This is a genomic window from Candidatus Krumholzibacteriia bacterium (assembly GCA_029865265.1).
In the GTDB taxonomy this organism is placed as follows: Bacteria; Krumholzibacteriota; Krumholzibacteriia; order WVZY01; family JAKEHA01; genus JAKEHA01.
On the sequence record JAOUHG010000013.1, the window covers coordinates 1 to 57671 of the forward strand.

Consider the following 57671-nt stretch of genomic DNA (forward strand, 5'->3'; position numbering starts at 1 on the left):
CCCGAAGCGCGGCCAGGAGTTCCGGATTCCGGATCTCCGCGGCCATCGCCAGCGAATCCACACCCGCCGGCCCGAACGCCCGGGCGATCTGCCAGCGGTTGAACCCCTCGGGAACCGTGACCCGCATGGAAAGCACGTCGCCGCGCACCAGCGCGCGCAGGACATCCACCGGCGGGGTCCCGGGAATGAATTCATAGGTACCGCGCCGGATGTCGCGATCGTGGCCCAGCACGCGCGCGAAGAACGTGAACGTCCAACCGCGCCGCACCAGGCCGTTCGCCTGCAGTTCGGCCAGCACCGTGCCGAAGCCGTCGCCCTCGGCCACGATGATGCGCACGGGATCTCCGCCGCGGGCGGTACGCCGGGTCACGTCCGACACCACGAAGACGATGAACACCGCCCCGGCGATCGCCAGTGCGATGAGTACCTTGAACACGGTCTGCATATGTTTCATCGTTTCCTCATGGTCGCACGTCCCGGTGACGGTGCGCATCCAGGTATCCCTGCAGGATCAGCACCGCCGCCACCCGGTCCACCGCCCCCTTCTCAGCGCGCTCCCCGCGCAGGGTGCGTTCCGCCTCCACGCTCGACAGGCGCTCGTCCCACAGGTCGACGGGAACGTCAAAGGTCTTGCGCAGCGCGCCGGCCAGTTCGGTGGCGAGCCGCGAAGAATCCGTTTCCCGCCCGCTGAGCGCCAACGGGTAGCCCACCACGATGCGCTCGACGTCGTACTCGACCAGCAGCGCGCGCACGCGGTCCAGCAGGTCGCCGTCCCGGCGACGGTCGAACGTCTCCAGGCCCTGCGCGGTAATGCCAAGCGGATCGCTCACCGCCAGCCCGACACGCCGCTCGCCCGGGTCCAGGCCCAGGATGCGCCGTTCTCCGGCGGCCCGCGTCACGGGTTCCTCTTCAGGACCACGACGGTGAGGTCGTCCTGGTTCTCGCCGTCGCCGAAGGCACGCACGTCCTCGATCACGCGCCGGCACACGTCGCGCGCACTCATGTCACCGTTGCGTTCCAGCACCGAGCGCAACCGGGGCGCGCCGTAGTAATCGCCGTTACGCGCCTCGGAATCCGTGACGCCATCCGTGTACACCACCAGTGAACCACCCGCGGGCACGTGACAGTCGCATTCGAGATAGTCGAACTCCTCCAGACACCCCAGCACCATGCCGCTCTCCTCGATCATGCGGGCGCCGGCGCCGGTGACGAGGAAGGGAAACTCGTGCCCCGCGTTGCTGAAGCGCACCGCACCGCTCTCCATGTCCAGAACCGCGTAGAACACGGTGGCGAACTCCGCGGCACTGGTGTTGCGGTACAGCAGCCGGTTCAGACGCGCCATCATGTCGCGCGGTTGCGTCTGCGCATCGGTGTTGGTTCTCACCGTGGCCTGCAGCGTGGCGGTCAGGATCGACGCCGGGATACCCTTGCCGGAAACGTCGGCCACCACTACCACGAGCCAGCGCCCGTCGACGAGCACAAAGTCGTAATAATCACCGCCCACCTGCCGGCTGGGAACGGTGACACCGAACAGGTCGAACCCCGGCAGCGATGGCGGCGCGCTGGGCAGCATCTGCATCTGGATCTTGCGCGCGATCTTCAACTCCTCTTCGAACACCTTGCGTTCCACGCTCTCGGCCAGCAGCCGGATGTTCTGGAAGGCGGCGCCGATCTGTGTGGACAGCAGCGCCAGGTGGCCGAGTTCCTCGGCGCCGTAGGTCAGGCCGTAGACCTTCTCCGCCAGGGTCACGTAGGCCACGCAGGTGCGGCCCTGGATGATGGGTACGAACACGTCGATACCGGCCGGCAGCAGATCGGGCCTGAGCGTGGGCGGCGCGTCGCCATCCTCGCGCCGCTTGCGCGGGCGGCGACGCCACGGCCGGCGGCGTGGCTCCGCGGGTGCGAGAAGGTCGCGGCGCCGCACCGGCTCTCCGATCTTGAGCAGCGCCGCCGCCACCGGGTCGCTGCCGTTGGAAACCAGCACCAGCCGCGCGTCGGACGCGTCGAGCACCTCGCGCAGCCCCCGGGTGACGGTAAGATCGAGGTCTTCGCGTGTCGTGGCCGCGGCCACCCCGTCGCCCACGCGCTTGAAACGCTGCGCCAATCCACCGCGCCCACGCGCCAGTGCGTGCTCGAGAACCGATTCCGCGCGTTCGATGGCGGGTTGAAACGCAATAACCACCAGCATCACGAAGCCGGCTTCGAAAGCTTCACGGCCACCCGCGCTGTACTGGCCGAAGAATATGGCGATAGGGCGCACCAGCAGCAGGTAGATGCCCGCGAAGAGCGCGGCCACCACGCCGTACAGCAGCGAGCGCTCCAGCACGTTGCGTACGCCGAGAAACTGGTGACGAATGACCGCGTAGGCGATCGCCCCGCCGCTGGCCACCAGGGACAGGTTTAGCAGCGCGAGACCGGTGTTGTCCGGGATCGCGGGGATGCGGGCCAGCAGCGCCACCTTGGCGAAGGTATAGAAGATAACGCTGGCCAGCACACCCAGCGCCACCACGCGCAACTGGCGCGACAGGCGCGCGTTCACCGGCCCGTTCTGGCTGCGGTTGAGAATCTCGAGCGCGACCAGCGAGTAGACGATGTTGACGACGGCAAACAGGTTGCGGTGCACGCGCTCCAGCATGCGCACCAGCGCGCCCAGCACGGCGTCGAATCCCGTCAGCGTGAGTTCGCGCGGCCCCACGCCGAACTCGCCCTCGGTGGCGATGCTGTCGGGCATGCGGGAGAGTTGATCGAGCATGCGGTCGCCGAACATCATGGCGGCGAGGTGGAAGATGTAGGGCAGAAAAATGACCAGTCCCAGGGCCGGGTAGCGGTTCAGAACGCGGTTCTCGGTGGGAAAACTGAGCGCGAAGAGCAGCAGGGACGGAAAGTAGAACTCCCACAGGTACTCGAAGTTGACCACCATGCTGGTATAGAGCACAGCCCCGTCGCGCAACGAACGCTCCAGGATGATGCCGGACGCGGAGAGCAGCGGTCCCACGCTGGCGAAGAACAGCATCAACGCGGCGGCGCGGGTGGGGGCGCTGTTGCGGCCCACGCGCAGCAGGGTGAGGGCGAGCAGGAAGCCGGATACCCCGACGACGAGGTAGACCAGCGATATGACGACGGTAAAGGGACCGGTCATTGGAAGCCGCTCCGGGGACGGCCGCTACGCACGGCTGCGGTTTCCCCTTCTACGTATGTCCGCCGCGCACGGTTCCGGTGGGTATCGCGGCTTGAGGCGGGATCATTCCTCCGGCCCGTCGTCTCCGCGATTCTTGGCGAGTTCGACGTACAGACCGCCGTCGGCGTAACGGAACGAAAGCCTGTCGGTGAAGGCCTTCATGATCATCAGACCCCGGCCGCGCTCGCTCATCGGGTCCGGCGGCGAGTCTTCGTCAAGGGCCTTCTGGAAATTGAAGCCGCTGCCCTCATCCTTGACGCTGGCAGCAAAAGACTGCCCGTTGAAGCACAACGTCACGACCACCCGCTTGTTCGGATCGAACCGGTTCCCGTGCTCAATGGCATTGCTGCACGCCTCGATCAACGCGGTACTGACGTCATTGATCGCATCCAGGGAGAACGAGAACTCCCGTGCCAGGTCCTGGATGGCAGCATCCACCGCGCCGAGGTACTTGAGGTCGCTCGGGATGTTCAGGATCATTTGCTCGACGTTGCCGCCCATACGCCGCTTCCGCTGTCGCCGTTGATCGAGACGCTAGCTGGCGGGCGTGAAAGCTTTCAACGCATCCTCTTCCGCCTCGAAGGACTTGAAGAGGAGATTGAGCTTGGTGACGTAGAGGATACTCTCGATGCGATCCGACGCGTGCATGACGACCAGGTCGCCGCCCGCGCGCCGAACCGACGTGTAGCCGCTGATGAGGATGCCGAGACCGGTGGAGTTGATCCACGAGACCTTCTCCAGGTTCACGACCACGTTCTTCTTGCCCTGGTCGATGAGGGACTTGAACACGTCGCGGAAAACTTCCGCATCCGGGCCGCCGGTCAGCTTCCCGTTCAGGTCAAGAATAACCGCGTTCCCAACTTCTCTCTGCGTGATCTTCAAGCTAGACCTCCTTCGCCCGGTCTTCCCGGTACAGGGTTTCCAGGGCGAGTCGCATGTCGGCGGGCAGCGCCGTCGTGAATGTCATCCGCCGCGCGGTTTCCGGGTGCGTGAACGACAACACCGACGCGTGCAGCGCGTGTCGTCGCATGATCTTGAGCAGGCGTTCGATCGTCTCCCGCGAGCGCGCACGTCCCGTTCTGATCCTCTGCCTCCGGCCACCGTAAACGGAGTCCCCCAGGAGCGGGTTGTCGATATGAGCAAGGTGGACGCGAATCTGATGCGTCCGTCCCGTCCGGGTGGTCGCGCGAATATAGTCGAAATGGTAGTAGGTGTCCACCACGATCACCTCGGTGGCCGCGGGGCGTCCCCCCGGCACGACCGCCATGCGCTGGCGGTGCACCCGGTGGCGCGCAACCGGCTCGTCGACGGTCACGCGCGGCGCGCGCAGGTTGCCGAAGACGATCGCGTGGTAGGTCTTGTCGAAGCGCCTCTCCTTGATCTCGGCGGTTAGCGCCCGGTAACTCGCGTCGGTCTTGGCCAGCACCATCACGCCGGAGGTATCCTTGTCCAGCCGGTGCACCACGCCCGGGCGGTCGCCACCCCCCAGTCCAGCCAGCGTGGTGCCGCGCCCCAGCAGCGCGTTCACCAGCGTCCCGTCCCAGTTGCCGTGCGCGGGGTGAACCACGAGTCCGGCGGGCTTGTTCACCACCACCAGCGACTCGTCCTCATACACCACCGCAATATCGATTGATTGCGGCGCGGGGACGGCGCGGGTCGCAGCGGGCTGCGCCACGGCGCCGGCTTCTATCTCGATGGTGTCACCCGCCGCCAGCAAATGGCTGTCCGGCCGCGCGCGTCCGTTGACACGCACGGCGCCCGCCGCATTGAGGGATTGGATCCGGGTCCGCGAGTAAGCGGGAAGCGTGGCGGCGCAGTAGCGGTCGAGGCGCTGCCCGGCGCCGCTTTCGGCGACGACAACTGTCAGACGTGCGTCGCCCATGGCCGTGCCCTGCTAACGCTCCGGCGCGCGCTGGTCGCGCGGGGCAACCAGGGCGCCGTCGGTGGCGGGCGCGTCGACATGCGTTTCCTTCGTGCGCAGCGCAACCAGCACCAGCAGCGCCGCGCCGATCGTCACCGCCATGTCCGCAACGTTGAACACGGGCCAGTAGTGACCGGTGAAACCGATCTGGATGAAGTCGATGACCTCTCCGTGCAGGACGCGATCGACGAGGTTGCCGATGGCCCCGCCGAGGACAAGGCCCAGGCACAGGCGGCGGAACTTCTCTGCGCGCGGCAGACGAAACGCCACCAGCGAGATCAACACCAGCGCCACCACGCTGGCGACGATGAAGAACAGGCGGCCACCCTGGAAGATACCGAACGCCGCGCCCGCGTTCTTGACGAGCGTGATGTTCAGAAAGCCGGCAACGATCTCGTAGTTCTGTCCGTTTCGCCAGATGAGCTGTTTGGTGAGCTGGTCGATGACGACGACAAGTGCGGCGGGAACAAGAAACCGCACGCTAGCTCCTCTGCATCTTTTCAGCGCGGGACTGGCACTTGATGCACAGCCGCGCGGCGAGAAACGCCTCGAGACGCCGCGGCGGAATCTTCTCGCTGCACTCCTCGCACACACCGTAGGTGCCCTTGTCGATGCGGCGCAGGGCAGCCTCGAGTGCGATCACGTAGTCGGTGCCCTGGCTGGCGTGCAGGAACGCCTGCTCCTGTTCGATCACGTCGGAGCCTATGTCGGCCATGTGGTTGGAGTAGCTCTGGTTCCCGGACTGGCTCGCCGCCATACCCTGGATCTCCTCCTCGATCATGCCCAGCCGCTGGAGGACGCGCTGCCGTTCCGCTTCGACGAGTGTCCTGAAACGCTGCAGTTCTCTCTTGTTCATCCTGCACAACCTCTTGTATTAGAACACTTTACAGCAACAGCCACGCCACTGGAGCGACCGAAAGATAGTACCGCTCCCGGGGAGTGTCAACGACATTTCTGCACCCACAACGTGACGCGCTCGCCATCCAGATCCAGTTCCGTGCGGTGCTCCCAGTCCACCTCGCCGCGCGCGATGTCGTCGGCCAGCGTCTCGGCGGCGATCAGTTTGCCGGCGGCATCGAAGACGCGCGCGGTGGCCTCGCCGCCCTGGTAGCGCAGGCGGATGCGATCGGTCACCTCGAATCCCGAGTTCTTACGGAGATTCTGCAGGCGATTGACAACCTCGCGCGCCGCGCCCTCCAGGCGCAGCTCGTCGTCGAGGGTGAGATTCACGATCACGGTGATACCGCGTTCCTCGGCGGCGCCATACCCCTCGGCCGCGGCCACCTGCACGCCGGCGTCTTCGCGGGTGATGGCAACCGCCTCACCGTCTACTTCGAGCGTGAGCGCGCCGGTCTTCATGAAGGCGGCCAGTTTCTCCTGGGGCGCGGACTTGATGGCCGCGGCGATGCGCGGCACGCGCTTGCCGTACTTCCTGCCCAGCACCGGGAACGCGGGCGTGGCGGAGAGACGGACCAGGTCGCCCAGTTTGTCCACCCTTCGCACCGCGCGCACGTTCAACTCGTCGAGCACCAGGCCGGAGATCTCGCTGTCATCGATGAAACGATCCAGCGACGCGCCGTCATTGGAATGAACCAGTATCTCGGAGAGCGGCTGGCGCACGCGGACACCCGCGTCGTTGCGCACCGTGCGCCCCAGCGACACCACCGCGAGCGCAACGGCCATCTTTGCCTCCAGCGCCTCGTCGATGGCGCCGGCGTCCGACACCGGGAACGACTCCAGGTGCACGCTGCTGCCGTCGCCGTCGGTCGCGGTGCGGCCGCGCAGCGCCAGGTGGATCTCGTCAGAGAGATAGGGGACGAAAGGTGCGAGCAGGCGCGCCATGCCATCCAGCACCGTGTACAGCGTGTTGTAGGCCGCCAGCTTGTCCGGGCCCATCTCGCCCTTCCAGAAGCGGCGGCGCGACCGGCGCACGTACCAGTTGGAGAGTTCGTCGAGGACGAAGCGCTCGATGGTACGCGCGGCGCGTGTGAGGTCATACTCGTCCAGCCCGCCGGCCACGCGCGACACGGTGGTGTTGTAGCGCGACAGGATCCAGCGGTCGAGCAGCGAAGGCTCCCCTGCTTCCTTGCCGTGGCGGTAACCGTCGATGGACGCGTACATGGCGAAGAAGGCGTATACGTTGCGCAGGTTCTCCAGCAGCTTGCGCGCGGTGTCCTTCACACCGTCGCGGTCGAAGCGGGTGGGCGTCCATGGCGGGCTGGTGGTGCAAAGGTACCAGCGCAGCGCATCGGCACCGTCGTCGTCGAGCACGTCCCCGGGGTCCACGGTGTTGCGCTTGCTCTTGGACATCTTCTGCCCGTGCTTGTCCAGGATGTGCCCGGTGGTCAGGCAGTTGCGGAACGGACTCTCGCCCCGAAGGAACACCGAGATCGCCAGCAGCGAGTAGAACCAGCCGCGCGACTGGTCGATGCCCTCGGAGATGTAGTCGGCGGGAAACTGCCGCGCGAACATGCCGCTTTCGTCCCACGGGTAGTGGTACTGCGCAAAGGGCATGGCCCCGGAGTCGAACCACACGTCGATGACGTCCTTCACGCGCCGCATCACGCCACCGCACGCGCACGCGAGTTCCACGTCGTCCACGAACGGCCGGTGCAGGTCCAGCGACGCCTCGTCGGCGGCCAGGTTGGTAGCGCGCTCGCGCAGTTCCTCGATGCTCCCCACCGCGTCGCGCTCGCCGCACGCGTCGCAGGTCCAGATGTTGAGCGGCGTCCCCCAGTAGCGTTCGCGCGACAGCGACCAGTCCACGTTGTTCTCGAGCCAGTTGCCGAAGCGGGACTCCCCCACGTCTTTCGGGATCCAGTTCACGCGGGCGTTGGCCTCGATCATCTTGTCCTTGTACGATGTGGTGCGGATGTACCACGACTGCCGCGCGTAGTACATCAGCGGGGTCGAGCAGCGCCAGCAGAACGGGTACGAGTGGGTGACGCGGGCGCTCTTGTACAGCTTGCCGTGTTGCTTGAGCCACTTGATGATGAGGGGATCGGCGTCCTTGATGAACTGGCCCGCCCAGTCGGTGACCGCGTCCTCGAAGGTGCCGTCGGTCCGCACACCCTGGATGAGAGGGATCCCGAACTCCTGGTGCATGCGGAAGTCGTCCGCGCCGAAGGCGGGTGCGATGTGCACGATGCCGGTGCCGTCCTCCAGGCTCACGAAGTCGCCCGCGATCACGCGGAAGGCACCCTCGGTGTCCTTGTAGTAGTCGAACAGCGGCTGGTAGGAGGCACCCACCAGGTCCGCACCCTTCACGCGATCGAGCACCTCGACCTCCCCGTCCAGCACACCGAGCAGCGCCTCGGCCAGCACCAGCACCTCACCGTTGTGCGACACGCGCGCGTAGGTCTCCTTCGCCGCCACCGCCAGCGCGGCGTTGCAGGTGAGCGTCCACGGGGTGGTGGTCCACGCCAGGAAGAACTCGTCGGCGCCGCTGCGCTTGAATTTGATGTACACGCTGGGGTCGGTGACGTCCTTGTAGCCCTGGCTGACCTCGTGGCTGGAGAGCGAGGTCTGGCAGCGCGGGCAGAACGGGACGCTCTTGTACCCCTGGTAGATCAGCCCCTGCTTCCAGAACTCCTTGAGAATCCACCACACCGTCTCGATGTAGCGGTTGTCGTAGGTGACGTAGGGGTGGTCCATGTCCACCCAGAACGCGATGCGGCGCGTGAACGTCACCCAGTCCTTCTCGTACTTGAACACGCTCTCCCGGCACTTGCGGTTGAACTCGGCGATGCCGTACGCCTCGATCTGCTCCTTGCGGTCGAAGCCGAGTGAGCGCTCCACCTCGATCTCAACCGGCAGTCCGTGCGTGTCCCAGCCCGCCTTGCGCACCACCCGGTGCCCGCGCATGGTCTTGTAGCGGCACACGAGATCCTTGCACAGGCGTGCGATCACGTGGTGCACGCCGGGCCGGCCGTTGGCGGTGGGCGGGCCCTCGTAGAACACGTAGGGGTTGTCCGCGGGGCGCTCGTCGACGCTGCGCTGGAAGATGCCCTCGCGCTCCCAGTACGCGGACATCGCCTCTTCGGCGGCGGGCACGGCTTGCGACGAGGCCAGCCTAGGGAAACGGGTATCGCTCATGCGTTCCTGACCGGGTGCGACGCGCGTCACGCCCGCTTGAGGTATTCGACGACCAGGCGCCGCAACTTCGGTTCGGCGGCGTTGGCGGTGGCGATGATGCGCTTTAAATCCGCCGGTTCGAGCGCGTCCGGTTTGCACAGGTCGGTGACCACGCAGATGCCCAGCACCTTCATGCCCGCGTGCACGGCCACCAGGTTCTCCGGCACCAGCGACATTCCCACCACATCCGCGCCCATGCGACGCAGGAAGCGGTACTCGGCCGCCGTCTCCAGGTTGGGCCCGGCCACGGCCACCAGCACGCCACGGCGCAACGGGGTGCCGGTTTCCAGTGCGACGGCTTCCATGCGGGCGCGCAGCTCGCGCGAGTACGGCTGCGACATGTCGGGGAAACGTTCCCCCAGCCGGTCGTCGTTCCAGCCGATCAACGGGTTGTCGCCCATCAGATTGATGTGGTCGGTCACGGCCACGAGGTCGCCGAGATCGAGGTGCGGGTTCATGCCGCCCACCGCGTTGAACACCAGCAGGTCCTCCACCCCGAGCGCGCGCATCACCCGTATCGGGAACGTGATCTCCTGCATGGAATAGCCCTCATAATAATGAAGACGTCCCTGCATGGTGATGACCGGCTGGCCGCTCAGCGTGCCCATCACGAAGTTGCCCTTGTGGCCGATGGTGGTGGACTTGACGAAGTGGGGAATCTCTTCGTACGGAACCACGGTGTCGACCAGCATGGCGTCGGCGAGGTCACCGAGACCCGTGCCCAGCACGATGCCGGTGCGTGGCTTCAACCTGCTGCGTTTGGCAACCGCCGCGGCGGCGTCCTGGATTCGATCGTAGAGTCCGTGCATGCGTTGCTCCCCGGCCGCGCGCACCCGCGCCTGGCCGCGCCCTGGTTCCGGTCCGTTCTGTGAACGGCGCATTTTATCAGATGCCCATGACGGGGAAAACGCCGAAAACGGGCGCGGCCCGCGGGATTCCCCGCGGGCCGCACCTGCGTCAACGAGATGGAGGTTGCTACGACGCGTTGGGACCGTCGGGGGGACGCGGCGCGGACGCCAGCCGCTGCAGGTCGCGCCGGATCTGCTCGATATTCAATTCCGATTCGGACGGCTCCGCATGGACAATGGGCTCGGGAGAGCGCGGCGGAATGGATGCGGCCCGGTGCTCCGGCGTGAAACCGGACTCGGTCTCCAGTGGTTCCGGCGCGATGGTATCGCGCTGGCTCTGCGAGAGGCGCTCGAGGATGTCCCCGATGCCGGCAATCTGCTCGTCGTCCGAAGCCTCCGGCTGCGGCCGTGTCTCTGCTCTGGGCCGCGGGGCCGGTGCGGGCCGCTCGGCCGGTGCCGGACGGGGCGCGGGCGCCGCCTGCGCCGCGCGCGGTTTCTCAAAGAGCGTCTTGGGCCGCGGCGCGGGCGCCGCGGGGCGTGCCGACGAACGCTGCGGCTCTTCCGGCAGGGCCTCGTCCTCGGCCCGGAAATCGTTCTCCGCCGACTCGATGAACTTGACGTGCGACTCGGCCACCACCTTCATCTTGGCCAGGTAGCCGTCGCGCTGCGAGCGCAGACGCTGCACTTCCTGGCGCAGCCGCGCGGCTTCGCCGGTGATGTTGCGCAGGGCGCGCTCCGCCTCGAGCTGCGCCTCCTTGACGATCAGACTCGCCTCGCGGCGCGCGTTGTCCTTGGACTCCACCGTGACGCGTTCGGCGGTGAGCAGCGTGTCCCGCAGCGTGCGCTCGATGGACTTGTACTCCTGCACCTTGTCGTCGAGCTCGAGCAGCCGCTCGCGCAGCGCCTTGTTGTCGTTGAGCACGGCCTCGTACTCGTCGGCGACGGTGGCGAGAAACGCATAGACCTCGTCCGAGTCGAGGCCACGCATGATCCTGCGGAATTCCTGTTTGCGAACATCCAGCGGCGTAATACGCATCGTCAATCCTCCTGCGAGGCCGGGTCCATTGGCGCTCGCGGGCTTCTGTGGCCCGGATTCCCCTGTGCAAGCCACGCGCCGGGAAGCACATCCGCCCGGCAATCCTGTCCGGGTCGGCAACCCGTTGTGCTACAACAAAGTACCCGTCGATCCGGCGCGGCGCAAGGCCGGTTTGAGCGGGCAGCATACAATGAGGGTCCGCCAGGTGGTAAGAAATTTCTCAGCCGACTGGTTCCGGCCGGTCCCCCGTGATCACCCGGCCCACCCGGATGATGGTGGCCCCCTCCTCGATGGCGGCCTCGAAATCGCCGCTCATCCCCATGCTCAGCTCGGGCAGCGCGAGACCCGTGGCGCGGCGGGTCTCCTCCGCCAGGGCGTGGAGTTGCCGAAAACAGCGCCGTGTGTCGTCGGGGCCGCCCGTCAGCGGACCGATGGTCATCAGCCCGCGGAAGTCGAGATGCGCGAGACCGGCGAGCGCTTCGCCGGCGGCCACCGTCTCACCAGGAGCGACCCCGTGCTTGCTCGCCTCGCCGGAGGTGTTCACCTCCAGCAGCACCGCCGCGCGCACCCCGCGCTCACCCGCGATGCGGTCCACGGTTTCAGCGATGCGCACACCGTCGATGGCCTGCAGCAGATGCACGCGCCCCACCACCTTTCCCGCCTTGTTGCGCTGCAGCGGTCCCACCAGGTGCCAGCGGCACGGCTCCCGGACCGCGTCCAGCTTCGTCAGCAGCTCCTGCACCCGGTTCTCACCGATGTCACCGATTCCCGCACGCGCGATCGCCTCCACCATGTCGGGTCCAAAGGTCTTGGTGACGGCGACGATGGTCACCGCCTCCGCGGGCCGTCCGGCCCGGCTTGCGGCGGCGGCGACGCGCTCGCGGACGCGCGCCACGTTGGCCGCAATGTGGGTGTGTGCGCTGTTCATTGGACTGTCAATCTAGACCCGTCCGGCGGCGATTGACCACCGCAATCCCGCGCCGCGCGGTGTTGAAAACCATCCACCGTCTATCCACCGCCAATCCACATTGCAGGCCCGCGGCCATTTGCTTATCTTATATATTAATAAGGAGATACAGCATTACTTGATAATGATTTCACAACACGGAGAAAGGCTTGACGGCCCTGTGGCCGGTCCGTACTATGGCCGAACCTCAATCGGTAGGGGTGGTGGGATCGACGCCCCCAACATGTTGGGTCAATGACCACAACAGGTTACGTCGGTCGGCCGCCGGGCCTCCCAGGCCGCCGCTCCTCGGTTGACCCTTAAATAACTACTGGTAAACGAGTTACGGCAAAGCACCGGCAGGAGAGCCATGGAGATCACGAAGGTCAAGAAGCGCAACGGTTCCGTCGTCGACTTCGATCGAATCCGCATCGAGCGCGCGATCGAGAAGGCGTGCACCGCCACCGACGTCGCGGTCTCGTCGGAGTTCTACTCGCTGGTGACGGACGATGTCACCGCGGTCATCGAAGAGAAGTTCGAAGAGCGCATCCCGGGCGTGGAGGACATCCAGGACGTCGTCGAGATGATGCTCGCCGAGCGCGGTCTGTTCGAGGTCGCCAAGGCGTACATCCTCTACCGCAAGGAGCGCGAGGACTTCCGCCGCCACAAGCAGGACGAGCTGCTGGAGAAGATCGACCGCCGTGAGATCAAGGTGGTCAAGCGCAGCGGCGACGTGGTGGAGTTCAACATCGGCGAGATCGAGCGCGCCATCACCAACTGCTGCGAAGGTCTCGACGGAACCATCGACATCATCGGCATCCTGCGCGACACCAAGCTGGGCCTCTACGACGGCATCCAGACGTCGCAGATCAACCAGGCCGTCATCATGGCCATCCGCGCGCGCATCGAGCGCGATCCGGTGTACTCGACGCTGGCCGCGCGCTTCCTGTTCAACGACCTGTACAAGGCCGTGCTAGCTGTCGACGAGTTCTCGGACACCTTCGCCGACGCGCACCGCAGCGGCTTCATGCAGCGCATCAAGCAGGGCGTGGATGCGGGCCGGCTGGATCCGCGCCTGCTGGAGTTCGACCTGGCCCGCCTGGGCGGCGAGCTGCGCCCGGAGCGCGACCGCCTGTTCACCTACCTGGGCGCGCAGGTGCTGTACGACCGCTACTTCCTGAAGAACCTGCAACAGGAGATCATGGAAACGCCGCAGTACTTCTGGATGCGCATCGCGATGGGCCTCGCGCTCAACGAGGCCGCCGATCGCGAGGCGCATGCGCTGCGTTTCTATGACGTGATCTCGTCGCTGCACTACGTGCCGTCAACGCCAACGCTCTTCCACTCGGGCACCAATCACCCGCAGATGAGTTCGTGCTACCTAACCACGGTGAAGGACGACCTGTCGCACATCCTCAAGAGCATCGGCGACAACGCGCAGCTCTCCAAGTGGTCGGGCGGCCTGGGCAACGACTGGACCAGCATCCGCGGCACCGGCGCCATGATCAAGAGCACCAACGTGGGCAGCCAGGGCGTGGTACCGTTTCTCAAGATCGTCGACGCCACCACCGCGGCCATCAACCGCAGCGGCAAGCGCCGGGGTGCGACCTGCGTGTACCTGGAGACGTGGCACTACGACATCGAGGACTTCCTCGAGCTGCGCAAGAACACGGGCGACGAGCGCCGCCGCACGCACGACACCAACACCGCAAACTGGATCCCGGATCTGTTCATGAAGCGCGTGCTGGCCGATGGCCCGTGGACGCTGTTCTCGCCGGACGAGACCCCGGACCTGCACGACCTGTTCGGTCGCGCGTTCGAGGAGCGCTACGAAGAGTACGAGCGCATGGCCGACCGCGGTGAGATCCGTCTGTTCCGCCGCACGCGGGCCGTGGACCTGTGGCGCAAGATGATCACCATGCTCTACGAAACCGGGCACCCGTGGATCACCTTCAAGGATCCGTGCAACGTCCGCTCCCCCCAGGATCACGTGGGCGTGGTGCACAGCTCCAACCTGTGCACCGAGATCACGCTCAACACCTCGATGGACGAGACGGCGGTGTGCAACCTGGGTTCGATAAACCTCTCGTGCCACATCGACGACGGCAAGATCAACCACGAGCGTCTGCAGTACACCATCAAGATGGCGGTGCGGATGCTCGACAACGTCATCGATCTCAACTTCTACCCGACGCCGGAGTCGCGCCACGCCAACCTGCGCCACCGTCCCATCGGCCTGGGCGTGATGGGACTGCAGGACGCGTTGTATATGTCCAACCTGGCCTTCGGAAGCGAGGATGCGGTGCGCTTCTCGGATGAGATCCAGGAGTTCATCTCCTACCACGCCATTCTGGCGTCGTCGGAGCTCGCCGCCGAGAAGGGCCCCTACCCGACCTTCGCGGGCTCCAAGTGGGACCGCGGCATCTTCCCGGTCGACACCCTCGATCTGCTGGAGCAGGAACGCGGTCTGGCCACGGGTGTGGATCGCCGTTCACACCTGGATTGGAAACCGGTACGCGCGCACGTGAAGCAGCACGGAATGCGCAACTCCAACACCATGGCGATTGCGCCCACCGCGACCATCGCCAACATCGCCGGCTGTGTTCCGTCCATTGAGCCGATCTACAAGAACATGTACGTGAAGTCGAACTTCAGCGGCGAATTCACCATCATCAACAAGTTCCTGGTCATCGACCTCAAAGAGGCCGGGCTGTGGGACGAGGACATGATGGAGAAGATCAAGTACTACGACGGCAGCGTGCAGCGCATCGACTCCATTCCGGAGGAAATGCGCGCGCGTTACCAGGAAGTCTTTGAGATCGATTCCGACTGGATTGTCCAGCACGCGTCCCATCGCGGCAAGTGGATCGACCAGAGTCAGTCGGTCAACATCTTCACCACCACCAAGTCCGGCAAGCAGATTTCCGACATCTACATGGCGGCATGGAGAATGGGACTGAAGACGACCTACTACCTGCGAACGCTGGGTGCGTCGTCCATCGAGAAGTCGACGCTCGATTCGAAGAACAAGAAGTTCGCGACCGGCGCCGCCCACGTGGCGGAGACGGAAACGGTGCCCGCGTCGCAGGTGAAGAGTGCGTGCTCGATCATGGACCCGTCGTGTGAGGCGTGCCAGTAAGGAACGAAAGGTAAAGCACCATGGAAACCAGGACCCCGAACGAGAAAAGAATCCTCAACTGTTCGTCGACGGATCCCAACAAAATCCTCCCCATGAAGTACCAGTGGGCGCGCAAGCACTACAAGGACGGCGTGGCCAACAACTGGACACCCGAAGAAGTGAACATGCAGAAGGACGTTGAGATGTGGCGCAGCCCGGACGCCCTCACCGACGATGAGCGCCGTCTGGTCCTGTGGAACATGGGATTCTTCTCGACGGCGGAAAGCCTCACCGCCAACAACATCGTGCTGAACGTGTACAAGCACGTCACCAATCCCGAGTGTCGCCAGTATCTGCTGCGCCAGGCATACGAAGAGGCCATCCACACCGACACTTTCATCTACTGCTGCGACACACTCGGCCTGGACCCGGACGAGGTGTACAACATGTACCTCACCATCCCGAGCATCAAGCAGAAGGACGACTTCGTCATCGACATCACCAAGTCGATCCTCGATCCGGCCTTCACCACCGAGGGCCGCGAGAACACACAGCGTTTCGTGCACGACCTGGTGGGCTACTACGTCATCATGGAGGGCATCTTCTTCTACGCCGGCTTCGTGATGATGCTCTCCTTCCTGCGCCAGAACAAGATGGTGGGTGTGGGCGAGCAGTTTCAGTTCATCCTGCGCGACGAATCCGTGCACCTGGCCTTCGGAACCGACCTCATCAACACGGTGGTCATGGAAAATCCGGAGATCTGGACGGATGCTTTCAAGGCCGGCCTGGTGGAGAACATCAAACGCTCGGTGGATCTCGAGATTGCCTACGCCAACGACTGCCTCCCCCGCGGCATCCTGGGGCTGAACGCGGAGGCCATCGGTCAGTACGTGCGCCACATCGCCGACCGCCGCCTGGAGCGCATCAACCTGCCCAAACAGTACAACGTGGCCAACCCGTTCCCGTGGATGAGCGAAGTCATCGATCTCAAGAAGGAGAAGAACTTCTTCGAAACCCGGGTGACGGAGTACCAGAGCGGCGTGCTCAGCTGGGAGGAATAGGCCCCCCGCGGCAACCGGGAGCCGGAAGGCGCCCCGCCGGACCGCCGGTGGGGCGTTTTCGTTGCGCGCCGAACTTCTCGTTGCTACCGCGCCGCTTGCGCGATACTCTTGAACCGGTTCGGCACCCCCGAGGTATCACGCTGCTCCAGGTACTCATCACCACCGGCCGGGTCATCCACGAGATCCGGGTTCTGTTCGGCCAGCGGCTCGTTCCGCTCATGGCCGCCGGGCTCGCTTTCCATCTGCTGCTCGGCCTGATCCCGTTCCTGTTCATCACCACCGCGGCCGCCGGTTTCTTCTTCCAGAACCAGCCCATCACCGAGAGCAATCTCTACGACACCCTGCTCGGCCTGCTGCCGCCCGGCGCGGGCGAGGCGGTGCTGGGGAACATCACCTCGCTGGTGCAGAGCTGGGAGGGCTTCGGCGTGCTGGGCCTGGTGTCGCTGTTCTTCGTGGCGGCGGGTCTGTTCGAGTCGCTGGAGTGGAGCATCAACGGTGCGATGGGCTCGCGGCGCAAGGTCGGCTTCCGCATCGCCGCCTGCTCACCCTGGCCTACGTGATGGGGGCCATGCTGTTTTTCTCCGTGGCGGCGGTCGGCGACTACGCGTTCCAACTGCTGCTGGCCGCCCCCGGCCTGCAGGAACTGACGTCGCTCATCCACGTCCCGCGGCGTGCGTTCTCGACCGGCTCCTTCACGGTGTTTCTGCTGATCCTCTACCTCTCGATTCCGGCGCGGCGGCCGCAGTTGCTGCGCGCGGTGATCGTGGCGGTGCTGGTGGCGGCGGGCTGGGCGCTGCTGCAGAAGCTGGGCGCCACCGTGACCATCTACATCTCCCGGCGGCACGCCGTGTACGGTGCGCTGGCCGGCGGCGCGCTCTTCCTCACCTGGATGTACCTGCTGGCCCTCTTCATCCTGCTCGGCGCGCTGATGCTGGACGTGTGGTCGCGGGCGGTGCGGCGGCTGCCGCTGGACGCCGACGCGGGCTGGTCGGAGGGCATCGGCTAGATGCCTGCGCCCGCAGCGGACCCGCATGTGCTCGTACTGGGCGGCGGCTTCGGTGGGCTCTACGCGGCGCGAACCCTGGGCGCGGCCGGCGTACGCGTGACGGTCGCCGACCGGCGCAACTTCCACCTCTTCCAGCCGCTCCTCTACCAGGTCGCGACCGGCGGGCTCTCGCCCGGTGACGTCACCTACCCCATCCGCGCGGTCCTCAACCGCTATCCCAGCGCACGCGTGATCCAGGCCGACGCGATCGACATCCGCCCCGGGGCGCGTGAGGTCGTGTTCGCCGATGCCCCGGCGCAACACTACGACGCCCTCATCGTCTCCACCGGATCGCGCACCTCGTACTTCGGTCACGACGACTGGGCGGTGCGCGCCGCCGGCCTGAAGAGCGTGGAGGACGCGCTCGATATCCGCCAGCGCGTGCTGGTCGCCTTCGAGCGCGCGGAACTGGAGCCGGACGCGGCGCGGCGCCAGGCGCTGCTCACCTTTGTGGTGGTGGGCGGCGGTCCCACCGGTGTCGAACTGGCCGGCGCCATCGCGGAGCTGGCGCACAAGACCATGGTGCGTGACTTCCGCTCCTTCGATCCGCACGACACACGCGTGATCCTGGTCGAGGCGGGCCCGCGCATCCTCCCCGCGTTTCCCGAGCCCCTGTCGCGTTACGCCGCGCGCGCGCTCCAGGCCCTGCGCGTGGAGGTGCGCACCGGCGTCACGGTGACCGCGGTGGGAGACGATGCCGTGGCCACCAAACACGGGGACGCCGCGGGCACCATCCCCACCGCCACGCCGCTGTGGGCGGCGGGGGTGAAGGTGGCGCCCTTCGGCGACATGGTGGCGGGACGTTTCGCCGCCGCACGGGACAGGCAGGGACGCATCATGGTGGGCGGCGACCTCACCATTGCCGGACACCCCCGCGTGTACGTCATCGGCGACCTCGCGCACGCTTCGGGCCCCGACGGGAATCCGCTCCCCGGCCTGGCCCCGGTGGCGATGCAGCAGGGCGAGTTCGTGGCGAAGCACATCCTGGGACGAATTCCCGCAGGGCGTCCCTTCCGCTACCGCAACAAGGGACAACTGGCAGTGATCGGGCGCAACCGCGCGGTGGCTGACTTCGGGCGGGTGCGATTCACGGGATTCCCCGCGTGGCTGGTGTGGGTATTCGTACACATCATGTATCTCATCGAATTCGACAACAAAGTAATGGTGCTGATGCAGTGGGCGTTCGGCTACGTCACCCGCAAACGCGGCGCGCGGCTCATCACCAACACGGGAGACGGATGAAACCGAACGACCTCAAGAGCATTCGCGGCCTTCTGACCGACATGGATGGCGTGTGGTTAGTGGGAAACACGGCGGTTCCCGGCGCCGCAGAAGCACTGGCACGCCTGCGCTCACGCGGCCTGCCGATGCGCTTCGTCACCAACACCACCACCCGCACTCCCGCACAACTCTCGGCGAAGATGCGCGCCATGGGCCTCGACGTTCCGGCGGACGAGTTCGTCACCACGCCGGCCGCGACCGCACGCTACCTGCGCGCCCAGGGGATATCCTCGGTGCGGCTGGTGGTGGCGGACGCGGTGCGCGGCGCGTTCGACGGCTTCACCGAATCCGCGCGCCCCGAGGCGGTGGTCATCGGCGACGTGGGCGAGGCGTGGAACTGGGACCTCATGCAGGATCTCTTCCGCACCATCATGAACGGTGCGCGCATGATCGCCATGCACAAGGGACGCTACTGGCAGGTGGCGGACGGGCTGCGCATGGACATCGGCGCGTTCATCGCGGGGCTGGAATACACCACCGGCCAGACGGCGACGGTAATCGGCAAGCCATCGGCGGAGATGTTTCGCACCGCGCTGGAGAGCATCGGCATGGAGGCGCGCGACGTGGTGATGGTGGGAGACGACGCCGACATGGACGTGGCGGGCGCACAGCGCGCCGGCATTCGAGGCGTGCTGGTGAAGACCGGCAAGTACCGCGACGAAACCTTCGCCGCCTCGGGCGTGATACCCGACCTCATCCTGGAATCGATCGCGGCGCTGTCCTGATCAGTCGCCCTCGGGCACGGCACTCTCGATGTCCAGCACGACCTTCCAGACGCGGTTCTCCTCCAGGCGCCAGATGCGCACGTAGTACGCCGCAACCGGTGCACCGCGGTACCCGGCGGTGTAACCGAGATCGCCGGAGGGAGCAACGTCGGCGTCGGTCGCGCGCATCACGCCGCCACCACCCGCCCCCGCCGCCGCCATGACCGCCGCCCTGCCCAGAACCGGCGCCGCGCCGTCCCGGTAGCGCCGCACATCCGGGGCCCCCCAGGCGCCGAAGGCGCCGGCCGCACCACGCGCAAACGCCTCCGCGAACGCGGCGTCCGCCGCCAGCAGGCCGGCACGCTTCTCCGCCATGCCCGCCGCGTCGCGCGGCCACGGGTCGGGATCGTCGGAGGTGCGAAACGTCAGCGCGGGAGTCGCCGGCATGCGCTCGTGACCGATGCCGATGTCGACGGCCACCTTCCAGCTCCCGCCGGCCGGCTTCTTCCACACCGACACGAAGTGTCCGAAGGCCACCGGATCCGACTCCCGGTCGGGGCTGAACGACCACGGCCCGGTGGTGAAACCGAAGTCTGCAGACGCAGCGATCTCCGCGTAGACCGGCTGCCACGCGAGCAGAACCGCGGACGGCGCGCGCCCTTCGTACAGGGCGCGTCCATCCACCGGCCCGGGGTTGAACAGCAACGCCCCGTCGGCGAGGTTGGCGAGAAACGCGTCGCGCACCGACACCGTCTCCGCCATCTTCGCGAAGGCGCGTTCAGCTTCCACCAGCGAAGCGACTGGCGGTGGCATGGCGGGGTCCCCCGCGGTCGTGGACATCAGCATGGCACCAATCAAAAACCAGGGATGCATGGTGGCGTCTCCTCGCTGTCACAGGTTCCAGTGGCCGGCCTGGGCCGCTCGGATCGCGGCCAGAGTGGGGGCGAACCTCCCCGCCGCACCATTGTGCACCGCCACGGCGGCCCGCGGCGACTGCATTCGTTTGAGCACGATCTCCGTGCAACGCTCCAGCGCGGCCAGGTCGTAACCGCCCTCCAGCACCGCCACGCAGCGGCCACCGGCGAAGCGCGCGGCGATGTCGAGCACCGCGCCCGCCATGGCATCGAAACCCGCGTCGCTCACGCGCATGCCGCCCAGAGGATCGTCCGCGTGCGCGTCGAACCCCGCCGACACCAGCACCAGTTGGGGCGCGAACGCCTCCGCCACCGGACGCACGACGTGATGAAATGCTGCGGCGTATTCGTCGTCCCCCCAGCCACCGCTCATGGGGATGTTCACCGTGTGCCCCGCCGCGTCCCTGCCGCCGGTCTCCTCCGCGGCGCCGGTACCTGGATAGAACGGAAACTGGTGCAGCGACACCAGCAGCACGCGCGACTCGTCCCAGAACATCTGCTGGGTCCCGTTGCAGTGGTGCACATCCCAGTCCAGCACCAGGACGCGCTCGAGCCCGTGCTTCTCCATGGCGTGCGCCGCCGCCACCGCGATGTTGTTGAACAGGCAGAAGCCCATGGCGTGGTCGGACTCCGCGTGGTGACCCGGCGGGCGCACGGCCGCGAAACCGTTGTCGAGATCGCCCGCCATCACGCGGTCGACGAGGTCCAGCACACCGCCCGCCGCCCGGCAGGCCACGTCGTAGGAATCCGGCGACATGAAGGTGTCGGGGTCGAGCATCAGCGAACGCCCGGCGGCGCCCTCCAGGATGTTCACGTAGAAGGGATCGTGCACGCGCGCGAGTTCGTCGTGGGTGGCGCGGCGCGTTGCGGGAAGCACGCTCACGCCGAGACGGTCCGAGCGCGCCGCCAGCCGGAGCAGTTGCTCCATGCGCGCGACGCGCTCGGGATGACCTTCCGGCGTGATGTGCCGGAGGTAGACTTCGTCGATGTGAAAACCGGTCCTCAAGGCACGCTAGTCTTCGTCGTAACGCGCTTTGAGGTTCTCGACCACACTCGCGTCGGCCAGCGTGGTCACGTTGCCGAGGGCACGGCCCTCCGCCACGTCGCGCAACAGCCGACGCATGATCTTTCCGGACCGGGTCTTGGGAAGATCCGCCGAGAACACGATGCGCTCGGGAATGGCAAACTTGCCGATCTTCTTCGCCACCCAGTCCTTCAGCTCCTTGTCCAGTCCATCGTTGCCGGTGACACCGTCCCGCAGGCTCACGAAGGCCACCAGCGCCTGGCCCTTGAGTTCGTGCGCCACGCCGATGACGGCGGACTCGGCCACGCTGCTGTGCTCCACGAACGCGCTCTCCAGCTCCGCGGTGCCGATGCGGTGACCGGCCACGTTGACCACGTCATCGATGCGCCCCACGATCCAGAAGTTGCCATGCTTGTCCTTGCGCGCGCCGTCGCCCGCAAAGTACGTTCCCGGCCACTTGGCCCAGTAGGTGTCCTGGTAGCGTTTGGGATCGCCGTAGATACCACGCAGCATGCCCGGCCACGGCTTGCGGATGCCGAGGTAGCCGACCTCCGCCGCCTTGCCGTCGTCGCTGTTGACGACCGGGTCAATGCCGAAGAAGGGCTGGGTGGCGCTTCCCGGCATGGTGGCGGTAATGCCCGGCAGCGGCGTGATCATGATGCCACCGGTTTCGGTCTGCCACCACGTATCCACGATGGGACAGCGCTTGCCGCCGATCGCCTTCTGGTACCACATCCACGCCTCCGGGTTGATGGGCTCACCCACCGTACCCAGCAAACGCAGCGAGGAGAGATCGTGCTTCGCCGGCCACTCGTCACCCCATTTCATGAAAGCGCGGATCGCTGTGGGCGCGGTGTAGAACACGGTCACGCCATAGCGCTCCACCATGTCCCAGAAGCGGCCCCGGTCCGGCCAGTCCGGCGCGCCCTCGTAGAGCAGACAGGTGACGCCGTTCTGCAGCGGACCGTAAACGATGTAGCTGTGCCCGGTGACCCACCCGATGTCGGCCGTGCACCAGAACATGTCCTCCGGTTTCAGGTCGAACACGTACTTCGTGGTGAGGTAGGTGTAGACCATGTAGCCACCGGTGGTATGGATGATGCCCTTGGGCTTGCCGGTAGTGCCGCTGGTGTAGAGCAGGAACAGCATGTCTTCGCTGTCCATCTTTGCCGGCGGACAATCCGCCGACGCGTCCTTCACGATTTCGTGGTACCAGACGTCGCGGCCGTCCTTCATGCGGCATGGAAATGCGTCGGCCTCGCCGCGGCGCACGACGATGACATGCTTGACGCTGGGGCAGTCCTCCACCGCTTCGTCGACGATGTCCTTGAGCAGCAGCGCCTTGCCGCGGCGCCAGCCACCGTCGCCAGTGATCACCAGGTTGGCCTGGCAGTCCTGCACGCGGTCGCGGATCGACTCCGCGGAGAATCCGGCGAAGATCACCGAATGCACCGCGCCGATGCGCGCGCACGCCAGCAATGACACCACCAGTTCCGGCGTCATGGGCAGGTAGACGGCGACGCGGTCGCCCTTCTTGATGCCCAGCTCCTTGAGGGCATTGGCAAACTTGTTCACGTCACGCGCGAGTTCCGCGTAGGTGAGCACGCGTCGATCGCCGGGCTCCCCCTCCCACACGATGGCGGCCTTGTGCCGCGCTGGAGTGTCGAGGTGACGGTCGAGACAGTTGTAGGATATGTTGGTCTTGCCACCCACGTACCACTTGAAGAACGGCGCCTTGCGGTCGTCGAGTACGCGGGTCCACTTCTTGAACCAGTGCAGGTCCTGAGCAACGCGGCCCCAGAACTTTGCGGGGTTCTTGATACTCTCCCTGTATAGTCGTTTGTATTCAGCTTCAGATTTGATGTGCGCCTGGGCACGAAACTTGGCCGATGGTTTGAACCGGCGGTTCTCCTTCATAACACTGTCGAACCGCCGCGGATCGATGCTGGCCATGTGAGTCAAACTCCTTTCCCTTGTCGAAATCGAACGGCCTGTCCTAGTCTATCGGAGTAACGCGTCCGAACCAACGCCCTTTTTGGAAGAATGGCCGCAGCATGATCCATCCCCGCCGCATCGATCGCCCCGCGTTTGCGTGGGCCCTGTACGACTGGGCCAACTCCGCGTTCTCAACCACCGTCATGGCGGGCTTCTTTCCGGTGATGTTCAAGCAGTACTGGTGTGCCGGCGCGGACGTATCCGCGTCGTCGGCCCGGCTGGGCTTCGCCAGTTCGGTCGCCGGCCTGGTGGTGGCGCTGGCCGCACCCGCGCTGGGTGCGGTCGCCGACGCGGGCGAGTCGCGCAAACGGTTCCTGCTGATCGCCGCGGGGGTGGGCGTCGCGGGTACCGCGGCGCTGTTCGCCGTGCCGGCCGGACAGTGGGTGCTTGCCGCGGTGGTCTTCATTGTCGCCACCGCCGGCTTTTCCGCGTCGATGATCTTCTACGACGCCCTGCTGGTGGACGTTTCCACCCCCCGCACGGCGGATTTCGTTTCCGCATACGGGTTTGCGCTGGGATACCTGGGCGGCGGCATCCTGTTTCTGCTCAACATCTTCATGTACCGTTCTCCCGCAACCTTCGGCATCGCGAGTCCCGAGGATGCGGCGCGCTGGTCGTTTCTCACCGTGGCCGTATGGTGGGCTCTCTTCTCGATTCCGCTCGCCCGCGGCGTGCGCGAGCGCGCGGTGCAGCGGCGCGTCGCCGGCGCGACCCGGCGCGGGTTGCACGAGATGGCCGACACGCTGCGCCACCTGCGCCGGCACCGCGCGGTGCTGCTGTTTCTGCTGGGATACTGGTTCTACATCGACGGCGTTCACACCATCGTGCGCATGGGCATGGACTACGGTCTGTCGCTCGGCTTCCCCGCCGGCACGCTCATCCTGTCCCTGCTGCTGATCCAGTTTGTCGGCTTCCCCGCATCGCTGCTCTTCGGCAAGATCGGCGACCGTTACGGTGCGCGCACCGGCATCTACATCGCCATCGCGGTGTACATCGGCATATGCATATGGGGTTATCTGCTGTCGCGCCCGGTTGAATTCTACGCACTCGCGGTGGCAATCGGCCTGGTGCAGGGCGGCATCAACAGCCTTAGCCGCTCGTTCTACTCGCGGCTGATTCCGGAGAACCAGTCCGCGCAGTTCTTCGGCTACTACAACACCATCGGACGCTTCTCCGCGGTGCTGGGTCCCGCCGTGATGGGAACGGTGAGCCTTGCCACCGGCAATCCGCGGCTGTCGATGCTGGCGATGATCGCGTTCTTCGTGGCGGGTGCGATGTTCCTTGCGCGCGTTCCCGCGCAACCCCTATCCTCGCCGCAGGAACCCATCCCAGCCGGCGGAGCCGATTCATGATTCACATCCAGGACCTGGTTCAGCGCGTCAACGAAGGTATCGAGCGCGCGCGCGCCGCGGGGGTCGTCGAACCCACCGCCATGACGGTGGCCACGGTGGACGAGCACGGCCGTCCCGCCGCGCGCATCCTGCTGCTCAAGCACGCCGACGAGCACGGCTTCGTCTTCTACACCAATCTCGAGAGCCGCAAGGGCCGCCACCTGGCCCGTTTCCCCTGGGCGTCGTTGTGCTTCTGGTGGGCGCCGCTGGCGGAGCAGATCCACGTGGACGGCCGGGTGAAGCCGGTGAACGCCACCGAGGCCGACGCATACTTCGCGTCGCGGCCGCGCGGCAGCCAGATCGGCGCCTGGGCCTCGAAGCAGAGCGACGCGCTCGAATCCCGCAAGGTGCTGCTCGACCGGGCGGCGGAGGCCGAGGCGCGGTTCGCCGGGCAGGACGTCCCCCGCCCGCCCTACTGGTCCGGATTCAGGCTCATCCCCGACCGCTTCGAGTTCTGGTACGGGCGCGAGGACCGTCTGCACGAGCGCTTCGAGTACCGCTTCGAAGACGCCCGCTGGCAGGAGCGCATCCTTTCCCCGTGACAAAAAGCCATTGCGAACACGGGGGTTGAACTGGTAAGATTCCCGACAGTCCCCGTTGATTCAGAGCCCGGCCTCCCCACACGCGTGGCCGGTTGACGAGCCCCGACGGCGTAATTTGTTGGAGGACTGCATCTTGCGAGTTCGCATACGTCGCCAGCTTGCCCCGGCTGTCGTGCTTTCCATTTGCCTTACCCTTCCGCTGTTCGCGCAGAACGCGCGCGCCACGAGCCTGCCGCGCCTGGCAGCGTCGCTCGATTTGAGCCGCCTGGCGGCATCCGTCACGGCCGCGACCGACGCCGCGCTTCAGGCGGACGAATTCTCCCGCGCGATTCCCACGCGCGTCACCCTGCCCGCCAGCGTGGAGCTGCTCGGCGCCACCACCGAGGTTCGGATCGGCCTGCCCCATGAGGCGAACCTGGGTATCGAGGTCACCGACGAGTCCGGCGCCATGGTGTGCAGCGCACGGGTCCACATGCCGGCCGGCTGGCAGAAGGTGTGCTTCAGCGGCCGCGGCCACGACGGCAAGTCGCTCGCCAACGGCGTGTACTTCTACCGGGTGGCCGTCGAGGGTGACGTCATGGTGACCCGGGTCGTCATCAATCGCTGACACCCCATCGAGACTTTCGAAGAGGCCGGTCGATTCGACCGGCCTTTTCTTTTTGCGGACACTTGCAATCCCCACCGTGATGCCCGCATGCTGCGCGAATGCGCGAACGGGCCGGGGTGATCATCGTGGGCGCGGGGGCGGCGGGTCTCATGACCGCCATCCAGGCGGCGCGCGCCGGCGCGCGCGACGTGCTGGTGCTGGACGGCGCCCGCAAGCTCGGCGCCAAGATCCTCATCGCGGGCGGCGGGCGTTGCAACGTGACCCACGACGTGGTGGACGAAACCGCCTTCGCCGGTTCGTCGAGGAACGCCATCCGCAAGGTGCTGCGGCGCTTCGACGCGCAGGCAACCATCGCGTTCTTCGACGGGATCGGGGTGGAACTCAAGCGCGAGACAACCGGCAAGCTGTTCCCCGTTACCGACAGCGCCCGCTCGGTACTCAACGCGCTGCTCACCGAGGCGCGCAGGCGCGGCGTGGAGATTGCGTTTCCGCGGCGCGTGAACGCCATCGCACCCGCGGGTGACGCCTTCGATGTATCGGGAGAGTGGGGCTCGCTGCGCGCCGCGCGCGTCGTCATCGCGACCGGTGGCAAGAGCGTTCCCAAGTCCGGGTCGGACGGCTTCGGATACGAGCTGGCGCGCCGTCTCGGCCACTCGATCACGCCACTGCTCACACCGGGCCTGGTGCCCCTCACCCTCCCGCGGGGACATTTTCTCCTCAAACTCGCGGGCATCACCATCCCCGCCACCATCGAACTGCGCTCGGGTACGGGCGGGCGCACGGCCGCGTTTACGGACTCCACCCTGTTCACCCATTTTGGACTCTCGGGGCCATCGGTGATGGACATCAGCCGTTACTACCTGCACGCACTGGCGGAGGATAGTGGCGCCGCGCTGTTCGTCAACTTTCTCCCCGGGACAACCGCGGCCACTCTCGAACGCGATCTGATCGCGGGCGCACGATCAGTGGCGGGCGTGCTGCGCGAGCGGCTGCCGGAACGGCTCGCGCGCGCGTTGTGCGACGATGCCGGCGCGGACCCGTCGGCGCGCGGCGACCAGCTGCGCCGCGAGACGCGCCGCGCGCTGGTGGCCACCGTCTGCGGGTTGAAGCTTCCGGTAACGGGTTCGCGCGGCTACAACTTTGCGGAAGTGACGGCGGGTGGTGTGCCGCTCTCCGAACTCCACCTGGAGACGATGGAATCACGCGTGTGTCCGGGGCTCTACCTGGTGGGCGAGATCTGCGACGTGGACGGCCGCATCGGCGGCTTCAACTTTCAGTGGGCGTGGTCCAGCGGGTTCGTGGCCGGAACCGCGCTGGCAAGGAACGGCTAGCGCGCCGTGCGCGCTCTGACCAGCGCGCGCCAGTCGGTGACCAGGCGCAGCGTGGTGCTGCCGCCACCCTCCGGCACCGAGACCAGCAACCGCTGTCCGTCGGGTGCGATGTCGGCGGGCCCCGCAATGGTCCGGCCGCCGAACACGGTCTCGGCTGCGCCCAGCACCAGCCGTTCCCCGCTTCCGTCCACTGCGACACGCCGCACCAGTCCGTCCGACCCGACGTACAGGACGCTGCGGCCATCGGGCATCCACCGCCCGGTGCGCGCGCCGCGATCCGACACCTGGAAACGCGCATCCGGTGACGCGTAGAGCGCGGCGTACAGTTCATCCATCCCCGATTCGTTGGAAACGAACAGTACCCAGCGGCCGTCGGGGGAGAACTCCTGCGCCCTCTCGGTGGCCTGCGATGTGAGCAGCTCGCGGGGCTCGTCGCTGCCGCTGACGGGTATCGTCCACACGTCGCTTCCCATCTGTGTCTGCTGTACATCCACCAGCAGGTCGCGGCCGTCGCGGGACCAGTCGATCAGCTGCATGGAGACTTCCTTCATGTCCAGGATCTGGCGGCGCGCGGCGGAACCGACCGCGGACTGCACCCATATGCGCGCGGAGCCGTCGGCGTACGCCACCTCGCGGCCGTCCGGCGCCCAGAGGGGAAACACTGCCTGCTCGGGTCCCAGCGTGAAGCGCGTGCGAACCCCGCTGTCGATATCGAACATCCACAAGTCGAAGCGATCACCGCGCATGCTGGCCACCACGCGTTGGCCGTCGGGAGAAATCCGGCCGGCGCCGATGAACGCGCCGGGTTCACCCAGCCGGCCGACCTCGTTGCCATCGAGGTCGAACCACGCCAGCCGCGACGACTCGAAGGTCTCTCCGGAGAAGAACAGCATGGGACCGCGATCCACCAGCGCGAAGGCACCGGTGTAGCGGTACGGGTTGAACTGCACCGCCTCGGCAATCGGAACCGGCTCACCGGAGCGTTGCAGCGTGGCCGGATCGAACGCCTGCACCACCAGGTTCCGGTCCACCAGGTAGGCGATGTAACCCGGGTCGAGGTAGCGCGCCTCGCTCAGGCACTCGAACACCCGGCGCGTCTTGCCGTCGCGGACATCGACCACATGGACCGCCGCGGAATCGAGCTCCACCGAGCCCACCACGTACAGCAGCCGTTCGCCGTCGGGCAAAAAGTGCGGCAGACGGTGGGTGGCCCCCTTTTTCTCAAGCCGGGTGAGCACGCGCGGCGCGCCTCCCGAGGCGGAGATCGCGTGCAGGCCTTCCAGCGCCCCGGGCGCATAGACGATGGTCCCGTTGGGACTCCACCCGATGCCGCGCCCCTCCGGTGCGTCGGCCAGCGTCTGCACCACGCCACCCTGCGCCGGAATGCGCTTGAGCTTGCCGTTGGCGAAGAACGCAATCACGCGCCCGTCCGGCGACCAGGTGGGATAAGTCCCGTCATCGGTACCGGCGAGCGCCGTCATGGTGGCGTCGTCCAGGTGGCGCAGCCAGATCTGCTGGTCCTTCCCCTCCCCCGCCGCGGCGATCGCGAGGGTGCGTCCGTCGGGTGAAAGCGACAGCGAGGCGTTCTGCAGATCGAGCTGCATGCCCTCGGGGAGCGCCAGGCTGACGTCGAACAGCGGCGCGGGTTCGGGGCGGTGCAGCATCCACCCGGCCAGCGCACCCACGACGGCGAGCGGCAGCGCCACCGCGACCAACCGCCCGATGGAGACGCGCGCCTTCGCGGCCGGAACCGCGCGGTCCTCGACGGCCGCGTGATGAATGCCCGAGAGCGAACTGTCGCCGCGGATCACGCGCTCCAGCAGAATGCGCGCCTCGCCGATGTCGCGCAGGCGCTGCTTCGGGTCCTTGAGCAGACAGCGCCGGACGAGGTCCCTCACCACCGGCGGTGTCGACGAGGGCAGCGCGCTCCAGTCCGGCTCGTCCTTCATTACCGACGCCAGCGTCTCGGAGACCGTCTCGCCGCGAAACGCCTGCCTGCCCGCGAGCATTTCGAAGAACACCACGCCGAAGGAAAAGATGTCGGCACGGCGGTCCACCGCCTTGCCCTTGGCCTGCTCCGGCGACATGTACGCTGCGGTGCCCAGAATCACGCCGGCCACGGTGCCCGCGCTGGTGAGCGTAGGCGACTTGGTCATGTCGGATGACGACGCGTTGGGGTCGTCGTCGAGCGCCTTGGCCAGGCCGAAGTCCAGCACCTTGGGTGCGCCATCGGCGGTGATCTTGATGTTGGCGGGTTTGAGATCGCGGTGGATCACGCCGCGCTCGTGCGCGTACTCCAGCGCATCGGCCACCTGCTTCGCGATGGGAAGCGCCTCCTCCACGGGGACCGCACCGCGCGCGATGCGGTCGGCCAGCGTGGGGCCCTCCACCAGTTCCATGGCGATGGCGCGGGTGCCGTCGAACTCCTCGAATCCGTAGATCGACGCGATGTTGGCGTGCTGCAGCGAGGCCAGCAGCCGCGCCTCGCGCTCGAAGCGCGCCATGCGCTCGGCATCCTGCGCGAACACCGGCGGCAGCACCTTGATGGCAACATCCCGCCCCAGCCGCGAATCGGTACCGCGATAGACTTCGCCCATGCCGCCCGCGCCGATGGCGCCGGTGATCTTGTAGTGCCCGATGCTGCGGCCGATCATGCTCACCGGATGACTCCTCTGTCTTGCGCCGGCTAGAAACCTGCCATCACGCCGACACTCACGAACGGCTGCCAGTTGTCGTAGGGGCTGTTGCTGTCCTGAAGCACGTCGAAGAGCACTTCGACGTAGGCACTCGCGTTGGGCGAGAGGCGCTGCACCAGCCCGCCACCGAGGTACAGAAACGGAACCCCGGTGCGCTCCGAACCACCCGAGGCCGTGCGGAACTCGTAGCTGACGTACGCGAACTCCGCGTGCGCATAAGCGTTGGGAATGAAACGCAGACGGCTGAACAGGCTGCCACCGTAGTTACTGGCAGTCAGGTCCGGCGTGTAGCGCTTGTCCTTCACGTACTCGTAGATGCCTTTGACGCCGCCGGAGAGCTTCGGCGTGAACTGATAGCCCACCAGGGGCTGCACGCTGAAGCGGGTGTAGTTACCGAACGTCATCCCGATGCTGCCGCCGTAGAACACGCGTTTCTGTTTCGGCTGCGCCGTCATTGGCAGTGGTGGCGGAGCCGGCGTCGTTGCCACCGAGTCCGGTTGCGACGCCTGCACCAGCACCGGTGCATCCATGGGCCCCGCAAGCACCATTGCCAGCATACCAACCTGCAGAATTCCGAACATACCTGACCTCCTTGGTTTACCAACCGCTGCGCGCGCGCAGCGATTTAATGTGCGCCACGTGGTGGCGTCCGTGCCACTCGTAGAGCAGGACCACGACATCGAGCATCATATCGCCGCTCTCGGGATGAAAGAGGGGACGGCGGAAACCGGCCTCCTTGAGCGAGCGAAGAAACATGACCCAGCGCGCGTGCAGCGAGTCGAGCAGCACGAGCGACAGGTCCACCGGCGCAGCCTTCGCATCGGCCAGTTCGGCCCACGCCGCCTCGTCGTACGGTTTGATGGTGGGGTTGTCTTCGGTCACAGCCAGGCGCATGCGCGCATAGGCGTTCATGTGGCTGTCGGCAAGATGGTGTACCACCTGGCGCACCGTCCAGCCACCGTCGCGGTAGCGGGTGTCCAGCTTCGCTTCGTCGAGCCCTGCCACGGCGGCACGCAGCTCCGACGGCAGCGTCGCGATGGCGTCGACGGCCTGCTGGATGCGCTGAAAGGAAATGGGCCGGGGCGGATCGAAGCGGCCGATGGGATAGCGGGCATCTTCCATGGCGCGCAGAATAGCATGCAACCGCATGTCAGGTCGAGAGTTGAAACGCAAACCGCCGCACCCGAAACCGGGCGCGGCGGCGAATGCGAACGCGTCGCGAACCGCTAGAAGCAGATGATGAGACCGCCGCCGACGTCGAGCTGCGAGATGCCGGTGCCGCCGATGGCAACCCCCGCGCCACCCGTGCCCACGGTCACCCCGCCCCACGAGTCGGTGAAGGTGATGGGCCAGTTTCCCTGAATCATGAGGCCAACCTTGGGCGACATGTACACCTTGACACCCAGTCCGAAGATCATCGAGAACTTCCAGTCATCGGTACCGCCAGCGCTGAGGCGCGTACCGCCCAGGGTGATGGCCGTGAAGGGCATGGCGTTGCCGCGCCTGACGCCGCCGAGACCACCAATCTGCCAGTATTCGATGGAGGCATCGACGCTTTGCCTGTCCGTCAACGACGTGTACGGTTTGAACTGTACTTCGCCGTCCGAGCGCCGGTACATCAAGCGTACCTGCCCGGTCTTGTAGGCGCCGGGACGGGCGAGGTTGATGTCGAGGGCGGCGCCGTAGAAGCCGGCATCGGAGAAGTCCAGCTCACCGCCGGTCACGCCGACGTAGACATCCTGCGACATCGTCCAGGCGTACCCGCCCAGCAGGATGAGCTCGGCCTTGTGACCCGTTGCCGGGGCGCTGGTCCGACTGGCGGAATACTGGGCCTGCGCTGTCGGCGCCATGAGCAACGCGCAGGTGAAACCCAGTAGCATACGTTTCATCATTATTATTGACCTCCATTTTGCGACTCGACGACCCAGATAGATGGGGCTGGGCCATTCTAGAACGAACCATGCAAAAACGCCAACCCCAACCGCGGGTGTGGTGCACCGCGGGTGTGGTGCACCGTGGGTGTGTTAGAGTGGTGGCATGGAACTCCCGCTTCGCCCCACCGAGCCCGTGCGCATGGTCTTTGCCCGCGGCGACGGGTCCATCATCGACCACCCCCAGCTCCTGCTGGCCGGGGTGGGCGGTGGCGATCCCAGGTCCATCCGCGCCGACGAACTCATTCCGCTCCCGCGCGGCAGTGACCTGTTTCTGCTGCCGGAGCGCCGCCCCATTGGCGTCGACCCCGCCAGCGGTGCCACCGCAGAGTGGACCGGCGAGGGCGAGGACGTGTCCGCGGTGGCCGCGTTTCTCGCACCGGCGTGGACCATGTTCCTGCACCCCGCTTACCGTACGCTCCCGGATGCGCCGCCACTCCCCCTCTTTGCCTACGCGGCAGTCGGCTTCGCCGACGGCCAGTTCTGGACGACGGGGATCCGCGTCGACGAGGACATCCGCCAGGATCCCTGGCGTTTTGACGCGCGGCGTCTCAAGCGCCAGGTGCGCACGCGCCTCTCCGAGATGGGCGACAACCTGGTGGTGCAACAACTGGAGAAGTGCGCGCTCGAGTACGGCTGCCGCGCCGCGCAGAACTACTTCATCGGGAGGCACGAGGCCCCCATTCCCACCAGTGTCGCGTGCAACTCGAAGTGCATCGGCTGCATTTCGCTCCAGCCCGACGGCGAGTTCCGCGCCAGCCACGACCGCATCCGGCGTGCGCCCACGCCGGACGAAATCGCCCGGATGGCGGCCGGACACATTGCGCGCGTGCCGCAGGGCGTGGTGAGCTTCGGCCAGGGATGCGAGGGCGAGCCGCTGCTGGGGCGGGAACTGCTGCCCGCCGCGGTCAAGCGCATTCGTGAACTCACGCCCGACGGCACCATCAATGTGAACACCAATGGCAGCCTGCCGGACGTCGTGGACGCGATGTGCCGTGAGGGGCTCGACGCAATCCGCGTCTCGATGAACAGCGCGCGCGACGACATCTACACCGCGTACTACCGGCCGAAGAAGTACACCTTCGACGACGTGCGCGAAACGCTGCGCGTCATGAAACGGCACGACCGCTACCGTTCCATCAACTACCTCGTGTTCCCCGGCCTCACCGACACCGACGAGGAACTGGAGGCGATCTCGGCGTTCGTGGCGGACGCCGACATCGATCTCATCCAGATGCGGAACCTGAATATCGATCCCGAACTGTACCGCGAGCGCCTGCCGCAGGGCACCATCCGCGAGGGCTTCGGCATCGGCGCGTTCATGCGGCGGCTGAGCGAACGCTTCCCGCATTTGCGTTACGGCTACTTCAACCCGTCCCGGGAGACCTACGCAAGCTGGCGTGCATCCCGTACCGTCTAGGAGGACCCCGTGAAGAGACTGCTCACCGCCCTGTTGTGCGCCTGCGCGTTATCCACCGCCGTCCCGCCGGCCGCACCACACGCAGCCTCCCACCTGGACGGCCTCACCCTGATCGTCGTCGACGCACCGGACATCACGGCCTTGCACGCGGCGCGCACCCTGGTGGAGTCGCACGGCGGCACCGTGGGCGTCATGCTACCGCCGTCGATTCTCCTGGGATGGGTGGATGGGACCGCGGCCGCATCCCTGGTGGGCGCGGACGGCATACGCGACATCCGCTGGACGGAGAGCGCGCCCGCCGAGCTGGGCGTTTCCGACGAGACCAGCATCCGGGCATTGGACGCGTTCAACGCCATCGTGAGCGGGCGCCACGAACAGGCGCGGCGTGCAGAAGCAGCAGCCGGCGGCGAGGCGCCCGCCGCGCGTGTCGCGCGGGTTGCCGACGGGATCACCCGCCCCGACCTCGACACGCACGAGGTGCTCGCCAACCTCGGCGCGGCGGGCCTGGACGAGGACGCGCTGGCCGGCATGGGCTTCTCGCCGCAGGAAGCCCTGGGCAACAGCGACGCCATGACGGGGACAGTTGCGCTGACCGTCTTCCTGGTGGAGAGCGACGGCAGTGGCGCCGACCCGGACCTCTTCACCTGGACACTGGAAGACATGCAGAAGTACGTGAACTCCAGCGTCGACGGACTCCTGTGGTGGGTGGCACGCGCGGACGGCTACCGGGACTGCCACGTGACGTTCATGGTGAACTACCACTCGGCGTTCGATCCCCGCTGTCAGCAGTGGGTGGAACCGTCCACGCACAACGCCGGGTTCGTGTCCACGTGGTCGAGCAACGTGATGGGCAACTTCGGATTCAACTCGGGCAGTCACTTCAGCCGCGTGACGGCGTTCAACACCTGGCAACGCACCACCTACCAGACCAACCGCGCCTACTCCGCCTTCATCGCCTACAACCCCCCGGGCGGCCCGCAGTCGTTCGCCGACGGCGGATACGCCTTTGCGTGGGTGTACGGGCCCTACTTCTGGAGCCTGTTCCGAACCGTGGGATGGACGCGGGACGTGGTGGTGTCACACGAGACGGGGCATATCTTTGGCGCGTGCGACGAATACGTCGGCGGCTGCTCGAGTTGTTTCGAGGTGTGCGACCTGCAGAACACGCCCAACGCCAACTGCGAGGCCTGCAATCCCGACTCACGCGGCTGCATGATGCGCAGCAACGAGAACGCGCTGTGTCAGTACACGCGCGGCATGATCGGCTGGGACGCGGTGACCCCGTGCGGCCCGGCGCCTCCGGCGCCGCTTCCCGCCCCTTCCCTGTCGATGGTCAGTCCCGGCGGCGGGCTGGTGGGTGGCGAAACCACCATTACCCTGACCGGCGCCAACTTCGTCGCCGGTGCGCAGGCGGACCTCGGACCCGGCGTGTTCGTGCACGAGACGGTGCTGGTGAATTCCACCACGTTGTCGGTGTGGCTGTCGGTGCTCAACGCCACGCCGGCCGGCCCGCTGGACGTTCAGGTGCGAAACCCGGACGGACAGGTGGCAACCCTCGCCGGCGCCTTCGAGGTGCTGCCGACGCTGCGTCACTACTACGCCCCCGGCGGAGGAAACCAGTTCCCCTACACCTCACCGGGCACGGCAGCCGCCGTGCTCGCTGACGCCATCGGCGCGGCCGCCAGCGGCGACACAGTATTGGTACCCGGCATGACCATCTCGAATTTCGCTATCGTCATCAACAAGGGTGTCGTGCTGCAGGGCGCGTGGGATCCCGCCTTCACCACGCGCGATCTCGTGGCGGGCAGGACGGTGCTGGACCTCAACGGCATGGTGGACTTCCTGAACGCCAGCGGCGGGGGTCTGGACGGCTTCATCCTGCAAAACGGCGAGGGACGCTTCGACGTGGTGCCCTTCACTGCGCGCTTCGCCGGGGCGGTGCGTGTTCTCAACTCCAATGTCTCCCTGCGCAACTGCGAGATCCGTGACAGCTCCCCGCAGACGCCCACAGAAATCGGATACGGGGGCGCGTTGTTCGCCTATCAATCCACGATCGTCATCGACGACTGTGATATTCACGACAACACGGCGTCGCGCGGCGGCGCCGCCTATCTGGAAGCCTGCACGGGCGTCATTTCCAACACGACGTTCACCGACAACATCGGTATCGTCACCGGCTCGGCCAATCCCGAGGGCGCGGGGCTGTACCTGGTCGGGTGCTCCGACCTCGCCATCGACAACTGCACCATCAGCGGGAGCGTGGGCGGCCAGAACGGCGGCGCGATCCTGGCCGAGAGTTGTACAAACATTAATGTCACCGGCGGCGCGTTCCAGCACAACAGCGCGGCATCCGGCGGCGGTGCAATCCAGTTCAAGGCGACAACCGGCAGCATCACCGGGGCGCGCATCGCGCACAACACCGCCCTGCTGGCGGGCGGCGTGTGGTTGACCACCGGTTCGAGCGGGACCATCAGCCAGTGCACCATCGCATGGAATACGGCCGCCTTTGGTGGCGGGCTGTTGAGCGACGCGGCCTCGCTCAACCTGGATCACAACCTGTTCGTTGGAAACAGCGCGTCTGCCGTGATCGGCGGGGCCGGCTTGAGCGGAGCTACATCGGGATCCGTGATTGGAAATACCTTCGACCGCAACGGCGCGCCGAGTTCCGCGGGCGGACTGAGTCTCTCCAGCTGCAGTGTGCCGGTGTTCAACAACATCGTTGCCAACTCCACCGGCATCGGGATCTCGTGCAGTGGGACGCCAGTAACGTACATGGGAAGCAACAACGTGTGGAACTCCACCGCGGCCGACTACGACGCGTGCGCACCGGGCACAGGGACGATCTCGCAGGACCCCGTGTTCGCCGACACCAGCAGCGGCGACTACCACCTCGCCGTCAATTCGCCGTGTATCGACCGCGGGCGCCCCGACCCGGCCTTCAACGACCCGGATGGATCGCGCGGCGACATGGGCCGCTATGGGTCGCACGCGTTCGCCATGGACCAGCCGGTTTATCCCAGGAATGTGAGCATCGAATCGGCCACCCTGCGCTGGGACGCCAACCCGGAGCCCGACGTCATCCAGTACGCCGTGTACTGCGACACGCTGAGCGGTTTCACGCCCGGAACCGGCAACTTGCTGGCGATTGTCGCGGCGCCGGACACGTTCCTCTCCATCGGCGTGTCGGACACGCTGTGCTACCGCGTGAGCGCGGTGGACGCATTCGGCTATGGGAGCGGCTACTCCGACGAGGCGTGCGCGGGCAGCGCGACCGCGGCGGGCGGGTCTCCCCGGCCGGCCGTCACGCAGTTGCTCCCCAACGTTCCCAACCCGTTCAACCCCACCACCAGCATCCGCTTCGAGCTGGCGGCCGCGGGCCGCGTGCGGCTGGCGGTGTACGACGTGTCCGGGGCCGAGGTCGTCACCCTGGTCGACGGCGTGCGCACACCGGGCCTGCACAGCGTCGCCTGGAACGGGACCGATCGCCGCGGTGCGCGGGTCGCCTCGGGCGTGTACTTTTACCGCCTGGAGAGTGCAGCCATCTCGCAGACCCGCAAGATGGTTCTCCTCAAGTGAACGAAACGGCCCCCGGTGAACACACCGGGGGCCGAAACCTCCGAACCAAATCTCAGCAGGCGGCTACTGCAACAGCCCCTCCTGGATCAACTGCTTGCTTGTGGCCAGCGCGACGCTGTCGATGAGGTCGTTGAGCGAGGTCGGATCCGTCGTCTGGCTGTGTCCGGTCCAGATGAGCTTCTCATCCGGGAAGGAGAAGATCTGCGTCTCCAGGGTGATGATCTGGCTTTCGGTGTAGTAGCCCGGGTCGTACATCATCGGTGTGGCATAACCGTAGTAGCCCCAGAAGGGCTGGTAGTACGAGGGGCCGTAGTACGAGGTGCCCGGCACGTACTCGAGCTTGTCTTCCTTGCCCAGCCAGCGCATGGTGATGATGCCGTCCACGTTGAGCTTCTCGATGGCAGCCTTGGAAGCGTCGGCGTCCTTCATCCGTTCCTTGGACAGAATACGGTACGACGCAATAGCCTCCGCCTTCTTGATATTGGCGACCATCTGGTCCTCGGCGGAACGGCGCTGGCCCTCATTGGGCACGAACGCAACCACCAGGATCTTCGTGAACGCAAGCGGCTTCGCTTCCGGATCCTTCCACGTGCTGACGAAACTGGTGGGCGTCCCGCAAGAGGCGAGCAACGAGGCCGCGACTGCGGCGAGCAATACTTTCTTCATAATTATGTCCTCCACGACAAATCGTATATGGCGGGGTCGGGGGTCACTATACGCCGCGCCCGTTCCCGGCGTCAACGGTGCCGGTTGACGGGTACGCCACGCCCCCCTACACTGGCCCGCACCATGAAGCCCGCAGCGGTCATCGCCATCCTCCTCATTATAGTGACTTCGCCCGCCTGCGGCGGCGAAGCGAGGCCCGTGGTCTTCCGGACCCAGACCATGGGCACGTGGGCGTCGCTCACCATGGTGACCGCCGACTCCGCCGCGGTGGCCGACCTGGCCCTCGAGAGTCTGCTCGTGCTGCACCGCATCGATTCCCTCATGAGCAACTGGACGCAATCGAGCGAAGTTGCGCGCATCAACCGGGAGGCGGGGCGGGCGCCGACCACCGTTCACCCCGAGGTCGCCGATGTGATCGGCACCGCGGTGCGCATCTCGCGCGAGAGTGAAGGCGCCTTCGACATCACCGTGGAACCTCTGGTCCGGCTGTGGGGATTCCTCGACGGCACCCCGCACGTGCCCCCGCAGGCGGAGATCGAGCGTGCACTGCAGCGGGTGGGCAGCGACAAGCTGGTGTTCGACGCCGCCGCGCGCACCATCTCGTTCGCGCGTGACGACGTGCGCATCGACCTGGGAGGAATCGCCAAGGGGTACGGTGCGGACCGGGTTGCCGACGCGCTCCGCGCCGGCGGCGTAACCGATGCCCTGGTGGACCTTTCCGGAAACATGCGGGCCATCGGCAACGCGGCCACGCACCCGGGATGGAACGTCGGCATCCGCGATCCGGCCGGCGTGTACGCCATGCTGGGCAAGATTGTCCTGCACGATGATGCGGTAGCGACCTCGGGCGACTACGAGCAGTTCGTGGATGCGGATGGAAAGCGCCATGGTCACATCCTGGACCCGCGCACCGGATGGTCCGCGCGTGGCCTCTCCTCGGTGACCATCGTCGCCGCCGACGCCATGACCGCCGATGCCTGGGCCACGGCACTTTTCGTCCTGGGACCGGAGGCGGCGCGAAAGACCGCCCGTGCAAACAGCGAAATTCTTGCCGTCCTCATAGAGCCCGCCGCGGACGGAAAGACCATCATTTGGGTGGAAGAATCCCTGCGCGGCCGCTTCAACCGCGAGGCGTCACTGCCGCCCTCATTCACCACCCGGTATTTCTAGCATCACGCCCCGCCGGTACCCGGCCGCCCCCCAACACACCCCAACGTTCCCGATTCTTTCCGCGCGCGAGAGCAAACCGCATGTCCATGTGCGATCTGGCGTGCCCCTTGCACAACCACGTTCCCTGACATCCCCGCTGGGCGCTAAGGCGCCGCCATGCGGAGAAGTGCGGCATCAGAGGATCGCTTGACACTCGATCTCCGAGACAGCCAACCCCGGTTGGTGCGCAAAAAGCACCGTCGGGGTCGTTGTGCACACGGCACGAAGCACGGGGGCGTCACGAGGACCATGACGAAACGACACGGCGACATGAACACGCGCACGACCGCATACGCCCCGCAGTGGAAGATCCGGGCCGTGGCCGCCATCACGGTGGCGGGCATCGCCGGACTAGCGCTCGCCGCGGGACACGGGTGCGACCGTCCGTCCACCACCAGCCCGGAGCCGCCGGGTGGCGGAACGACCTACGTGCTCGACTTCGCCGTCTTCGAGAGCCAGGTCGACCCGGTCTTCACCGCGCGTGGCTGCGACGACCTCAGCTGCCACGGCGGCGGCATCCGCGGGACCTTCGAACTCTCGCCGTTCGACGACAAGGACGTGGCCTTCGACTTCGCGCAGTCACGCCTGCAGGTGAACGGCGCGGACCCGGCGGCCAGCCCGCTGCTCGTGAAGCCGCTCGCGGAGGGCGCCGGTGGCGCCGCGCACGGTGGCGGGAACGCATTCTCGTCGACCGACGATCCGGACTACCAGGCATTGCTCGCGTGGATCGAGGCGGGGGAATACCGATGAAGCGGCACGTGGCACATTCACTTCTTCTCGCGAGTTTCGCGCTGGCGATCACCGCGGCTTCCGTCAACGGCGCCGAGCCGGATTCGACGCAAGTCGCGGCCGCCGGCGCTTCGGGATCGGCGGTCACACCGCCCACCGCACCCGCCACCGGCGACGGGCTCGTCTACCTGGTGCCCGAGCTGCAGACGGAGCGCTACACGGTCAGCGACGATCGGGATCGCTTCAAGCACCGCATCGCCTTCAGCCCCGGGGTGGGCAAGCTGGGCACCAACGATCTCTTTTCGTTCCGTGCATCGTACAGCCCCAACACCTGGCTGGCGTACGAGGTGGCGTTCGGCCACAACCCGGCCGAGGGCCTGCACGCGCTCATGCACACCTTCAGCGTGCAACTGCGTTACCCGCTGCCGTGGCGCCTGCAGCCCTACGGAACGGTGGGCTACGGAATGGAGACGGTCTATCCGGGACAGGCCATCAACGCCGACCCGGTCACCAAGAACACGCTCACTTACGGTGGCGGTCTCGAGTTCTACATCAGAAATGACGTCGCCCTGCGCGGAGAGATTCGCGGGGCAACCGTCCTCGGGCAGGAGCTCGGCAGGGACGGCACGGTGGCCTACGACTACCGTGAGTACACCATCGGCTTTGCCTTCTACAGGAGTCTGGGAAGCTAGCCCACGCTTCCCGGGACGCACCGCCGGGTGGCGGCGCGCGACGGGGAGACGACAAGGAGAGCATCATGCGACAGGCAACCAATCGAAGAGACATCTTCCACAGCGGCATCGTGGCGATGCTGGGCGGTCTTCTCGCCCTTCCGCTGTTGCTGATCGGCGGCTGCCGTGACAGCGCTCCGGACGACGTCATCGTCCAGGAGGAAAGCACCGACGCCATCGTCTTCGTGAAGACGAAGGGCGAGGAGACGCTGAACCGCAGCTGGGCCGAGGGCAACCTATACAAGCTCTCGCCCATCTCGCCCAACGGCGTGGTGACACCCATCACCAACTTCACCGGGGCCAGCATCAGCGACCCGTGCGTTTCCTACGACGGCAAGAAGATCCTGTTCTCCATGCGCCCGCCCGGCGGCGGCAACCGCAACATCTATGAGATCAACGCCGATGGAACCGGGCTGCGCCAGGTCACCACCGGCGGCGGGCACGACTTCGACCCGCTGTACCTGCCCGACGGCAACATCATGTTCACCAGCTCGCGCGCCGGTCACATGGACGAGTACAACCACTCGCCCGCCGAGAACCTGTACTGCTGCAATGCGGACGGGTCCAACCTGCGGCGCGTCAGCTTCAATATGAGTGACGACTTCGACCCGACCCTGCTTCCGGACGGACGCGTGGTCTACACGCGCTGGGATCACTTCGGGACGTTCAACCGCTTCCCGCTGTTCTTCGCCCATCCGGATGGATCGCAGTTCTTCCATGAGTTCGGCCCGCACAACCGGAACTTCTTCCACGCGCAGCCGACCCCGGACGGCCGCCTGATCGCCATCGAGTCCACCATGATCAACGAGGACGCGGGTCCCATCGCGGTGCTCAAGCTCGAGCAGGGGCCGGCGGACCCGACCCTGGGCGGCAACAGCCTGCACTGGGACGTGCTCACCCCGCAGGTGAACAACGACGGCGCCCCGTGGGCCTACGGCGCGTTCAAGTACCCGTTCCCGCTGGGTGGCAACAAGTACATGGCGTCGTACACGCTTCCGGCCGCGCAGGAGTCCGACGTGGACTACGGCCTGTACACCTTCACCCTCAAGCAGACGGGCGCGGGAACGCTGGCCGACCCCGCGACCATCACCATCGAGGATCTGACGTTCCTGTACAACGACCCGGCCTGGAACGAGTACGACGCGCAGCTGCTGGCCGCGCATCCCAAGCCGCCGGTCATTCCGACCATCACGCCCACCGGCGACTCCGGCGTGATCCTGGCCGAGGACATCTTCAACCGCTCCGTGGTGGGTGACGGTCAGGAAGTGCCGGTCAAGGGCGTCGATCCCGTCACCGAGATCGCCGTCATCGTGGGTATCCCCACCGTGCAGGGCGAGATGAACGACTTCTCGGCCAACGAGTTCGAGAAGCGCGCGCTGCTCGGCTTCGCGCCGGTGCAGCCGGACGGTTCGTTCCGCATCAGGGTGCCGGCCAACACGCCGGTCACCTTTGCGCCGCTCGACAACCTGCGCCGCGCGTTCATCAACAAGCGCACGTGGCTCTACGTGCAGCCGGGTGAGGAGATCACCAACTGCGTGGGTTGCCACGAGGACCGTTCCACGGCGCTGTTCTCGACGAACCCGAACCCGGCGGCGGCCTCCATGGCGCCGACGGATCTGAACATCCCGGCATCGAGCTACACGCACATCACCTATCGCGACGACATTGGCCCCATCGTGGAGGCCAAGTGTGTCTCGTGTCACGTGTCCGCGATTCCGCCCGACTCCATCCCGCCGGCCGGCGGTCTGGATCTCACGGCGGTTCCTGACACCACCATGGAGAACCGCATCTTCCCGCGCGCCTACATCAACCTGTCGGGCGAGTCGGAGATGGGTCCGCGCAACGTCACCGTCCCCGCCTTCGGCCGTCGTTCGATTCTGATCGACTACGTGCTGGGCGTGGGCGCGGCGGCAGGACAGGGGCCTCACCCCCAGGGCGCGGACGCACTCACCCCGACGGAGCAGGAACTGTTCAACCTGTGGGTCACGCTGGGCGCGCAGTACCGGTAAACGAAAGAGGAACCGAAAGTGAACGCTGCAACCACACTCAGGGCCGCTCTGGTAATGGCCGCATTCGCCATGGCGCAGCCGGGTGCAAACCCGGCCCGCGCCGGTGGCGATGCGAGCGCCACGCTGGCCAGCCACCAGTTGTCCACGCTGGACGGCACCGAAACAACCCTGGCCGCGTACCGCGGCGAGGTGGTCGTCGTCAACTTCTGGGCCAGCTGGTGCGCACCGTGCCGCAAGGAGCTGCCGGTGATGAACCAGTGGAACGACGCGTGGACATCGCGCGGCGGCCGCGTGGTCGCCATCTCGGTGGACAAGGACGTGCGCAAGGCGCGCCGCTTCGCCAGTGACGAGAAGCTGACGCTCACCGTGCTGCACGACGGTCCCGACGGGCTCGCGCGCGCCATCGACATTCCCTCGCTGCCCTGCACCTTCCTCCTGGATCGCAACGGGCGCGTGGTCACGGTGGTGCGCAGCAGCTCACAGGAAAGCCTGGAGGCCCTCCACAAGGAAGCCGAGAAGCTGCTGAGCCACCCCGCCAACCCGGGCGTGCAGAGCGCGGGCATGGGGGGTTCGCAGTGAACCGCCTGGTCCGCATCACCTTTGGGGTTCTGCTGTTGAACGCGGCCATCGGGTGCGCGTCGGTGCGTCCCTATGAGAAGGAGCACCTGGCCGACCCCATCATGACGCAGTCGCAGGAAGAGGCACTGCGTGAACTCAAGTGGCTCGAGGCCCGCGAAGGGTCGACGGGCGGCGCCGGTGGCGCGGGTGGGGGATGCGCCTGCAAGTAGGCGGCATACTCGGTGCGGTATCGGCGCTGGCGGGCGTTGCGCTCGCGGTGTGCCCGGCGCCAGCGGCCGCCGCGGACCTCTTCATGGACCCCGCGGCGTCGTACACCTTCAACCTGTATTCCGATGTCCAGGGTGTCAATGTGCACAGCCAGTACGCAAACACCAACGTGAAGCTGACGCGGGAGGCGAACCTCACCCTGCAGTGGGTGCACGACGTGGTTCACTTCCCCGCCATCGATGCACCGCCCGGGACGCAGGAGGCGGCCGACGCCATCACCAGCGCCAGCCGCCCCATCGCCACCGCGGGCAGCGCCTACACCGACTATGTCAAGGTGCGCAACTCGCTGGAGGGCTACGCCAGCTATCGCGGCGCGAGTGCGGGCTACTACGCATCGCGGGAGTCGGACTACTTTGCGCAGATGCTGTCCGGCAGCTACAACCACGACGTCATGAACGACAATCTCAACATCAGCGTGGGTGCCAGTTACAGCTGGGACCACATCACACCGCTGACCGACGCGGACACACAGGGTGCACCGGACTACCGGCGCACCACGCACTGGAACGTGGTGGCCACGCAGATCCTGACGCGTACCACGGTGGCGCGGGTGGGCGTGGAAATGAACACGGTGAGCGGCCTGCAGCACGACCCGTACCGCAACGTGTATGTGGCCGGCGTCAACGTCCCGGAGAATCACCCGGATAGTCGCCTGCGGCGCGACCTCTTCATGGGCCTGAACCAGTACTTCTACAACCGCTCGAGCGTCAATATCGAGTACCGGTACTACAGCGACGATTGGGGCATCTCCTCCCACACCATGGGCGTGAAGCTCAATCAATACGTCACCGACGCCTTCACCGTCCGTTACCGCTACCGGTACTACGGACAAGGTGCGGCCACGTTCTATCGCGACGAATACACGGAAGCCGGCGGCGTCGACGGCTTCCAGACCAATGACTATCGGCTGGGCGACTTTGGATCGCACCTGTTTGGCGGGCGCGTCCTGTGGCGTCCCTGGCCTTCCCTGGGGGGGCCGGGCTTCATGGCCGGCGCCGAAGTCATGTTCAGTTATGAACGGTATTTCAACAGCAATAATTTCTCGGCCAACATCATCGAAACCGGTCTGCTGATCGCATTCTAGCGGGCCAAACAAAGGAGCCGGGTATGAGCCGGACAACGTTGATCATCACCATCCTGCTTCTTGGCGCCACCAGCGCGGGAGCCGAGACCTTCAACCAGAAGCCCTACCTGCCGGAGGCGGGCGTGAGCGTGCTTACGCGCAGCGTCGCCAACCAGCAGTTCGGCAAGAACCTGTTCGGCGATCCGTACGCGACCGTCGTGGTCGGCAACGTCGATGTGTACGACCGCTTCCCGTACATCGAGGCGCGCTACTTCCAGGTCGTCTCCGACCCGCAGTGGAACCGCCTGCTGATGGGTGAAGTCGGCCAGGGCCTGTTCGCACACGACGGCACCGGCGACGCGTTCGGACATCTGTCCGCCCCGCGCGGGTTGTCGAGCGACGGTCGCGGCCGCGTCTACGTGGCCGACACCGGCAACGACCGGGTGCTGGTCTTCCGGACCGTCACCGAGTTCGAGCGCATTACGCTGGAGCCGGTGTACGCCATCGACGGCCTGAGCAAGCCGTACGGCGTGGCCTACTCCGACGGTGGCACGCCCTTTGACAACGCCGACGATCTCCTGTACGTGGCCAACACCGGCCGCAACGAGGTTCGCCGCTACACGCTCGGCAACACCGGGGCGACGTTCACCGCCGCCATCGGCGAACTGGGCAGCGGCGATGGTTTCTTTGCCGGTCCCATGGCCATCGCGACCGGCCGCCGTGACGGTGTGAACTGCGACGACATCTACGTGGCCGACGCACACAACGGCCGTATCGTGCGGCTGCGCGACACCGGTTCGTCACTGGCCTGGAACGGCGCGGTCAAGCACGGGCTTGGAACCGTCACATCGCTCGACACCGACCACTGGGGCAACGTCTATGCGGCCGCGCCGCAGGCGGGCCGCGTGGCCAAGTTCACCGCGTCGCTCCTCTCCGTGGCCAGCCTCGCCGGCGGCATCGAGCACCCGCGGAGTTTCCACGCCGTATTCGCCAACGTGACCGACCATCGCAACGGCACCACCCGCCGTTCCGGCCAGGGCAGCGGCGTGCTGGTGGAGGAGTGGGGCGGCAGCAGCGGCCTGCGCATGGTGGGCCTGGGCGTGGAACTGAAGGATGCCAGCGCCAGCGGCGCCAACGGCGCGTCGGTCAGCATGACGCTCACCGATCACGCCGCCGTCACCGCGGAGATCGTCGATGCGCGTAACGGCCAGGTGGTCGCGCGCCACGACGCCGGCCTCATGACGGCCGGACCGCAGACGATTCGCTTCGACAACGACGACTACATCGCCGCGTGGAGCAGCGGGAATTACCGCATCAGCGTGCAGGCAACGTCCACCTATGACGGTGGCCTGGTGGGTTCGGTGGAGGTTCCGGTGTCGCTCAACGGCGCCGGTGGCCCGGCGTTGCCGTCGCGCCTCACGCTGCACGGCAACACGCCCAACCCCTTCAACCCGAGCACGACGATTCGCTTCTCCGTGCCCGCTGGCTCGCCGCGCCCCTACAGCCTGCGCATCTACGACGTGCGCGGTGCGCTGGTGCGCGAGCTCGGCAGCGGCCAGATTGGCGGCGGTACGCACGAGGTGCGCTGGGACGGCCGCGACGGGCGCGGCGCGGGCGTGAGCTCGGGCGTCTACCTGTATCGCGTCGCGGTCGGCGGCGAGAGCCTGACCGGCAAGATGGCGCTGCTCAAGTAGGAGTCACGGCCATGAAGAACACCCTGCGAGGAATGGGTCGCGCCATGCGGCCGGCAGCGACGCTGCCGGCCGTACTGGCCGCGCTGTTCGCGTTCGGCTGCGTCCTCGACGAGCCCACCATCGACGAGCGCTGGACACTGGTGGAGTTCCTGTCCATGAACCCCACTCCGCAGCAGAGCGTCAACGCCACCCAGCCCATCAGCGTGAGCGTAAAGGGCCGGATCACCTACCGGCGCATCGTGACCGGTTTCCTGGTTGCAGAGGTGCGTTACAGCGCCACCATATCTCCCCAGAATGTGTCGCTTGCCACCGACGAACACACGCTGGAGATTGCGCAGGACGTGGACCGCATCCTCGCCAACTCGGTCAGCACCGGGCGCGCCACGCGCGCGGTCACCGGCTTCGACCATCTCATGCAGGATCTCAATCTCAATTTCACCGCCCAGGTCCCGGCCGCCCTCACCACCCCGGGGGCACCCGGGGGGCTCTACCTGGTTCTCTACATGGGCGAGGGCGAGGAAATCCGGCTCCAGAACGGGACCGACTCGCTGGTGGTAACGCCGTTCGTCTCGACCAGCGAAGAGATCCTGCACACCGGCTACACACTGAATCTCTCGGCGGGAACACCGTGATCACCGCCGGCGCCGCTTCGGCCGCGCTGTGCGTGTCACTCGCGCTGGCCGCACCCGCACTGGCCGCGGGCGGTGCCGGTGAAGAGGCCGCACCCGCCACCCCGACGCGGATGGAGATCGGCGTGGTCATCGGCGGCATCGCGCTCGACCCCCACCTGCAGGACTACCGCTGGGATACGGCGCCGGCGCTGCAATCCGGCGCGCACGCCACGGTTCTGCGCGGCCGCATGGGCGCGGGCTTGCGCTTCTGGCGCTCTGCCACCACCCAGGCGAGCGGCATTCCCGGCGAAGACATGGCGCCACGCGTCAACATGACCGGCCTGGAAATGACGGGACAGATACGGGCGCTATCCGTCCGCGGCGTCGAGTTGTGGGGCTCGGCGCACGGCGGCCGCCTCTTCCTGAGCTACGACCCCGAGGCCATCACCTTCGACGTGGCCGGCCAGCCGGTCACGGTGGCCTACCAGCCGATTTCGGAGTGGGAATATGGCGTGGGGGCGGCCCTCAGGGGCGAATTGGGGCCGCACATGGCCCTTGCCTTGCAAGCGGATTTGACGAGCTTCGCGCTCGATACCGCGCACCGGCGCGGCAACGAAATCGTGGAGGCGCGCGAGCGCTTCACCACGTGGGATCTGCGCGCGCAGGTCTCCTGGGTTTTCGGTTTGAACTAGCAGGCAGAGCAAGCAGGTTCTCGCAAAATAAGGAACGGCGAATGCGTTACCGCAGCGCCGGAAGGATGACGCCATGAAAGCGCACGTCTGGCTGACGGCAATACTTGCCGTACTGCTGGCTGCGGTAGCCGCTCCGGCCGCCGCCGGCGAGGGTGACCCGCCTCCGCAGCCGCAACTCAACGCCCGCCCCACGCTCAGTGAGAAGAAGGTCCGCCTCATCGGTGGCAGTGACAACGTGGTCCGCAGCGGACCCGGCGATACCTTCGCAATCGTCGGCGTGTACTCCAAGGGCGCCGAGTTCCCCGTGATTGCCAAACGTGGCGAGTGGTACAACGTCCATCTGTCCGACACCAACACCGGCTGGGTGCACGCATCGTTGTGCAAGGAACTCGACGACATGTCCGACCTCGAGTTCCGTCCCAACCCGAAGCTCTTCTCGCGCATCGGCAGCTTCACCCTCACCGGGTACACCGGCGGCTACGCGTTCGACGAGAAGTCCAACTCGCTCGTGCTCGGCGGCCGCGTGGGCTACTACGTGTTCGAGTTCCTGGAGATCGAGGGCAGCGTGGGCTGGACGCACATCAACCGTCCCGCCGAAATCGTGGAATCGTTGTTCGACCTCGCCCTGGAGGAAGAGGACTTCGAAATGGTGTTCTACGCCATGAACGCCAACGTCATCCTTCTTCCCGGCCGGCAGCTGGTCCCCTTCCTCACCGGCGGGGTGGGCAGTTCCATCAGCGAGGGCGACACCGAGAACAGCTGGAACTTCGGCATCGGGGCCGATGTGTTCGTGCAGAAGACGGTGGCGGTTCGCTTTGAGTTCCGTAACTACCGCTTCGACTACGGCACCGCGGATTCGCGCACCGAGGCATCGAACTTCGAATTCAGCGTGGGCGCCACGCTCTTCCTGTAGAGGTCGCAACATGAACGGCACATCACACATGGCACCACGGCGCTGCATCCGGTTGCTCACCGTCCTGCTGGCGGCATTGCTGCTGGCCGGCGCCACCGCGCCCACACACGCCGGCGACAAACCCCCCTTCTCCGCCCGCAGCGGGCTCGACACCGCACGCGACGCCGCGCTCAGCTGGGCCGCGGACGCGCGGCTGATCTACGTGGAGAACGACGAGCCGGTTTCCACCGAGGGCACCGCGGTGCGCTGGGGCTACCTGTTTCACTCGCAGAACCGCGGCAAGGCACGCGGCTACTCCGTGCGCGACGGAAAGATCATCGAAGCCTTCGATCTCGGCTTCGACTTCGACGCGCCGCCGCTGCCCGACACATGGGTCGACAGCGCCACCGCCCTTGCGGCGGCGCAGGAGAAGGCCGGCGCGAAGTTCTGTCTCGAACACGGCGGCAGCCTTTCGTCGATGCTGCTGGTTCGTGGCGCCTTCTACGAGCGCGAACCCGACGCCAGCACGTGGGCACTGGTCTACACATCGGAAACGGAGCCCGCGCTCTTCGTGGTCGTGGACGCGACCCAGGGAAAGGTTGTGAGGACATGGCGGGGATGACGCAGCGCATGAATTCCATCTGGTTCCGCGCCCTGCTGGCGCTGGGCGTGCTGCTGGCGGTGGTGCTGGCCAGCATGGCCGCGGCCAACGAACCGCCCGCGCAGGGCGACGAGGGCACCATCGAGATCATCGAGGTCAAGCGCGCCGAGACCAAAGAGCCCAGGCATCCGAGCCTGCAGTTCTTGCGCGACAACCGGACCTTCCTGCGTTCGCAGCTCGACCGTCTACGGCAGACCCGGCAGACCGTGTCCAACGACGCACAGACGCTCGACGAGCGCCTGCTGCGCCTGCAGGAACTCTCCAACGCCATCGCCGCCGCACGCGACACCGTGGGCGACCGCGATGCGGCCCTGGCCGAGCGCACAATTCTGGAGAACGTCACCGATCTCGGCGACCTGGTGGCGGAGCTGGCCCTGATGGAACAGTTGCTGGTGGATCACCGCGAACGGCTGCTGGTGCTGGAACAGGACTTCCTCGGCCGGCAGGAGACATCGCTGGTCATCCTGCTGCGCGGTCTGGGCGGCGGCAACGCGCCCGAGGCCATCCTGCTGGGCGAAGACGACGACGTGGTCCGCATCGAACTCACGCCCGAACAGCGCGCCTCGCTGGAACAGGGCGGCGTCGCGCAGCTCTACCACGAGTTCGTCGAGCCGCGCGAACACGTCTTCCAGGTGTCCTTCGCCGGCGCGTCCTGGATCGACGCACCGCCGGTCAGCGTCACCATCGAAACCCCGCGAGACCGCCTCACCTTCCTGGAGCTCGACGCCAGCCGCCTCGATCGCGGCGAAATCGCGTCGGGACTGACCACCAGCGTCTGGTACCGGTGACCGGCCGGGGGGTTTCATGCTGACTCGCGCACGCATCGCCTGCGGGATCGTGGCCGCATTGACTGCGGTCGCGCCCCTGGTCCATGCCGCCAGGCCAACGCCCCCGGTGGCGCCGGCGGTACAGGCGCCGCTTCCGCACGAGCCCGACGCTTCGGAGCGCGACGCCACCAGCCTCGGCCGCGCCGTCGACCTGTGGCTCAAAGGCGATCTCTACGGCGCCAGCGCGCTGCTGGAAACCATCGACATCGGACCCGGTTCCCCGTTTCCCTTTGCGGACCGCGCCGCGTTTCTGCTGGCCGACGCATACCTGCGCACCGGGAACGCCGGCGGGTTCGCGCGTGTCGCGTCCCTGGCCGGTGACGGGAACGGCACGCCCTACCGGCGCTGGATCCGCTACGCCGAACTGTTGCGCGCCAACGCCAACCCGGGTGCTTCCGGTCCGGTAAACGACGTGCCCGAGTCCTTCCCAGGCGCCGATGTGCTCGCTGCCGCACTCCTGCTCGACGCGGACCGGGCCAACGACGCACTCGACCTGCTGGACCGCAACCCGGCGGCCGGCCCCCTCGCCTCGGTGCAACTCTGCCTGCGCGCGCTGGCGCGTGAGGCCACCGGCGCCGACGCCACCGCAAACTGGGGCGAGATTGCGCGGCGCAAACCGTCCGGTCCGCTGGAGGCGGAACTCGTGGGCGCCGCCGGCATTCGCTTTGCGCTGGCCCGCATGGACGCAGGCGATACCGACGCCGCCGCGAGTGCGCTGGAGCGTGTGCCGGACAACAGCCGCTATGCCCTGCGCGCCGCGCACATGCGTGGTGTCATGGCCGTGGAGGCGGGCGACACCGCCACCGCGGGGCGCATTCTTTCGCGCCTGGTGGACGAACACCCGGAGTACGAGGACATCCGCGACGTGAAGCTGGCCATGGGCGGCGTGTCCATGGCGCGTCATCACTGGCACGCTGCGCTGCGCTACTTCGAATCGGCGGAAGACTCCTGGCAGGACGAACAGCGTTCGCTGGCGCGCATCGCGCTGCCGGACAACGTCGACGATGCCTGGAACGCGTGGGGCGAAAACCAGCGTTGGCGCGAGGAGATCCGTCTCTCTCCCGAAATCCTGCTGGGCGTCATCGACGGCCTTGCCGGTGCGTCGCTCGACCTGCACGGCCAGGTCTCACTGGATCCGGCCAAGGATCTGGCGCGAACGCTGTGGCCGGCCGGCCTCTCCGCGCCCGCCACCGCCGCGTGGGACAGCTCGGGCGCACTGGCCCGCCACGCGCCCTCCGCGCCGGAGTGGGCCACGTTGCGCGCCCTGCAGGCACAGCAGCAGGACGCGCGCGCACGGCTGGCGCTGCAGGATCACGTGATTGCCAGGCGACGCGAGGAAATCGCACGCCGGATCAGCTACCTCGATATCGGCGCGATCAAGGCCGATTCCAACGCGGTGCAACTGTCGCGCGCGGTGATCCGTCTGGAGGCGATACTCGCCGGTCTGGACGCGTCCCGCCGGCAACTCGACGCGGTGCGCGACAGCATGCTGGTGCAGATCAGCCGGCGCACGCGTGACATGCTGACGGGGCTCGAGCGCGACCTCCTGTTCATGCGCGCCGTGCGCCACTTCCACGTCGACGGCCCCAACCTGGAGCGGCCGGAGAAGCTGCCCGACGGCGTCCCCCCCGCCGCGGAGCTGCTCGCGCGCGAGGACTCCCTGTCACACGAGTCCAGCGCCTTCATCACCGAGTTCGCGCGCCGCTACCCGGACATCATCAACCGGTCCTTCGATGAGTACTGGCGGCCCCGCCTGATGGTGGATGTCGAGGGCCTGCTGGGCGACCTGCGCATCGAACTGGCCCACGCCCGCGGTATTCGCGCCGGTATCGACTCCACCGTGGCGGCGTTCGCAACCGACCCGGTGCTGATGGCCGAGCTCGCTCGCCGCGACCACATGGCCGCCAGCGCGGACTCCCTGGACGCCGTGGAACGAGGCATGCGCCGCGTCATCGCACAAACCGTGGCCGCGCGCGGGCGGGTGCTGCTCGCCACCGAGCGGGAGAGAATCGACTACCATATTGCGGACGCGGCCTACGAACTCACCGTCGCGACCGCAACCGACACCGTCACCAACCGCAACGCCGAACTGGTGAGGCCGCTCCGCAACCGTTCCATCGCGTACCTCGAGGCGTTCCTCGAGCACCACCCGCAAAGCATCGCGCGCGGCGAGGCGCGCTTCCGGCTGGCCGACATGCAACTGCTCGCCGCCCGCGATGAGTTCCAGATCAGGATGCGCGACTTTCTCGGCGACAGGCCGGCGTCGGAGGACCTCGGCAACCGCGCGCTCGCGCCCTTCATGAACTACGAGCCCGCCATTGCGCTGTACCAGGCCATCCTGGACGAGGACCCGGAGTTCCCGCACACGGATGCTGTGCTCTTCAACCTGGGCATGATCCTCTCCGACGACGGCCGCCCGGAGGCCGACCAGTACCTCGCGCGGCTGGTGCGCGACCACCCGCAGGCGCCCGACGCGCAGGAGGCCTGGCTGCGCATGGGCAGCGACCGCTTCGACCGCAAGGAGTACAGCGACTGCGTGCCCTACTTCGAGCAGGCGGCGGCGGGAAGCGACCCGTCGTTCACCGCCATCGCCCTCTACAAGCTGGGCTGGGCGGAGTTCGCGCGCGACCGCTTCGAGCAGTCGACCGATTCGTTCCGTCGCCTGATGGATCACTACGCGGCCCACGGCGACATCGCGCGCAGCATGGACCTGCGCGACGAGGCGCGCGAGTACCTGGTGCACTCGCTGGCCCGCGCCGGCGGCGCCAGCGCCTTCCAGCGCTACTTCGATTCGCTGGGCCCGCGCGACTACGAGTCCGACATCCTGCTCTCGCTGGGCCACCTGATGCGCAGCGTGAGTCTGTACGAGGACGCCATCGCCTGCGACGAGCTGTGGCTCGCCCGCTATCCAAGGGACCCGCGCGCGCTGGAGATTGCGGAGCGCATGGTGGAGACCTATCGGCGCTCCAGCAAACCCGACCTGGCGCGCGAGGCACGCCTCGCGCAGGCGCAGCGCTTCCTGCCCGGCAGCCCGTGGTACCAGGCGAACACCGACCCCGCCACCCGAGCCGCCGGCGAGGCGTTCGCGCAGGGTGCGTTGCGCGCTAACGCGGCCTACCACCACCGCCGCGCGCGCGACAACGACGACCCGGCCAGCTGGCGGCTCGCGCTCACCAACTACGAGCAGTACCTGCAGCACTGGCCGAACGCGGGCGACGCCACGCGCATCCACTTCTTTGCCGGTGAGGCCGCCACCCGGCTCACGGCGTATCCGCGCTCGTTGCAGCACCTGGCGGCGGCGTCGAAGAGCGACTCCACCGCGCTCGCGCTGGAGGCGACCTGGCAGCAGGTGGCGGTGACCGACACCTGGTACCGTTCGACGCACACCGAGGCCGGCCACGGCACGGACTCGCTGGCCACCGTGCTCATCGCCTCCGGGCGCGCCTTCGTGCAGCGCTTCCCCACCGATCCGCGCTGCGCGGACATTGTGTGGCGCCAGGGCAACGTGGCCTACGCACACGCGTGGTATCCCGATGCGGCGGCCATCTTTGAGACTTTCGGCAACACCTATCCCGCCGACAGCCGCGCCGCGCGCGGCGCGCGCCTGGGCGGTGACGCGCACTACAAGCGCGCCGACTTCCACGCCGCCGGGATTGCCTATCGCCGCGCGGTGGATCTGGCCACGCAGAGCGGTGAGGACTCGCTGGTCGCAGCGGTGAAACCAACCATTCCACTGTGCGACTACAAGCACGCCGAGTCGGTCGCCGCGGCGGACAGCGTGCGCGGACCTTTCCAGGCCGCGCCCCTGTTTGCGGGCGTGGCCACGGAGTTCCCCGCGTATCCGCACGCCGACCTCGCGCTCTACCGCGCGGGGCTCGGGTACGCCTCCGGACTGAAGTATCGCGACGCCACCGTCGCGTGGGAACGCCTGCTCGCGACCTACCCGGAGAGCGAGTATGCGCGCGACAGCGCCATCCAGATTGCGCGCACCCACGAAGCGGCCGGCGATACGCCGGGCGCGGCCGCGGCTTATGAACGCTTCTCACGCCTGTATGTGAAGGACCCGGACGCACCCGCGGCCCTGATCAAGGCCGCGGACATGCTGGCGGACGCGGGCGATGCGGGCGGCGCGGAACGCATGCGCAGCATCTTCATCCAACGATTCCCCGGCGACACGCAGACGGTGATGGAGATTCGCGCCTCGCGCGCCAGCCAGGAACTCGCGCGCGTCCGCGACGGCGCCGCGTCGATGTCCGTGCTGATGGCGAAACCGGGCGCCAACACGTCCTCGTCGGAACTGCGGGAGTACCTGGCGCTGGCGAAGGAGCACCCGGAGATGGCGTCGCCCGTCATCCTGGCCCAGGTGGACTACTACGACGCCGAAGAGTCATTCGCAAGCTTCAGCGCCATGCGGCTCACGCAACCGCTGCCGGCATCGCTGGAAAAAAAGAAGCAGGCGCTGGAGTCGCTGCTCGAGAAATACAACACGTGCTCCGGCCACGGCGTGGCGGAGTACACGCGCGCGTCGGCCTACCGCATCGGGCAGGCGCTGGTGGGCTTTGGCGACGCGCTCATGCAGAGCGAGCGCCCGGGGGACCTCGAGGGTGAGGACCTGCTCGCGTACGAGGACGTGATCGAAGAGCAGGCGTGGGTGTTCTACGACCGCGGCGAAAACGTGTGGTCGGACATGCTGCGCCAGATCGGCGACACGCCGGACGATCCCGGGCAATGGATTGCCCACACGCGCGCGGCGCTGTGGCCCCGGCTCTCGCAGCGGTTCATGTACCGGCCCGAGCCGGAGTATCCCGTGCTCGTGGCCAGACCGCCCGCGGAGCCGGAAACCGACTAGCAACTCCGAATATCGCGGGCGGGAACGGGGCTTGCGTAAGCGTCAGGAGCGGACTCCCGGCATGTGCACCGGGAACGACAGGAAACAATGCGGACAACCACGATGAATCGCCTTGCATCGCGCACGGGTGCCGTGCGGCTGGCCCGGGCCGCGGCCATGCTGCTGGTGTGCGGCCCGCTGATGGGCGCCGTGGGTGGCTGCAGCATGCTGGGCATGGGCGGCGGTCACAAACCGGCCGAGAAGATGAGTGGCGACGCGCGCCGCGACATGCTCGCCGAGGCCGGGGCCCGCGCGGCGCAGTACCCGGAAGAGCCCTACTGGCCCTGCCGCATGGGCGAGGTGTACGCGGCCATGGATTCGACCGACGCGGCGGTGGCCGCGCTGCGCACCGCGCTGGCGCGCGACGCGGACTACGCGCCCGCCATTTCGCTCCTGTCACGCATCCAGTACGCGTCCGGCGAGCACGCCGAGGCCATCGCAATGCTCGACGGGTACATCGCGGCGCACCCCGGCGCGCCCGACGAGTTGCGCGCCGCGCTGGCGCTGCACCTCGATGCCGTCGACGAGGTGGAACGCGCCGAGGCGGCCATCGCCGCCTGCACCGGCAATTCCGGCGACGTCTACGCCGCGCGCACCTACCTGTCGCTGCGCGGCAACGCGCCCGCATCGGCGCTGACCATCGCGAAGGCGGCGCTGGACGCCGACGGCAGCGCGGTCAACTACAACAACTACGGCGTCGCGTTACTGCACGCCGGACGGCCCATCGAGGCGCGCGACGCGTTCCGCAGGGCGCTGGATCGCAACGCGTCGCTCGCGGGCGCGCTCTACAACATGTCGCTCATCGAGGTGTTCTACTTCTTTGACGAGAGCGCCGGCCGGCAGTGGTTCGATCGCTACACGCAGGTGGCGCTGGAAGATCCGGACGATCTCGCGTCGGTTTTCAAGGTGGACATGACGCGGCTTTCGCGTCCGGGCGCAACCCGATAGCAGGCAGGCAAGCATGGGTAACACAGGGAACGGAGTATCCGCGCCCCGCGGGGCGCTGCTGATGGCGCTCGCCGTGGCGCTGCTGGTCGTGGCGGCGGGATCGCCGCGCGCCCAGGCGCCGGCTACGTCACCGTCCAAGACCGCGACAAAGCCATCGGTTACCCCGCCACGCACCGCCGCCGTCAAAACGCCGGTGCGCCGCACCGAGGCGGTGCGCACGCTCGATGCCATCAACATCGAGGGCGAGATCGCGGTGCCCCAGGTTCTGTTCATCACCGCCCGCGACGTCCGCCGCTACCGCGACGGACTGGGGCTGAAGTTTCAGTTGAGCGCTTTCGAAGCGGGCCGATCCGCCGTGCTGCCCTCGCGGCTGCGGGTTGCCCCACAGCAGCAGTCACAATAAGGAGGAGTGACAATGAATCCAATCTCCGCGTTTGCGGATTTCTTCAAGAACGGGGGACCGTTCATGTACGTGATTCTCGGAACCGCGGTGGCAATCCTTGCCGTCGCCGCCGAGCGCTTCTGGGTGATCGCGCGCGCCGCGTCGGTCAACAGCGCCAAGTTCACCCGCGACGTCGTGCAGCGCGTCGCCAAGGGCGACATGACCGGCGCCGCCGACCTGTGCCGCCGGGTCAAGAGCCCGGTGGGCGCGGTGGCGCACGCCATCGTGTCGCGCAACGACAGCGACGAGGAACGCCTGATGAACGCCGCCGACGGCGCGGCCACCATCGTGCTGCCGCCGCTCTCGCGCCGGCTGCCGTACCTCAACATGCTGGCCAACGTGGCCACCCTGCTGGGTCTGCTGGGAACGATCTTCGGCCTGACCACCGCCTTCTCGGCGGTCGGCGCGGCCGATCCGGCGCAGCGCTCGGCCTTCCTGGCCGTGGGCATCTCGCAGGCACTCAACACGACCGCCTTCGGTCTCATCGTCGCCGTCCCCACGCTGCTCATCCACAGCTTCCTGGTGAGCAAGGTCGAGGGCATCGTGGAGAACATCGACGAGACCAGCGTGCGCCTCATTGAGGCCGTCGGCCGGAAGAACGTGGCCGCGTAGGGAAAGAAGAGAACGACCATGCGCACCAGTACCCGCCGCGGTTACCGCAAGATCATCGAGGGAGACCTCGAGCTCATGCCGCTGATGAACCTGTTCGTCGCCATGATCCCGATGCTGCTCATTTCGGCGGTGTTTCTCAATGTGACCGTGATCGACATGAAGGCGCCCTCTGACGAAGTCTCGGAGAAGCCCCCGCGCGAGTCGCTGGGGCTCTCGGTGACCATCCAGGAGAGCGCGTTTGTAATCGAGGGCCGCGGCCTGCAGAAACGCGTCATCGCGCGCGCCGACGCCGACGCGGACCAGCAACTGGGCGGCGCGCTGGCGCAGGTGGCCATTTCGCACCCGGACAACAAGGACGTGGTCATCGTCTCGCAACCGGACACCAACTATGGCGATATCGTGGCGGTAATGGATATTTCGCGTGAGAACGGGCTGCCCGGGGTTGCCCTGATGGGCGCGCGGTAAAGGGACCACAACATGCGCAGAAAACGCAACAGACGCCTTCGTCCCCGTACGGTTCACACGCCGTTGCGCCTGACGTCGATGATGGACATTCTGACCACGCTGCTCCTGTTCCTCCTCAAGAGCTTCGTGGTGGAGGGTGAAGCCATCACGCCGGTGCCGGGCGTGAATCTCCCCGAGTCGTCCAGCAACACGCCGGCGCAGGCGTCGGTGGTGGTGGCCATATTCAACAACACCATCATGCTGGACGGCCAGGTGGTGGCGCAGGTCTCCCGCGAGACCGGATCCGGCGACCTGCTCATCGAGGCGCTGGCGGACCGCCTGGACGAGGCGCGCGAACGCAGCGAAGAAATCGCCAGGATGCGCGGCAGCGACGCGGAGTTTCACGGGCGCGTCGCCATCCAGGGTGACCGTGAAATCGAGTTCGATATCCTGCAGCGCGTGATGTACACGTGCGGCTACAGCGGATACGAAGAGCTTTCGCTCGCAGTGCTGGGGACGTCGTGATCATGGGCCACGCGCACGCAGGCATACCACCGCAGTATCAGCAGCCGCTCTGGGGGGCAATCGACCCCGTCCTCAAGCGCTGCTTCATTGCCGCCGGCATTCTCGGCGTGATCGTGCTCATCGGCATCTTCATTGCGCCCGCTCTCCCGCCCCGGCCCAACGCGCTCGAGGACATGCCCGACCGCCTGGCGCGGTTGATCCTGGAGAAGCCCAAGGCGCCCGCCGGCGACCTGGCCGAGCGCATCGCCAAACTGGAAGCGCCCAGGACGGAGACACGCGCCGAAGAAAAAGTGGAACCCGCCAAACCCAAAGTGGAGCCGCGCCGCCGCACCAGTCCGCCGCGCGTGCAGACCGACAAGGGCGCGCAGGGCCGCCAGAAGGCGAAGGTCGAGGTGGCGCAGAACCTGGCGCAGGTGACCGGGTCCGTCGACAAGGTGCTGGAGAGCGTTTCGAAGTCACTGCCGGCGTCCACCAACGCCACCG

At 66.8% G+C, this 57671-nt stretch carries 52 protein-coding genes (1 of these 52 running past the window's edge); 32 read left to right on the forward strand and 20 right to left on the reverse strand.

Annotated elements, in window-relative coordinates:
• The 12 genes from OEX18_07930 to OEX18_07985 all read right to left on the reverse strand — a co-directional run.
• The coding region (locus OEX18_07930) for an endolytic transglycosylase MltG (protein MDH4337192.1) at window positions 1–454 on the reverse strand (454 nt) is incomplete at its 3' end.
• Between the two features lie 7 nt (window positions 455–461).
• The gene (ruvX, locus tag OEX18_07935; GenBank protein ID MDH4337193.1) at window positions 462–899 is read right to left on the reverse strand and encodes a Holliday junction resolvase RuvX; all 438 of its coding nucleotides are present in this window, start codon (window positions 897–899) and stop codon (window positions 462–464) included.
• Window positions 896–3139: a PP2C family protein-serine/threonine phosphatase gene (locus tag OEX18_07940; protein MDH4337194.1), complete on the reverse strand. Its 2244-nt coding sequence runs from the start codon at window positions 3137–3139 to the stop codon at window positions 896–898. The genes ruvX and OEX18_07940 overlap by 4 nt, the downstream gene beginning before the upstream one ends.
• Window positions 3140–3241: 102 nt before the next feature.
• The gene (locus OEX18_07945) at window positions 3242–3679 is read right to left on the reverse strand and encodes an ATP-binding protein (protein MDH4337195.1); all 438 of its coding nucleotides are present in this window, start codon (window positions 3677–3679) and stop codon (window positions 3242–3244) included.
• A gap of 33 nt (window positions 3680–3712) precedes the next feature.
• Window positions 3713–4060: an STAS domain-containing protein gene (locus tag OEX18_07950; protein MDH4337196.1), complete on the reverse strand. Its 348-nt coding sequence runs from the start codon at window positions 4058–4060 to the stop codon at window positions 3713–3715.
• A 1-nt stretch (window position 4061) separates the two neighbouring features.
• A complete protein-coding gene (locus tag OEX18_07955) occupies window positions 4062–5060 on the reverse strand; it encodes an RluA family pseudouridine synthase (GenBank protein ID MDH4337197.1) in 999 nt (332 codons plus the stop codon).
• Between the two features lie 12 nt (window positions 5061–5072).
• On the reverse strand, window positions 5073–5579 hold the full coding sequence (gene lspA, locus OEX18_07960; protein ID MDH4337198.1) for a signal peptidase II: 507 nt from the start codon (window positions 5577–5579) through the stop codon (window positions 5073–5075).
• Between the two features lies 1 nt (window position 5580).
• Window positions 5581–5955, reverse strand: a complete 375-nt coding sequence (locus OEX18_07965; protein MDH4337199.1) for a TraR/DksA family transcriptional regulator — start codon at window positions 5953–5955, stop codon at window positions 5581–5583.
• Between the two features lie 86 nt (window positions 5956–6041).
• Window positions 6042–9194 carry an isoleucine--tRNA ligase gene (gene ileS, locus OEX18_07970; GenBank protein ID MDH4337200.1) on the reverse strand — a complete coding sequence of 1051 codons (3153 nt, stop codon included), beginning with the start codon at window positions 9192–9194 and terminating at the stop codon, window positions 6042–6044.
• Window positions 9195–9220: 26 nt separating this feature from the next.
• Window positions 9221–10042: a purine-nucleoside phosphorylase gene (locus OEX18_07975; protein ID MDH4337201.1), complete on the reverse strand. Its 822-nt coding sequence runs from the start codon at window positions 10040–10042 to the stop codon at window positions 9221–9223.
• Window positions 10043–10208: 166 nt separating this feature from the next.
• The gene (locus tag OEX18_07980) at window positions 10209–11117 is read right to left on the reverse strand and encodes a DivIVA domain-containing protein (protein MDH4337202.1); all 909 of its coding nucleotides are present in this window, start codon (window positions 11115–11117) and stop codon (window positions 10209–10211) included.
• 220 nt (window positions 11118–11337) lie between these two features.
• On the reverse strand, window positions 11338–12045 hold the full coding sequence (locus tag OEX18_07985) for a YggS family pyridoxal phosphate-dependent enzyme (protein MDH4337203.1): 708 nt from the start codon (window positions 12043–12045) through the stop codon (window positions 11338–11340).
• A gap of 388 nt (window positions 12046–12433) precedes the next feature.
• On the opposite strand from OEX18_07985, the gene OEX18_07990 reads away from it, so the two are divergent.
• The 6 genes from OEX18_07990 to OEX18_08015 all read left to right on the forward strand — a co-directional run bounded on the left by OEX18_07990 (window position 12434) and on the right by OEX18_08015 (window position 19293).
• Window positions 12434–15202 carry a ribonucleoside-diphosphate reductase subunit alpha gene (locus OEX18_07990; GenBank protein MDH4337204.1) on the forward strand — a complete coding sequence of 923 codons (2769 nt, stop codon included), beginning with the start codon at window positions 12434–12436 and terminating at the stop codon, window positions 15200–15202.
• 20 nt (window positions 15203–15222) lie between these two features.
• A complete protein-coding gene (locus tag OEX18_07995; protein ID MDH4337205.1) occupies window positions 15223–16242 on the forward strand; it encodes a ribonucleotide-diphosphate reductase subunit beta in 1020 nt (339 codons plus the stop codon).
• A 95-nt stretch (window positions 16243–16337) separates the two neighbouring features.
• The gene (locus OEX18_08000; protein MDH4337206.1) at window positions 16338–16802 is read left to right on the forward strand and encodes a YihY/virulence factor BrkB family protein; all 465 of its coding nucleotides are present in this window, start codon (window positions 16338–16340) and stop codon (window positions 16800–16802) included.
• 8 nt (window positions 16803–16810) lie between these two features.
• Entirely contained in the window at window positions 16811–17248 is a 438-nt protein-coding gene (locus OEX18_08005) for a YihY/virulence factor BrkB family protein (GenBank protein MDH4337207.1), read from the forward strand.
• Window positions 17249–18529 (forward strand): NAD(P)/FAD-dependent oxidoreductase, encoded by a 1281-nt coding sequence (locus OEX18_08010; GenBank protein ID MDH4337208.1) that lies wholly within the window; start codon window positions 17249–17251, stop codon window positions 18527–18529.
• On the forward strand, window positions 18526–19293 hold the full coding sequence (locus tag OEX18_08015; GenBank protein ID MDH4337209.1) for a TIGR01458 family HAD-type hydrolase: 768 nt from the start codon (window positions 18526–18528) through the stop codon (window positions 19291–19293). Before OEX18_08010 ends, OEX18_08015 begins: the two co-directional genes overlap by 4 nt.
• Here OEX18_08015 and OEX18_08020 read toward each other — a convergent pair whose 3' ends face one another.
• From OEX18_08020 to acs, 3 genes are read right to left on the reverse strand one after another with little or no spacing between them, the layout of a single operon-like run.
• A complete protein-coding gene (locus tag OEX18_08020; GenBank protein MDH4337210.1) occupies window positions 19294–20145 on the reverse strand; it encodes a nuclear transport factor 2 family protein in 852 nt (283 codons plus the stop codon). It abuts the gene before it with no gap.
• Window positions 20146–20163: 18 nt separating this feature from the next.
• Window positions 20164–21192 carry a histone deacetylase gene (locus OEX18_08025; GenBank protein MDH4337211.1) on the reverse strand — a complete coding sequence of 343 codons (1029 nt, stop codon included), beginning with the start codon at window positions 21190–21192 and terminating at the stop codon, window positions 20164–20166.
• A gap of 6 nt (window positions 21193–21198) precedes the next feature.
• A complete protein-coding gene (gene acs / locus OEX18_08030) occupies window positions 21199–23163 on the reverse strand; it encodes an acetate--CoA ligase (protein ID MDH4337212.1) in 1965 nt (654 codons plus the stop codon).
• 101 nt (window positions 23164–23264) lie between these two features.
• On the opposite strand from acs, the gene OEX18_08035 reads away from it, so the two are divergent.
• The 4 genes from OEX18_08035 (at window position 23265) to OEX18_08050 (ending at window position 27076) form a co-directional block, all read left to right on the forward strand.
• Complete coding sequence (locus OEX18_08035; GenBank protein ID MDH4337213.1) at window positions 23265–24557, forward strand: MFS transporter; 1293 nt, start codon at window positions 23265–23267, stop codon at window positions 24555–24557.
• Window positions 24554–25138, forward strand: a complete 585-nt coding sequence (gene pdxH / locus OEX18_08040) for a pyridoxamine 5'-phosphate oxidase (protein MDH4337214.1) — start codon at window positions 24554–24556, stop codon at window positions 25136–25138. The genes OEX18_08035 and pdxH overlap by 4 nt, the downstream gene beginning before the upstream one ends.
• A 133-nt stretch (window positions 25139–25271) precedes the next feature.
• Window positions 25272–25745, forward strand: a complete 474-nt coding sequence (locus tag OEX18_08045; GenBank protein ID MDH4337215.1) for a T9SS type A sorting domain-containing protein — start codon at window positions 25272–25274, stop codon at window positions 25743–25745.
• Window positions 25746–25843: 98 nt separating this feature from the next.
• Window positions 25844–27076, forward strand: a complete 1233-nt coding sequence (locus tag OEX18_08050) for an NAD(P)/FAD-dependent oxidoreductase (GenBank protein MDH4337216.1) — start codon at window positions 25844–25846, stop codon at window positions 27074–27076.
• On the opposite strand, the gene OEX18_08055 is transcribed toward OEX18_08050, so the two are convergent.
• The 4 genes from OEX18_08055 to OEX18_08070 form a co-directional block, all read right to left on the reverse strand.
• Complete coding sequence (locus tag OEX18_08055; GenBank protein MDH4337217.1) at window positions 27073–29730, reverse strand: protein kinase; 2658 nt, start codon at window positions 29728–29730, stop codon at window positions 27073–27075. The genes OEX18_08050 and OEX18_08055 overlap by 4 nt on opposite strands.
• Window positions 29731–29762: 32 nt before the next feature.
• Window positions 29763–30353 (reverse strand): hypothetical protein, encoded by a 591-nt coding sequence (locus tag OEX18_08060; protein ID MDH4337218.1) that lies wholly within the window; start codon window positions 30351–30353, stop codon window positions 29763–29765.
• 16 nt (window positions 30354–30369) lie between these two features.
• Window positions 30370–30894, reverse strand: a complete 525-nt coding sequence (locus OEX18_08065) for a putative metal-dependent hydrolase (GenBank protein MDH4337219.1) — start codon at window positions 30892–30894, stop codon at window positions 30370–30372.
• Window positions 30895–30998: 104 nt separating this feature from the next.
• Window positions 30999–31661, reverse strand: a complete 663-nt coding sequence (locus tag OEX18_08070; protein ID MDH4337220.1) for a hypothetical protein — start codon at window positions 31659–31661, stop codon at window positions 30999–31001.
• Window positions 31662–31809: 148 nt separating this feature from the next.
• Here OEX18_08070 and OEX18_08075 point away from each other — a divergent pair, with 148 nt between their 5' ends.
• On the forward strand, window positions 31810–33123 hold the full coding sequence (locus tag OEX18_08075; GenBank protein ID MDH4337221.1) for a radical SAM protein: 1314 nt from the start codon (window positions 31810–31812) through the stop codon (window positions 33121–33123).
• Between the two features lie 9 nt (window positions 33124–33132).
• Window positions 33133–36699: a T9SS type A sorting domain-containing protein gene (locus tag OEX18_08080; protein MDH4337222.1), complete on the forward strand. Its 3567-nt coding sequence runs from the start codon at window positions 33133–33135 to the stop codon at window positions 36697–36699.
• Window positions 36700–36762: 63 nt separating this feature from the next.
• Here OEX18_08080 and OEX18_08085 read toward each other — a convergent pair whose 3' ends face one another.
• On the reverse strand, window positions 36763–37365 hold the full coding sequence (locus tag OEX18_08085) for a hypothetical protein (GenBank protein MDH4337223.1): 603 nt from the start codon (window positions 37363–37365) through the stop codon (window positions 36763–36765).
• Between the two features lie 123 nt (window positions 37366–37488).
• On the opposite strand from OEX18_08085, the gene OEX18_08090 reads away from it, so the two are divergent.
• From OEX18_08090 to OEX18_08185, 20 genes are all read left to right on the forward strand, one after another.
• The gene (locus tag OEX18_08090) at window positions 37489–38535 is read left to right on the forward strand and encodes an FAD:protein FMN transferase (protein MDH4337224.1); all 1047 of its coding nucleotides are present in this window, start codon (window positions 37489–37491) and stop codon (window positions 38533–38535) included.
• 288 nt (window positions 38536–38823) lie between these two features.
• Window positions 38824–39324 carry a hypothetical protein gene (locus OEX18_08095; protein MDH4337225.1) on the forward strand — a complete coding sequence of 167 codons (501 nt, stop codon included), beginning with the start codon at window positions 38824–38826 and terminating at the stop codon, window positions 39322–39324.
• Window positions 39325–39332: 8 nt separating this feature from the next.
• Window positions 39333–39995 (forward strand): porin family protein, encoded by a 663-nt coding sequence (locus OEX18_08100; protein ID MDH4337226.1) that lies wholly within the window; start codon window positions 39333–39335, stop codon window positions 39993–39995.
• A gap of 65 nt (window positions 39996–40060) precedes the next feature.
• Entirely contained in the window at window positions 40061–42043 is a 1983-nt protein-coding gene (locus OEX18_08105) for a hypothetical protein (protein MDH4337227.1), read from the forward strand.
• A gap of 18 nt (window positions 42044–42061) precedes the next feature.
• A complete protein-coding gene (locus tag OEX18_08110) occupies window positions 42062–42622 on the forward strand; it encodes a TlpA family protein disulfide reductase (GenBank protein ID MDH4337228.1) in 561 nt (186 codons plus the stop codon).
• A complete protein-coding gene (locus OEX18_08115; protein ID MDH4337229.1) occupies window positions 42619–42831 on the forward strand; it encodes a DUF4266 domain-containing protein in 213 nt (70 codons plus the stop codon). The genes OEX18_08110 and OEX18_08115 overlap by 4 nt, the downstream gene beginning before the upstream one ends.
• The gene (locus OEX18_08120) at window positions 42816–43973 is read left to right on the forward strand and encodes a DUF3570 domain-containing protein (protein ID MDH4337230.1); all 1158 of its coding nucleotides are present in this window, start codon (window positions 42816–42818) and stop codon (window positions 43971–43973) included. The genes OEX18_08115 and OEX18_08120 overlap by 16 nt, the downstream gene beginning before the upstream one ends.
• 23 nt (window positions 43974–43996) lie before the next feature.
• On the forward strand, window positions 43997–45646 hold the full coding sequence (locus OEX18_08125; protein MDH4337231.1) for a T9SS type A sorting domain-containing protein: 1650 nt from the start codon (window positions 43997–43999) through the stop codon (window positions 45644–45646).
• 11 nt (window positions 45647–45657) lie between these two features.
• The gene (locus tag OEX18_08130; GenBank protein ID MDH4337232.1) at window positions 45658–46278 is read left to right on the forward strand and encodes a hypothetical protein; all 621 of its coding nucleotides are present in this window, start codon (window positions 45658–45660) and stop codon (window positions 46276–46278) included.
• Window positions 46275–46949: a hypothetical protein gene (locus tag OEX18_08135; protein MDH4337233.1), complete on the forward strand. Its 675-nt coding sequence runs from the start codon at window positions 46275–46277 to the stop codon at window positions 46947–46949. Before OEX18_08130 ends, OEX18_08135 begins: the two co-directional genes overlap by 4 nt.
• Window positions 46950–47022: 73 nt before the next feature.
• Window positions 47023–47862: an SH3 domain-containing protein gene (locus tag OEX18_08140; GenBank protein ID MDH4337234.1), complete on the forward strand. Its 840-nt coding sequence runs from the start codon at window positions 47023–47025 to the stop codon at window positions 47860–47862.
• Between the two features lie 10 nt (window positions 47863–47872).
• On the forward strand, window positions 47873–48463 hold the full coding sequence (locus OEX18_08145; protein ID MDH4337235.1) for a hypothetical protein: 591 nt from the start codon (window positions 47873–47875) through the stop codon (window positions 48461–48463).
• Between the two features lie 8 nt (window positions 48464–48471).
• Window positions 48472–49290 carry a hypothetical protein gene (locus OEX18_08150; GenBank protein MDH4337236.1) on the forward strand — a complete coding sequence of 273 codons (819 nt, stop codon included), beginning with the start codon at window positions 48472–48474 and terminating at the stop codon, window positions 49288–49290.
• A gap of 16 nt (window positions 49291–49306) precedes the next feature.
• Window positions 49307–54178 (forward strand): tetratricopeptide repeat protein, encoded by a 4872-nt coding sequence (locus tag OEX18_08155; protein ID MDH4337237.1) that lies wholly within the window; start codon window positions 49307–49309, stop codon window positions 54176–54178.
• A gap of 102 nt (window positions 54179–54280) precedes the next feature.
• Window positions 54281–55165: a tetratricopeptide repeat protein gene (locus OEX18_08160; GenBank protein ID MDH4337238.1), complete on the forward strand. Its 885-nt coding sequence runs from the start codon at window positions 54281–54283 to the stop codon at window positions 55163–55165.
• Between the two features lie 13 nt (window positions 55166–55178).
• Window positions 55179–55568 (forward strand): hypothetical protein, encoded by a 390-nt coding sequence (locus OEX18_08165; GenBank protein ID MDH4337239.1) that lies wholly within the window; start codon window positions 55179–55181, stop codon window positions 55566–55568.
• Window positions 55569–55580: 12 nt separating this feature from the next.
• Complete coding sequence (locus OEX18_08170) at window positions 55581–56219, forward strand: MotA/TolQ/ExbB proton channel family protein (protein MDH4337240.1); 639 nt, start codon at window positions 55581–55583, stop codon at window positions 56217–56219.
• Between the two features lie 18 nt (window positions 56220–56237).
• Window positions 56238–56684, forward strand: coding sequence for a biopolymer transporter ExbD (locus tag OEX18_08175; GenBank protein ID MDH4337241.1), 447 nt, complete (start codon window positions 56238–56240; stop codon window positions 56682–56684).
• A gap of 12 nt (window positions 56685–56696) precedes the next feature.
• Window positions 56697–57188, forward strand: coding sequence for a biopolymer transporter ExbD (locus OEX18_08180; GenBank protein ID MDH4337242.1), 492 nt, complete (start codon window positions 56697–56699; stop codon window positions 57186–57188).
• A gap of 2 nt (window positions 57189–57190) precedes the next feature.
• Window positions 57191–57671: the start of a TonB family protein gene (locus OEX18_08185; GenBank protein ID MDH4337243.1), read on the forward strand. Its footprint extends 533 nt past the window's final position; 481 of the gene's 1014 nt are visible here — the first part of the coding sequence; it begins with the start codon at window positions 57191–57193; its stop codon lies off the right edge, out of view.

Excerpts from the sequence above, each read along its gene's own strand:
- OEX18_08180 (MDH4337242.1), top strand. The coding sequence starts at position 56,697 with ATGCGCAGAAAACGCAACAGACGCCTTCGTCCCCGTACGGTTCACACG.
- OEX18_08085 (MDH4337223.1), bottom strand. The coding sequence starts at position 37,365 with ATGAAGAAAGTATTGCTCGCCGCAGTCGCGGCCTCGTTGCTCGCCTCT.
- OEX18_08105 (MDH4337227.1), top strand. The coding sequence starts at position 40,061 with ATGCGACAGGCAACCAATCGAAGAGACATCTTCCACAGCGGCATCGTG.
- OEX18_08035 (MDH4337213.1), top strand. The coding sequence starts at position 23,265 with ATGATCCATCCCCGCCGCATCGATCGCCCCGCGTTTGCGTGGGCCCTG.
- OEX18_08170 (MDH4337240.1), top strand. The coding sequence starts at position 55,581 with ATGAATCCAATCTCCGCGTTTGCGGATTTCTTCAAGAACGGGGGACCG.
- OEX18_08070 (MDH4337220.1), bottom strand. The coding sequence starts at position 31,661 with ATGAAACGTATGCTACTGGGTTTCACCTGCGCGTTGCTCATGGCGCCG.
- OEX18_07995 (MDH4337205.1), top strand. The coding sequence starts at position 15,223 with ATGGAAACCAGGACCCCGAACGAGAAAAGAATCCTCAACTGTTCGTCG.
- OEX18_08175 (MDH4337241.1), top strand. The coding sequence starts at position 56,238 with ATGCGCACCAGTACCCGCCGCGGTTACCGCAAGATCATCGAGGGAGAC.
- OEX18_08160 (MDH4337238.1), top strand. The coding sequence starts at position 54,281 with ATGAATCGCCTTGCATCGCGCACGGGTGCCGTGCGGCTGGCCCGGGCC.
- OEX18_08145 (MDH4337235.1), top strand. The coding sequence starts at position 47,873 with ATGAACGGCACATCACACATGGCACCACGGCGCTGCATCCGGTTGCTC.
- OEX18_08130 (MDH4337232.1), top strand. The coding sequence starts at position 45,658 with ATGAAGAACACCCTGCGAGGAATGGGTCGCGCCATGCGGCCGGCAGCG.
- OEX18_07980 (MDH4337202.1), bottom strand. The coding sequence starts at position 11,117 with ATGCGTATTACGCCGCTGGATGTTCGCAAACAGGAATTCCGCAGGATC.
- OEX18_08090 (MDH4337224.1), top strand. The coding sequence starts at position 37,489 with ATGAAGCCCGCAGCGGTCATCGCCATCCTCCTCATTATAGTGACTTCG.
- OEX18_08060 (MDH4337218.1), bottom strand. The coding sequence starts at position 30,353 with ATGTTCGGAATTCTGCAGGTTGGTATGCTGGCAATGGTGCTTGCGGGG.
- OEX18_08065 (MDH4337219.1), bottom strand. The coding sequence starts at position 30,894 with ATGGAAGATGCCCGCTATCCCATCGGCCGCTTCGATCCGCCCCGGCCC.
- OEX18_08015 (MDH4337209.1), top strand. The coding sequence starts at position 18,526 with ATGAAACCGAACGACCTCAAGAGCATTCGCGGCCTTCTGACCGACATG.
- OEX18_08155 (MDH4337237.1), top strand. The coding sequence starts at position 49,307 with ATGCTGACTCGCGCACGCATCGCCTGCGGGATCGTGGCCGCATTGACT.
- OEX18_08165 (MDH4337239.1), top strand. The coding sequence starts at position 55,179 with ATGGGTAACACAGGGAACGGAGTATCCGCGCCCCGCGGGGCGCTGCTG.
- OEX18_08020 (MDH4337210.1), bottom strand. The coding sequence starts at position 20,145 with ATGCATCCCTGGTTTTTGATTGGTGCCATGCTGATGTCCACGACCGCG.
- ileS (MDH4337200.1), bottom strand. The coding sequence starts at position 9,194 with ATGAGCGATACCCGTTTCCCTAGGCTGGCCTCGTCGCAAGCCGTGCCC.
- OEX18_07955 (MDH4337197.1), bottom strand. The coding sequence starts at position 5,060 with ATGGGCGACGCACGTCTGACAGTTGTCGTCGCCGAAAGCGGCGCCGGG.
- OEX18_08125 (MDH4337231.1), top strand. The coding sequence starts at position 43,997 with ATGAGCCGGACAACGTTGATCATCACCATCCTGCTTCTTGGCGCCACC.
- OEX18_07965 (MDH4337199.1), bottom strand. The coding sequence starts at position 5,955 with ATGAACAAGAGAGAACTGCAGCGTTTCAGGACACTCGTCGAAGCGGAA.
- OEX18_07940 (MDH4337194.1), bottom strand. The coding sequence starts at position 3,139 with ATGACCGGTCCCTTTACCGTCGTCATATCGCTGGTCTACCTCGTCGTC.
- OEX18_07985 (MDH4337203.1), bottom strand. The coding sequence starts at position 12,045 with ATGAACAGCGCACACACCCACATTGCGGCCAACGTGGCGCGCGTCCGC.
- OEX18_08120 (MDH4337230.1), top strand. The coding sequence starts at position 42,816 with ATGCGCCTGCAAGTAGGCGGCATACTCGGTGCGGTATCGGCGCTGGCG.
- pdxH (MDH4337214.1), top strand. The coding sequence starts at position 24,554 with ATGATTCACATCCAGGACCTGGTTCAGCGCGTCAACGAAGGTATCGAG.
- OEX18_07945 (MDH4337195.1), bottom strand. The coding sequence starts at position 3,679 with ATGGGCGGCAACGTCGAGCAAATGATCCTGAACATCCCGAGCGACCTC.
- OEX18_08150 (MDH4337236.1), top strand. The coding sequence starts at position 48,472 with ATGAATTCCATCTGGTTCCGCGCCCTGCTGGCGCTGGGCGTGCTGCTG.
- OEX18_08140 (MDH4337234.1), top strand. The coding sequence starts at position 47,023 with ATGAAAGCGCACGTCTGGCTGACGGCAATACTTGCCGTACTGCTGGCT.
- OEX18_07975 (MDH4337201.1), bottom strand. The coding sequence starts at position 10,042 with ATGCACGGACTCTACGATCGAATCCAGGACGCCGCCGCGGCGGTTGCC.
- acs (MDH4337212.1), bottom strand. The coding sequence starts at position 23,163 with ATGGCCAGCATCGATCCGCGGCGGTTCGACAGTGTTATGAAGGAGAAC.
- OEX18_08050 (MDH4337216.1), top strand. The coding sequence starts at position 25,844 with ATGCGCGAACGGGCCGGGGTGATCATCGTGGGCGCGGGGGCGGCGGGT.
- OEX18_08005 (MDH4337207.1), top strand. The coding sequence starts at position 16,811 with ATGCTGTTTTTCTCCGTGGCGGCGGTCGGCGACTACGCGTTCCAACTG.
- OEX18_08075 (MDH4337221.1), top strand. The coding sequence starts at position 31,810 with ATGGAACTCCCGCTTCGCCCCACCGAGCCCGTGCGCATGGTCTTTGCC.
- OEX18_08095 (MDH4337225.1), top strand. The coding sequence starts at position 38,824 with ATGACGAAACGACACGGCGACATGAACACGCGCACGACCGCATACGCC.
- OEX18_07990 (MDH4337204.1), top strand. The coding sequence starts at position 12,434 with ATGGAGATCACGAAGGTCAAGAAGCGCAACGGTTCCGTCGTCGACTTC.
- OEX18_08055 (MDH4337217.1), bottom strand. The coding sequence starts at position 29,730 with ATGATCGGCCGCAGCATCGGGCACTACAAGATCACCGGCGCCATCGGC.
- OEX18_08010 (MDH4337208.1), top strand. The coding sequence starts at position 17,249 with ATGCCTGCGCCCGCAGCGGACCCGCATGTGCTCGTACTGGGCGGCGGC.